The organism is Bartonella alsatica (assembly GCF_013388295.1).
GTDB lineage: Bacteria > Pseudomonadota > Alphaproteobacteria > Rhizobiales > Rhizobiaceae > Bartonella > Bartonella alsatica.
Window position 1 is genome coordinate 1,352,058 of sequence record NZ_CP058235.1, and the last position, 57,671, is coordinate 1,409,728.

Sequence of the window (57,671 nt, forward strand, 5' to 3'; positions counted from 1 at the left end):
TTTTGCATGAAAAGTTACGTTTAAATGATCCAACCTTGCCATTCTTTGATCAAGAGGTTTATTTAAATCAAGATCAAATTTTTGAATAGAGGGTTTTAAATTTTTGATATCGGGCAAATCATGCTGGTCTGTTTGCCAAAAATAGAGTGCATCGGAAAGACGAGCACACACAACTTTACTATTTCCCTTAGAAATTGTTTTACCTTCATCACTTGCACAAATATTAGAAACAAGAATAAAATGATGAGAAAGTTTTATTTTTTCACCTTGTTTGCGAGTTACAAAACATTTTTGATGGGTACGAATGGTTAAGCGAATAATTTCTGGGGGAATATCAAGAAAAGATTTATCAAAATCACCGATAAGAACAACAGGCCACTCAACAAGTCCTGCAACTTCTTCTAAGAGGGCACTATCTTGCACCAGTTCTAAGCCGTTTGCAAAGCAGAGATTTTGAGCATCAGCCCAAATAATGTTCTTTCGTCTTTCCGCATCTAGAATAACTTTATGGTCTTCAAGTTGAGTGATATAGTCGTCAAAGCGGCGAACTTGGAATGGTTTTCCGTTACTTAAAAAGCGATGACCGTAGGTTAGATTATTGCTTTTGAGCGAACCAATTGTAAACGGAATAACATGCGTTTCACCAATTTCTGGTCCAAAAACGCAAAGAATGTTTTGTAAAGGTCGAATCCACTTCAGTGCTCCATTTTCTGCTGAATCTTTGCCCCAACGCATAGATTTAGGCCATGGAAAATTACGAATAATATCTGGTAAAATATCGGCAATAATTTCTTCTGCATTTCGGCCTTTTTTTATGATTTTAGCGATATAAAAATCACCCTTTTTACGATCATGTGCAATGTCTGCTTCAGAAATATCACTCAGATTTGTTGCGCGTAGAAAGCCATCAATTACGTGCTGAGGTGAGTTTATACTAGGTCCTTTGCGTTCTTCATGGATGTCTTTTGAGCGTATAGAAAGACCACGGATATCTAATGTTAGTCGACGGGGTGTCGAATATTCACGAGCAGCTTTATAGGTCAAGCCTGCATTTACAAGTTGATCTGTCACACATTTTTTGAGGTTGGCAGCAGCTTTTCGTTGCATACGAGCAGGGATTTCTTCGCTGAAGAGTTCAAGAAGAAGATCAGACATTAAGCTTCTCCATTAGTGTGTATTTGTCCAGCTTCAGTGAGTAAAAAGGCTTCTCCACAGCGGCGTGCAAGATCACGAACGCGAAGAATATAACTTTGTCGTTCAGTCACAGAAATAACGCCACGTGCCTGCAAGAGATTAAAAATATGGCTGGCTTTAATACATTGATCATAGGCTGGGAAAACACACAGATGTAAACCATTTTCTTTATTTGGTTTTCCAGTTTCAAGGAGAGCAATACATTCATGCTCTGCATCAATAAAATGCCGGAGCAGCATTTTGGTATCAGAAAATTCGAAATTATAGTATGAATATTCCTGTTCTGCTTGTAAAAAAATATCTCCATAGCTTATTTGATTTTCTCCATCTAAACCATTAAAGTTAAGATCATAGACGTTATCAACACCTTGAATATACATTGCCAAACGCTCAAGCCCATAAGTGAGTTCTCCTGAGACTGGAGCGCATTCAATGCCACAAACCTGTTGAAAATAAGTAAATTGGGAAATTTCCATTCCATCACACCAGCATTCCCATCCAAGACCCCAAGCACCAAGAGTTGGACTTTCCCAATCATCTTCAACAAAACGAATATCGTGAAGTTTCATATCAAGACCGATAGCTTGTAGCGACTTAATGTAAAGCTCTTGTAAATTGGGGGGAGAAGGTTTGAGAAGCACTTGGAATTGATAATAGTGCTGTAAACGGTTCGGATTTTTACCATATCGGCCATCTGTTGGGCGTCGAGAAGGTTGGACGTAGGCTACTTTCCAAGGACGTGGACCCAGTGAGCGCAATGTTGTTGCTGGATGAAAAGTTCCAGCTCCGACTTCCATATCATAAGGTTGTAAAATTGCGCATCCATAGTGCGCCCAATAATTTTGCAAAGTTAAAATAAGTCCCTGAAAAGAACATGTAGGATTAAGATATTCAGGTAGTTTCACACTTATACTCTTTAATGTTCGATCAATAAATAACGACCAAAAGAATTTCAGCCTTCATGACTGTCTATTGTTTCATATGATTATGGTCAAGCATCATTGTTTATTGCAAGCCAAATTTCAGTTTTTCTCGGATTCTCTTGAAATTTTTCGCTTCTCCATCAATTGCATGATTCCACTGAAATATGGCTTCACGTTTACGTCCGATTTGCCAATAAGCATCACCTAAATGATCATTCAATGTTGGATCTTCAGGTTGTAACTTGACAGCAGTTTCCAATATTTGAACAGCTTTGTTGTATTGTTTAAGCTTGTAATAAGCCCACCCCAGAGAATCTAGGATATGACTATTTTGTGATTGTAGTGCAGAAGCTTTTTGCAGCATGTGAAGCGATTCTTCAAGTTTTTGATCACGATCAACTAATGAATAGCCTAAATAATTAAGGACTTGCGGTTGATTGGGGAAAAATTCAAGCGCTTTTCGCAGATCTGTTTCGGCTTTTGCCCATTGATCTAGACGTTCGAAAGCAATACCACGCTGATAAAAAAGTTTCCAATCATCTCGTTGAAAATTTTTTATCTGTGCAATAGCACGATCCAGAGTTTGGATAGCTTCTACAAATTTATTATCTTGCATATAAAAAGCAGCTAACGTTACCAAAATGGGACGATCATTGGGGAATTTCTTTCTTAACGTGTTGAGTAATTTGATAGCTTCATTGTAGTTATTATTATTTGCAAGAAGAAATGCGAGCTGAAACTGTCCATCTCTATAATAAGGGGACCCAGGTGGTAAAGCGTGGTAAAGTTTAATTGCTTGATAAGGATTATTTAATTTGGCAGAAATATGTGCGAGTTGAAATAGCATTGCGTCATTTTGAGGGTATAGGGCGAAAGATAACTGTTCCAAAATACGTGCGATACGTCCTGAGTTTTTGTGGTTAAGGGCTGTTCCAAAGTTGTACAATACTTCACCTGCCCCTTGTTGAGGTGTTCTAACCAATCTTTCTAAGGAAGCACCTTTTTCAATTTTTATTCGGATATTTTTAAGAACTTCACGGCCTGCTAACATTTGTTCACCATGCTTAATAGTTTGAAGAGCTTGATTACGCATGTTATGGCGCAATTGGAATGAAGCGTAGGCGATAATAATACGTTCATAGGTATTAGGGGCTATAAGATTTCCTTGTTTATTATTGAGTGCTTGCATAAAATATTTTTTTGCATCTTGTGGACGTTCTGCAAGATCGCTCATAAGTGCGAGATGGTAATGTATAAAAAGGTTATACCATATAGGCCCTTTAATCTTTTCAAGATTAGTTATTGCTTGAGATTTTTGTCCAGAACCAAATGTGATCCATGCACCGATAAGTTCAGGTATTGGATTATTGAGTGCAGGAGGTTCTTTTAATTGCAAAAGAAGTTGAGCATTTTTGTAGTCTTTTTTGATGAGACTTTCTACTGACAACGTCAATGAAACAAAGGGAGTTATCACATCTTTTTCTTTGAGTTTTCTAGCTTGCTGGACAGCTTCTTTGAAGATTCCTAAAGAAAGCATAGCTTCAAGGAGCTCTTTTTGTGTTTCAATGTTATCAGGTTTATAAACGAGTGCTTGTTTAAAATAATTGATGGCAAGATCTATTTTATTTTCGCGATTTGCAACTCTTCCAGCTAAATAGGCACCTGTAAATGAGGTTGTATTTATAGTGGCGTTTATTTTGCTGTAGGTGGTTGAAGGCATCAGTATGATACACGTGGTAAAGAGCGCCCAAAAGCGGGATACTGTTGCACTACACATAAAGCTAATCCTTTTCAAGATAATCAATCGGTTGTATGGTTTATAAATCATATACGATTACTTTGTTGAACAATATAGGGATTCTTGCAAATAATCAGTTTACGCGCGCAATACAAAAATCAACAGTCTCAACGAGAGCATTGTGAGCAGGGCTTTTGTTTATGTGAGCAAGAGCGTCGATTGCACGCGTTCCATAAAGACGTGCTTGTTCTATTGTATCTGTGAGGCTATCATATTTTTCTATTAAATATTGCGCGTGTGCAAAGGCTTCGTTGTTATTATTGCCGTTTTCAAGCGCTTGTTTCCAGAATGCTTTTTCTACTGTATTACTACGTGCATATGCGAGGATAACAGGCATTGTGATTTTTCCTTCTCTAAAATCATCTCCTATATTTTTTCCAAAATGTTTAGCCGAACCACCGTAGTCAAGTGCGTCATCAATCAATTGGAAGGCTACCCCTAATAATGTCCCATATTCACGCAAAGCAGAACGCTCTTTATCTCCATAACCAGCAATAACTGGTCCAACTTCAGCGGCAGCTGAAAAAAGTGCAGCTGTTTTTGCATTGATGATTTTGAGATAGTCTGAAGTACTAGTTTCAGTATTTTTTGCAGCAGAAAGTTGCATAACTTCTCCTTCAGCGATAATTGCTGCAGCTTTTGCTAGGATGGAGAGCGCTTCTATAGAACCAACGTCAACCATAATTTTAAAAGCTTGTCCCAGCAAGAAATCACCAACAAGTACACTTGCTTGATTTCCCCAAATCATTCGTGCAGTGGATTTTCCACGCCGTAAATTACTTTCATCAATCACGTCATCGTGTAACAAGGTTGCCGTATGCATAAATTCAACCGCTGTTGCAAGTTTTATATGCCCATCACTTTGATAATCAAACATATGAGCAGAAGCCAATGTGATCATTGGGCGTAATCGCTTTCCGCCTGATGAAATAAGATAGTTCAAAATTTCAGGAATCATTTCAACTTCTGATTTTGCCATAGAGAGGATTAATTGATTTACTCGCTTCATATCATGTTGAGTAAGATTGATAAGGGATTGCAGAGACATTTGATTATTTATTGTCTGGTTTGGTTTTGAGGCGACACGCAATATGTTTACTCCTAGAGTATTGCAATAGGTATATATGAATTCTATTTTTTCATTACCATAAAAGGGGTTTTGTTTTGACTCAAGCTTTTGATGCTGCTTTGAAGTACAGGTTTTGAATTAATATGTGCAAGAAATATTTTTTAAGCTTGTGTAATATTGTTTATGAGATTGTGGGAAAAATTTGAAACGGCTTTGTTTAAGCAGCAATTGATAAGAATAAAGTGCAGTTTATAAAGATAAACATTAGGCTTTCAAATGGATAAAACAACGAATCAGAATGATGACACAATTGACAGTTTTCATCGCGGGAAGTTTTACTTGGTCCAACCACGTAAATATGGCCATCGTTCTGGGATGGATGCTATGTTATTAGCCAGTTTAGTTCCCAATAATTTAAAGGGCAAGGTTGTTGATTTAGGGGCAGGTGCCGGTGCAGCAGGGTTGGCGGTTGCTTCGCGTTGTCTGAAAGTTCATGTTACATTAGTTGAACGGTCAGCTTTTATGGCATCTTATGCAGAAAAAACACTTATGCTAAAACAAAATGAAAAATTTGCTGAGCGAATTTGTTTGATAGAAGCAGATGTTACTTTGAAAGGCAGGAATCGCTTAAAAGCAGGATTGGCCGACAATTCTTTTGATTTTGCCATCATGAATCCACCTTTTAATAATTCTGCAGATTGCAAAACCCCTTATAAACAAAAATCTGAGGCACATGTTATGCCTGAAGCGATGTTTGAGCATTGGTTGCGGAGTGCTGCGGCAATTGTTAAGCCAGGCGGATACTTGGGGTTAATTGCACGTCCACAATCGCTGAATGATATTTTGCACGCTTTAAAAGGACGCTTTGGTGGTATTTGTATAATTCCTGTTCATGCACGTACAACAACGGCAGCAATTCGTATTTTATTTTATGCAAAACGAGGAAGTAGAGCAGCTCTCTCCGTATTACCGGCGTTGATTATGCATGAAGATGATGGTTATACTTTTTCACCAGGGGTTAATGCAATCAATAATGGATGTATAAGTTTGTGGGAACTTTTAAAATGATATCTTGTGTTTTCCAGTTTATTGCTTAAATTTAAAAAACTCTGCTTTTTAATGGAGAATCTAAATTTTGTGTAAAGTTTTATTTCTGGTTTTACATGTGCGGGTTGAATAGCGCTTTTGGATGTTATTGTGTTTTTCCTTTCTATTGTCTTTGCCTATTTGATTTGTTTTAATTCATAAGGAGATTTTGTTTTGATGGACGTTATCAAAAATCTTATTCCACGTCGTTTTTGTTCTAGTAAACTTGAAATTCCTGTGGTGCGCCTTCATGGAGCTATTATGGATTCAACTACATTGATGACACGGACGCTTTCATTAGGTAGATGTGCGAATCTTCTAGACAAGGCTTTTGCGTACAAAAAAGCTCCGGCTGTTGCACTTATTATTAATTCTCCTGGTGGCTCACCTGTGCAATCACGTTTTATTTTCAAGCGTATTCGTGATTTGGCAGAGGAAAAAAAGAAACAGGTTCTTGTATTTGTAGAGGATATAGCCGCGTCGGGAGGCTATATGATTGCTTGTGCGGGGGATGAGATTTTTGCTGATCCTTCTTCGATTATTGGTTCCATCGGGGTTGTTTCTACCTCCTTTGGTTTTCCTGAACTTTTGAAGAAAATTGGTGTTGAGCGGCGTGTTTACACAGCAGGAAAGAACAAGGTTACATTAGATCCATTTCAGCCTGAAAAGAAGGCAGATATTGAACATTTAAAATCTCTACAACTCGAAGTTCACCAAACTTTTATTGATTTAGTTAAAGAGCGACGTGCAGCCAAGTTATCAAATGATCCGGATATTTTTACAGGAATGTTTTGGAGTGGAAAGAAAGGTGTTGAGCTTGGCCTTGTGGATGGGTTGAATGATGTGCGCTCTGTTATTAAGGAGCGGTTCGGGGATGATACAAAGCTTCGATTAATTACACCTCCAAAAAGCCTTTTAGGACCTAAAGTTCCTTCAGGAGTTACTGCCCATACGGTTTATACAGCAGTTGACAGTGCATTGATGGCAGTACAAGAGCGTACACTTTGGCAACGTTATGGTTTGTGATTGGGATGGTGCAATTCGATAGATACTCAATAGAGTTAGTAATTTCAGCTAAAACAGTTGTTAGAAGGAAAACGCTTGAAATGATACGAGTAATTGTATTCAATTTATTGTCTGTGATAACTCCTCATGTTTATTGTTTGTGTAGGAAACGATTACAGAAGATATTCCAGGGAGGAGGAGGAGCTGAAAAGTCTAAGCGAAGCATTAAAAAAAAGAGCACATTGTTAAAGGATTTCTGGAGAGGTGAATGTTACGTTAAATGATATTGGGTGTACGAACTTCATTTAAGGGTCATGCTTATATATTTACACCCATTAAACTGAATTTAGCTTTACATGTTGTTGGGCAGCGGGCTGATGGTTATCATTTAATAGAAAGTTTGGTTTATTTTAGTCTCAGCGGTGATTGTCTAGGTTATGCGTCTTGTGAAAGTGATCGCTTTGTTTTAACAGGTCCATTTGCAAAAGGGCTTGTTTCTGATTCAAATAATTTGGTTAATCGTGCACGTGATTTGATGCGCAACACATTTCCTGGAAATGCTAAACCGGCTTTTTTTAAACTTGTTAAAACATTACCTGTTGCTTCAGGTATTGGTGGTGGTTCAGGTAATGCTGCCGGTGTTATAAACATATTACGTCAACAGTGGAGTCTTAATTGTTCTTGTGAAAAATTAGCAGAAATGAGCTTAGTTCTTGGTGCTGATGTGCCAATGTGTCTTTTTGCATTGGAATATCAGCAACCGCTTTTTGTAAAAGGAATTGGCCAAGATATTACACGCATAAGGGATGCTTGTTCTATTGCAATGGTGTTAGTGAATCATGGCCAACAGATTACAACGAAAGCTGTTTTTAAGGTTTTGGAAAAACACAATAATTCTCCTCTGAATATTGATTCAGAAGCTTTGAAGACAATTGATTCATTGGTTGAAGCTTTACAAGAAACGCGTAATGATCTTTTTACTTCTGCATTAAAAATTGCACCTCAATTGACAGAAGTATTGTCTACATTAGATGAGTGTGGCTCTCTTTTTTCACGTATGTCTGGCACGGGAGCAACTTGTTTTGGGATTTTTAAAGATCAGAAAGCAGCCCAAAAGGCAGCTCTTTTTATCAAATCGATGCATCCAAGTTGGTTTGTGAGACCTATCATAACTTTAGGAAGGATTTGACAAGTTAAGTGTAAAGAAAGATTTTATTTTATAACGATTCTATCCTATGCGATGGGGAAATTAAGCAATGGTCAGTATTTTTTATTTTCTAGATCAGATTTGCACATGCTAGGATAATATTTCAGCAGAGGAATCAGGTGGCAGTGTATAAAGACTCCATAATTGCGTTCTTTTATTTTTCTGCTTGGGCAAGAGTTTACTAGGATGTTTGGGAAACTATTTTTATTGTATGGTTTGTAGAAAAGAGGCAGGCTGTAAAAATAGGATGTAAGTTTCTTTATATTTGTGATTTATAAAAGAATGTTTAATTTACCACTTCAGCCAAATTTTTCGTGTGAATTAGATTTGCAGAAACAGGGTTTTGTTCATATAGCGGGCGTTGATGAAGTTGGGCGTGGTCCTCTCGCTGGTCCTGTAGTAACTGCAGCAGTGATTTTAGATAAAAATCGTATTCCAGATGGGTTAAATGATTCAAAAAAACTTTCTGTCAAACGACGCAATAGTCTTTATTATGAAATTTTGAAAAATGCATTAGCGGTTTCGATTGCTAGTCTTTGTGCCCGTACGATTGATCAGTCTGATATTAGAAAAGCAACTTTAGAGGCAATGTATCGTTGTATTACAGGACTAGCAGTTTCAGCACACTATGCACTGATTGATGGCCGCGACATTCCTTTCCAGTTGCCGTGTCCAGCAACTGCTTTGATTAAAGGTGATCAACGTTCGGTTTCAATAGCAGCAGCATCTGTTATTGCTAAAGTTACAAGGGACCGGATGATGGAGTGTGTGGGGCACGTTTATAAAGGTTATGATTTAGAGAAGCATGTAGGTTATGCAACGTTAGCACATCGTGCCGCTCTTGATAAATATGGGCCAATCGTGGGATTACATCGTTATAGTTTTGCACCACTAAAAGAGCACTATCAGGATGATATATGATGACAATTCTATCTCTCAATAGTGCATCAATAAAGGAGGCAGTTGCACTTCTTAAACAGGGAGGATTAGTAGCTTTACCAACAGAAACTGTCTACGGGTTAGCAGGGGATGCAACCAATGGAAAGGCTGTATCTTCTATTTTTTCTACAAAGAAGCGCCCGCAATTTAATCCTCTTATTGCTCATGTAAGCAGCATCAAGATGGCGGAACGCTACGTTGAAATTGATTTTCTTTCGCGTCGATTAATGGAGATATTTTGGCCAGGACCCTTGACATTAGTCCTACCTTTAAGGGCGCAACATAATATCCATCCTTTAACTACCTGTGGTTTGGATACATTGGCTGTCCGTTTTCCAAATAGCTGTTTTGCAGAAATTATACAATGTTTTGGTCGACCTCTTGCTGCTCCTAGTGCTAATCAATCCGGACGTCTTAGTCCTACTTCGGCTGAAGCTGTTTTGGCATCGCTAGGAGAAACTGTTCCTTTGATACTTGACGGAGGATTTTGTAAAATAGGGATTGAATCAACAATTATTAAAGTTTGTGATGAAAGTATTTATCTGTTGCGTCCCGGGGGACTGGCGGCTGAAGAGATTGAAGAGGTTGTCGGGAAATCGCTGAAAAGGATAGATCAGCAGGCTGTGATTGAAGCACCAGGTATGTTAAAATCACATTATGCGCCAAATACCATGATTCGTTTGAATGCACAAAGGGTCGAAAGTGATGAAGCACTTTTAGCGTTTGGTCGAAAACGCATTATGGGAGTTGAAAATGCTGTTGCTGTTTTAAATCTTAGTGAGGGTGGACAATTGGAAGAGGCTGCCTCCCATTTATTTCAATACATGAGGGAATTGGATTCATTCAAGGTGAAATCTATTGCAGTAGAGCCTATTCCATCATATGGGCTAGGTGAGGCTATTAATGATCGTCTTATACGTGCTGCAGCTCCAAAGGAGAAATGAAGATAGAGCAGGAGTTAATTAAGAAATTTACAAAAATTGTTGGTATTGAGCACGCTATCACAGATCAGGCTTTGATTACGCCCTATTTGCTTGAAGAACGCAAACTTTTTCATGGAAAAACACCATTACTGTTACGCCCATCTTCTACTACAGAGGTATCATCAATTATGCGGTTAGCTAGCCAAACCCGTACACCAATTGTACCTCAAGGAGGAAATACAGGTCTCGTAGGTGGTCAACAACCAGATGAGAGAGGGAACAGCGTTCTTTTATCTATGGAACGATTGAATAAGGTGAGATGTATAAATCTTGAGGATAATTTTGCTGTGGTAGAAGCTGGTGTTATTTTACAAGACTTACAGAAAAAAGCAGATGAATCAGATCGTCTTTTCCCTCTTTCTTTGGCTTCAGAAGGTTCCTGTCAGATAGGAGGAAATCTTTCATCTAATGCTGGAGGGACAGCTGTTTTAGCTTATGGCAATATGCGTGAGCTTTGTCTTGGTTTGGAAGTCGTTTTGCCTGATGGTCGTATTTTAGAGGATTTGCGTTTTGTAAAAAAAGACAATAGTGGTTATGATTTGAAAAACCTTTTTATTGGTGCCGAAGGCACTCTAGGAGTTATAACAGCAGCAGTTTTAAAGCTTTTTCCAAAACCAAGAGGGAAAGCAGTTTCTTTGGTTGGTTTATGTAACCCAACTAGAGCTCTTGAGTTTTTATCTCTTGCTCAATGTTATGGAGGGGGAATGTTGACAGGTTTTGAGCTCATGGGAAAACTCAGCTTTAAGATGGCTTTAGACTATAAGATGTGCGAGAGGTCTCCTCTTGAACATGAGCATGAATGGTATGTGTTGGTTAATATTTCATCATTACAGGGGAATGATGAGGCATTGTCGGTGCTTAGTATTATTTTGGAAGAGTCTTTAAAGAATGGTGTGATAGAAGACGCAGTTATTGCACAATCTTTAAAACAGCAAGATTTTTTTTGGCAATTGCGTGAAAGTATATCATCTGCGCAGAAATTAGAAGGAGAGTCTATTAAGCACGATATTGCAGTGCCTATTATGTCCATTCCTGATTTTATCTCTGAAGCAGCACGTATTGTTGAAGATATTGTTCCAGGTGCGCGGGTGGTTTGTTTTGGCCACATGGGTGATGGAAATTTGCACTATAATATTACACAGCCCATTGGAACTGATCCTACAGTGTTTTTGCAATTATGGTCACAAATAAATCATAGCATTCATGGTTTAGCAATGCACTATCAAGGTGCGTTTTCTGCTGAGCATGGAATTGGTCAACTTAAGCGTAAAGAACTGCGCATTTTCAAATCACCTGTTGCCTTGGATATTATGCAAGGGATTAAGAAAGTACTCGATCCTTTAGGAATTATGAATCCTGGGAAAATATTATAATTCAAGAGAAATGAAGTTTTTCATGTATTTTTGTTTAGATTTCAATAATCCCAAAAAAAACCAGTTGTTTTTTATTAAATCTTTTAATAATCCAATAGGAGAAAAGCTGTTAAAGGGTGTATATTATTAAGATAAATTGGGACACTGTATATGGCTAATCAATGCTTTAATCAGGCAAAAGCGGTGCTTGAATTTCGGTTAGATCCGTGCCATTTGCCACAGACAACGACATATTTTTCGTCAAAAACTGGTAATAAAATAATTTGTTCGTTAAGTGAACACGGTGTTTTTTTTAAAACAGACCCTCCCTCAAGCCTATCGCGTTTAATGCCATCTTATCATTTTAAAGGAATTGCGGCACGCACTATAAAAACCCATTCAGGAGAGAGAGCCGTTGCATTAGAACTGTTTCACGCAGATGAGGAAGCTTGTATTCGGCTTTTAGTTTCTAGAGATTTGAATAATGTTCTTCTTGATTGGCGATTATGGGCAGATACTTATGATCTTCCTATGCTTATGATCAATGATGATAATCGTGTTATGGTTGTAAAAGATCGTTCTAATTTACGCCAATTTTTTTGTACAACATTGCATTCTAAGCAAAAGCGTTTTTCACTTCGTTATAGCAATCCGTTGGGTTTGCGTTTGGTGATCGCGAATCGGATTGCATTATGATAATATTAATGTACATTCATTTTTTGCTATTGTTTTGCCCATGTGCATTTATTTTTCTAACGTTTTATTGATTATAAATGAAAGCTTTACTTTTTCTACGTAAGGCAATGGTAGTAAATAGTACTTTTTTCAACCTTTGGTAGACCAAAAATTAGTTTATAAAAATGGTGAGAAAATGAATTTTAAATAAGCACAAACGATAAGCTAATACACAGTTGTAATCACAATTCTATAATCAGATTCCCATTTTATCTATTTTAGAATGGATTATAAGTCACTTGTTTACATTTATAATATTTCATTTTTCAAAAGAAAATTCGATATTTTCTTCAAAATTATGAGAAATATGAAACGCTCAGTAGATTCATGCTTCATGATCCACATAGAATTATTAAGTCGTAAAAGGAATATTCAAAGGATTAACTTTTTTGTGCAATAGCACGCCATCCAATATCACGGCGAACAAAGCCTTCAGGCCAATCAATACAATCGACAGCTTCATAGGCGCGTTTTTGCGCATGCATAACGGTTTCGCCTATTGCTGTTATATTTAAAACGCGTCCTCCATTCGCAATGAGTTCTCCATTACATAATGCTGTGCCAGCTTGAAAAACTTTTACATCAGGGAAAACATTTACCTTATCAAGATTGCGGATAACAGTACCTTTTTGGGGAGAGTCTGGGTAACCTTTGGCAGCCATAACGACAGTCAAAGCAGTTTTTTCAGACCATTGAAGATTTTGTTGTTGGAGATTTCCTTGAGCTGTGGCAAAGAGAATCGGAAGGATATCATCTTTAAGACGCATCATTAAAACCTGGCATTCAGGGTCGCCGAATCGTACATTAAATTCAATTAATTTAGGTCCTTTGTGTGTTATCATCAATCCAACGAAGAGAACACCTTTAAATGGAGCTCCCATTGTATTCATGCTACGTAGAGCGGGTTCAACAATCTCTTTGAGGGTACGATTAATCATTTCTTTAGTCATGATGGGAGCTGGGGAATAAGCGCCCATGCCACCAGTATTTGCTCCAGTATCACCATCTCCCACACGTTTATGATCTTGTGCAGATCCAAAGGGAAGAACAATTTTACCATCACAAAGACAAAAGAAGCTTGCTTCTTCACCTTCAAGAAAAGATTCTACAACAATTTTTTTTTCTGCATCACCAAAGGTACCTTTGAAGCAGGCATCAACTGCGTTAAACGCTTCTTCTATAGTTGTTGCAATAACAACACCTTTACCAGCAGCTAAGCCATCGGTTTTAATGACAATGGGAACGCCTTGTTGCCGAATGTAGGCTTTGGCTTGTACAGAGTCATGAAAGCATTGATAGGGCGCTGTAGGAATGTTATTTTTACGGCACAGATTCTTTGTAAAAGCTTTTGAACTTTCTAGCTGAGCAGCTTTTTGAGTAGGTCCAAATACACAGATATTAGCGTTATGAAGAGAGTCTGTTATACCAGCAACAAGTGGTGCTTCTGGTCCAACGACCACAAGATCAATAGAATGCGTTTTACAAAAGTCAATGACGAGAGAATGGTCATCAATGTTTAAATCGATATTTTTACCAAGTTCCATTGTTGCAGGATTTCCAGGAGCACAATATAATTTTGTTAATAGTGGTGATGCTGCTATTTTCCATGCTAAAGCGTGTTCTCGTCCGCCTGAGCCGATAAGAAGGATGTTCATTGTTTGCTCCTATCATAGAAGATAATTAAATGAATTTTCTTGTCATAAGAGTGAAATGCCTCTATCGCAAGAATAAAGGTGAAATTATTTGATGAAAAAAAGTAAAAATATTGCACATATTCAATCTTGCGAAAGCCAGGGACGAGTGATGGATGCATCTTCTAAACAATGGGTGTATTATTTTCTGCCTCCTTCTTTGTGGTTTTATGCTCAATTGGCACGTTGGGACCGGCCTATCGGGTGGCAATTGTTGATGTGGCCTTGTTTTTGGTCAACAACAATGGCTTTTCTCTCTTATGAAATGCACAAATTACCTCTTTTATCAATGTTACTTCATTGGTGTTGGTATCTCTTTCTTTTCTTTTTAGGTTCTATAGCGATGCGAGGAGCAGGGTGTACTTGGAACGATCTTGTGGATCATAAAATTGATTCTCAGGTAGAGAGAACACGATCTCGTCCATTGCCTACAGGCCATGTGAGTCGGTTTCAGGCAAAGGTTTTTATATTGGTGCAATGTTTAGTTGGATTAGGCATCTTATCGCAGTTTAATAGATACAGTTTTTTTCTAGGTGTCTCGTCATTGGTAGCAGTTGCATTTTATCCTTTTATGAAACGCATAACATATTGGCCGCAATTTTTTTTAGGTATTGCATTTAATTGGGGGGCATTAATGGGGTGGGCTGTTGTGTGTGGTAGTTTGAGTTGGTCACCGATTTTACTTTATATGGGATCGATTTTATGGACTATAGGGTATGACACAATTTATGCACATCAAGATAAAGAGGATGATGCGACGGTTGGTGTACGCTCTACTGCACTTCTTTTTGGCAAAGGTACCAAGCGTGCTTTGGTATTTTTGTATAGTGGTTTTGTGGTGTTCAGCAGCATAGCATTTTATTTAGCAAAAGTCCCTTTCATTAGCTTTTTAGGGATTTTGGTGGCGAGTATTCATATGTTTATTCAAATTAAAGTCATTGATATAAATGACAGTTCACAATGTTTAAAACTTTTCAAATCGAATTCGTTTATTGGTTTTGTGGTGTTTGCTGGCTTAGTATGTGGAGCTATATGGATCATATTTCACCCTACAGTTTAACAAAGATAAGTTAAAAATAAAATTTGTATTACGTAATGCTGAATGGACATGTGTTGTTTGATATTGAAAGTGAAGGAAATGAAAATCTAAGGATGTTTTCATTGATTTTAAAATTCTTGTTCTTTGCAGTTCTCATAGTCTATCTGCATTTTGTAGTTAAGCTTTGTTATTTCAGTTTTAGAATTTTTTCTATGTAAAATTGTAATTGTGTTGAGTTTTACCTTTTTCTAGAATAGACTAACCACAGGTTTGGTAAGGATATCCGAATCAATCATTTTTACTTTAATGTAAATTGTACATTTCCAATGTATGTCATTAGGATTGAAATGTACAAGGTCATTTTGTTTTTTTATGCTCTATTAAATGTTGCTGATTACTTCACTAACAGTCAACTGAATTTAGCTCTTTGTTTTGATTAAGTCGTTAAAATATAATCTTTTTTAAAATCTTCCATAGAAGCTGCGATTCTCTAATTTAAATTCAAATCAATGATATAATCTTTAATTTTGCAAAATGTTATTTCATTATTATGAGGACAAAATTCTCATAATGATCAAAGTTTGGAGATTAGGGATAAAGTTTTTGTTTTTGCCAATTATTATAATCAACCGAATCGCGTGTAAAGAGCAAGCGGTTATGTAAACGAAACGGACGATCACACCAGAATTCAATAGAAAGGGGTTTAACACGAAATCCAGACCAATAAGGTGGACGTGGGATATGTCCAAGTGCATAACGTGTTGTATATTGGGCAATTGCTTTTTCGAGGACAAAACGGTTTTCTAGTGGTCGAGATTGTTTGGACGCCCATGCACCAATTTGGCTACCTCGTGGCCGCGATTGAAAATACGTATCTGCTTCTTGGGCACTGACTTTTTCAACAATTCCCCGAATTCTGACTTGACGGCAAAGCGATTTCCAATGAAAACCTAAGGATGCTTTCATTGATTTTAAAATTTCTTGTCCTTTTTGGCTTTCATAATTTGTGTAGAAGACAAAACCTTGAGAGCTGTAATCTTTGAGAAGAACCATACGAACATTAGGCAATCCCGTTTCATCAACTGTTGCTAATGCCATAGCATTAGGATCATTTATTTCGCTTACTGTTGCTTCTTCAAGCCATTTTGCAAAAAGTGCAAAAGGTTTTTGCATTTGCGTAAAATCATCGTCTATTTGTGTTTTATTGCTCATAGGGTTTCCATATGTCAGTGAGTATGAGTGAAAAGCTCTTTAGTTTCCTTTGCCATTAAGCAATAAAGGGTTGTTTTTTATTTCAAAAAGCCAATGTCAACACCTATACTCTTATATAATATTTAAATCATTGTTGTTTTTAGCATAGAATACAATGAGTTTTTTTAAATAAAATATCTATTTTATCTAGTATTTTAGTTTCTTTATAGACATATAAAGAAAGGACGGACTATTCTTAAAAAATAGACTGATGAAATTATGAGGGATATTGAACAACATATCAGTTGATATTTTGAAAACAAAAAGATTGAAAAGAGGACAATATGCGTGATCCCTACACGATTCTGGGTGTGGCACGTACCGCAAAACCGCAAGAGATTAAATCGGCATTTAGAAAATTAGCAAAGAAGTATCACCCAGATCATAATATGGATGATGTAAAAGCTAAAGAGAAGTTTTCTGAAATTAATCAAGCTTATGAAATTATAGGTGATAAAGACAAAAAAGCTCAATTTGACAGAGGTGAAATTGATATGGAAGGAAAACCGCTTTATCAAGCTTATGGTAGTGGTGAAAATTTTAGCAATAGCCATAATCCTTTTTCAGGAGGGGCGAAAAGTTTTGATTTTGGTTCTAGCGGTAGTGCAAGTTTTGATACGAGTGATATTTTTCGCGATTTGTTTGGCAGAAGAGGAAGCTTTTCAAATTCTGCACAATATAATCATCCTCAACAAGGAGCTAATGTTCGTGCCAATCTTTCCATCACATTGGAGCAGATGGTTGGAGCAGAAAAGGTGGAGGCTGTTTTCCCTAATGGAAAAAAATTAAAAATTAAGCTTCCATCTTATATTGAAGACGGCCAAACTATTCGTTTAAAAGGTCAGGGAGAAGAGATGCCTTTTGGTGGGCCAGCAGGAGATGCGTTGGTAACCATACAGATTCAAAAACATCCTCGTTTACGGATGGAAGGAAGAGCACTCCATCTTGATTTACCTGTTTCCCTTAAACACGCTGTTCTGGGAGCAAAAGAGGAAATTGAGACTTTGGAAGGGCGCGTGGTTTTAACTATTCCTGCTTGGTCAAGTTCTGATCGTGTTTTACGATTGAAAGGAAAAGGGTTGCGTTTAAAAAACGGTACAAGAGACGACCTTTATGTACATGTTCGTATCATGTTGCCGGAAGGGGGAGATGCTGCGTTAGAACAGTTCTTACAAATGCAAAAAGATTAATTTGTGAATTATGTTAAAGCGTAGTTTTTGTCTGATCTTAAACCAATTACTTGAAGAAAAAGTTGACCTATGCCATAGGCAGATAAATAATATTGATTTTAAGTAACAATAGGACAGTGCTGATGGCTAAGAGTAATGGTTTATTGTACGGCAAGCGTGGTTTAATTTTGGGATTAGCCAATAATCGCTCTATCGCTTGGGGGATAGCAAAAGCAGCTAGTATGGCTGGAGCAGACCTTGCTTTTACTTATCAGGGGGAGGCGATAAAAAAGCGGGTTGAACCTTTGGCTGAGGAAGTAAAAGGATTCGTTTGCGGTCATTGTGATGTCTCGGATAGCGCATCTATTGATGCGATTTTTGAAGCTATAGAGAAAAAATGGGGAAAAATTGATTTTTTAGTTCATGCTATTGGTTTTTCTGACAAGGATGAATTAAGCGGTCGTTATATTGATATTAGTGAATCGAACTTTATGATGACCATGAATATTTCTGTTTATTCCTTAACGGCTCTGGCAAAACGAGCAGAAAAATTGATGACTGATGGTGGTTCAATTTTAACATTGAGCTATTATGGTGCAGAAAAGGTTGTTCCTAATTATAATGTGATGGGTGTTGCAAAAGCAGCTCTTGAAGCGAGTGTGAAATATCTCGCAGTAGACTTAGGTCCTCAACGTATTCGTGTTAATGCTATATCTGCTGGGCCAATCAAAACGTTAGCAGCTTCTGGTATTGGTGATTTCCGTTATATTTTAAGGTGGAATGAATATAATGCTCCTCTACGTCGTACGGTGTCAATCGAAGAAGTGGGTGATTCTGCTCTTTACTTTCTTTCAGATTTGTCTCGTTCTGTTACGGGTGAAGTACATCATGTGGATTCAGGTTATAACATCATAGGTATGAAAGCTGTTGATGCACCAGACATTTCTGTCGTTAAAGAATAAAAGTTTGGTTTGCAAGGTTTTATTTGACAGTGGTGATGTGACCAAATTTAAGACGGCCGACGGTATTTTGAAATAGAGGCTGTTCGTGTACAACTCAACATATGTTGTAATTGCGTATGTTTGCCGGAGAAACGGATCATTTTTTATGTCGCATAATACATTTGGTCATTTGTTTCGTGTAACAACATGGGGTGAAAGTCATGGAGCTGCTCTTGGGTGTGTCATTGATGGTTGTCCTCCAGGGATTATTTTTACTCTTTCAGAAATTCAATTTTATCTTGATAAACGTAGACCGGGACAATCTCAATATACAACGCAGCGTAGAGAGTTAGATCAAGTAGAAATACTTTCAGGGATTATAGTTCAGGACGATGGGACTACATTGGTGACAACGGGTACGCCAATTTCTCTGTTGATTCAGAATACGGATCAACGTTCTAAGGATTATGGCTCAATTTCTCATCAATATCGTCCTGGTCATGCAGATTATACTTATGATGTTAAATATGGGATCCGTGATTTTCGTGGGGGTGGGCGTGCTTCAGCACGTGAGACGGCTGCTCGTGTTGCTGCGGGAGCTATTGCTCGTAAAATTGTTCCTGATTTGCTTGTGCGGGGAGCTGTGATAGCAATTGGTCCTCACACTATTAATCGCAATCGTTGGAATTGGGCAGAGATTAATAACAATCCTTTTTTTACGCCTGATGCAGAGATGGTACAAGTTTTTAGTGATTATATCGATAAAGTTCGTAAAGATGGTTCATCTGTTGGTGCTGTTGTTGAGATTGTTGCAGAAAATGTTCCGGCAGGTTTGGGTGCACCTATTTATGCAAAACTTGATCAAGACATTGCATCATTACTCATGTCGATTAATGCAGTGAAGGGTGTCGAAATAGGTGATGGTTTTGCAGCGGCTCACTTGAGGGGAGAAGAAAATGCAGATGAAATGCGGATGGGAAGTGATGGAAAACCACTCTTTCTGTCCAATCACGCGGGCGGAGTTTTAGGTGGAATATCAAGTGGGCAACCAATCATTGCACGTTTTGCTGTGAAGCCTACTTCATCAATTTTAATGTCTCGTCGTTCAATAGATATTGATGGTAATGATGTAAACGTTGTAACGAAGGGACGTCATGATCCCTGTGTTGGGATTCGCGCTGTTCCTATTGGTGAAGCGATGGTTGCTTGTGCTATTGCTGATCATTATCTAAGGCATCGCGGTCAGGTTGGGTGATTCGAAAGGTGAATAATGGCGTATGATGAAAAAAAAATTGTTTCTGCACTTCGAGCTTTTGAACGCGGTGAAATTGTTGTGGTTACCGATGATAACGACCGTGAAAATGAAGGTGATTTAACTATTGCTGCAGCTCATTGTACAGAAGAAAAGATGGCATTTATCATTCGTCATACAACAGGTATTGTTTGTGCTCCTATGCCAAAAGAAGAAGCGCAACGGTTTAATCTTGTTCCTATGGTATCAGATAATAACTCTGTGCATCGTACCCAATTTACTGTTACTGTTGATTTTAAACATGGCATAACAACGGGAATTTCAGCCTATGACCGAACTTTAGCAGTGCGTAATCTTGCTAATTCCAATGCTGGTCCGAATGATTTTGTACGTCCCGGTCATATTTTTCCTTTGATTGCGCATGAGGGAGGGGTCTTTATGCGTTCAGGTCATACGGAGGCAGCTGTTGATTTATGTAAATTAACTGGTTTGCCGCCAGTTGGTGTTATTGGTGAGCTGGTCAATGATGATGGGAGTATTAAACACGGAGATGAAATTACAAAGTTTGCACAAGATAATCGATTGCATATAATAACGGTTGCAGATTTGATTGCTTATCGGCAACGTAAGGAAATATTGATCAAGCATGTTGGAGAAATGCATATTCAAACATCAATAGGATCGGCCATTGTTCAAAGTTATCAACTTCCTTGGGAAACCATTCAACATGTTGCAATCATTTTTGGTGATATCTGTAATGGTAAAAATATTCCTATATATTTGCATCGTGAAAACATTTTGAACGATATTTTTGGTCAATCAGATATTACAACTATCATACAGCGTATGATGGAAAAAGAAAAACGTGGTGTTTTTGTTTATTTGCGTAAAGGATCTGTTGGTGTACTATCATCTGTTGGTATGCAGGGGATGGGGAGAGAAAATTCAGAAAACCATATGCAGGCAATTGAACGCGAAGAAGAATGGCACCAAATTGGTTTAGGGTCACAGATTTTGAGACATTTAGGAATTAGCTCTGTTATTATTTATGCTCCTAAAGAGTATCATTATAAAGATTTAGAAAGTTTTGGAATTCGTATATCCAGAACAGATATTTTGTGAGGATTACATGAAACAAGAAATAGAAAAGGGAGATATTACAGCATTAAGTTTTGAAGAAGCGCTTAAGCAACTTGAAGTGATTGTTGAAAATTTAGAACGTGGGGATATTCCTTTAGAACAGTCAATTGATATTTATGAGCGTGGTGAATCTCTTAAAAAATATTGTGAGAAGCTTTTGAAAGCGGCTGAAGCTAAAGTTGAGAAAATTCAGCTTTCAGAGGGAGGTTCTCCAGAAAGTGTAAAGCCGCTTGATTCTGAATAATATTGAGTAATTTAGAATATTTATTGCAGAGCAGGAGATGCTAGTAATTTAGTTTAAGGGAATGCGTTTTATCGGTTTTTTTAATGAAATAAATAAGTAAATGGGAAAAACTATACATCGCACCAATAGAAGACGTTTTCCAGTAAAAATATATAAAGCTGTAAACGGAAGAAGGGAGGAAGTATATTCTTACCATTTCGTTCTCCTGATGAGATAATATTTAAGGAGTTTTTTTTGTCTCAGGTGTTGACGCCATTACTTGATCGTATTTTTTTACCACATGATTTGCGGGCATTGCCTGAATCTGATTTGGTAAGGTTAGCTGCTGAGTTGCGAACAGAAACAATTGATGCAGTTTCCGTAACAGGTGGTCATCTTGGTGCTGGGCTTGGTGTTGTTGAGCTCACTGTTGCGTTGCATTATGTTTTTAATACACCTGAGGATAGGATTATTTGGGATGTTGGTCACCAAGCTTACCCACATAAAATTTTAACGGGGCGTAGAGATCAAATACGCACATTGCGTCAAGAAGGCGGTTTATCAGGTTTTACGAAGCGTTCAGAAAGTGTGTATGATCCATTTGGTGCGGGTCATTCTTCTACTTCTATTTCAGCTGGTCTTGGCATGGCAGTGGCAAGTGCTTTGAAACAGGAGGAAAGGCGGAACATCATTGCTGTAATTGGTGATGGTGCTATGTCTGCTGGTATGGCTTATGAAGCGATGAATAATGCTGGTGCTTTAGATGCACGTTTGATTATTGTTCTTAATGATAACGATATGTCTATTGCCCCACCTACAGGTGCTATGAGTGCACATCTTGCACGATTGGTTTCTCGACCCGCTTACCGTAGTTTGCGCGAAAGGGTAAAGGTACTAAGCAAAAAATTGCCCAAGTTTTTTTTAGAGAAAGCACGTCGTTCAGAGGAATTTGCACGTGGTCTTTTGGTTGGAGGAACCTTGTTTGAAGAGCTTGGTTTTTACTATGTTGGACCCATAGATGGCCATAACTTAAGACATTTATTGCCTGTTTTAAAAAATGTTCGTGAATATCCAAGTGGCCCCGTTTTGGTACATGTAGTTACACATAAGGGCAAGGGATATGCACCTGCGGAAGCATCCTCTGATAAATATCATGGTGTTAATCGTTTTGATATTATAACAGGTCAACAGGTTAAAGCGCCAAGCAATGCTCTTCCCTACACTAAGGTATTTTCTAAGGCTTTAATAGAAGAAGCTGTGCATGATGATAAGATTGTCAGTATAACGGCCGCAATGCCTACAGGGACAGGCCTTGATGCTTTCGCTGAAAAATTTCCTGAAAGAATGTTTGATGTTGGTATAGCGGAGCAACATGCAGTAACTTTTGCTGCTGGCATTGCTTGTGAAGGATATAAGCCTTTTGTTGCAATTTATTCTACTTTTTTACAGCGCGCTTATGATCAGATTATTCATGATGTATCGATTCAGAGATTACCTGTGCGTTTTGCGATTGATCGAGCAGGCTTTGTAGGTGCAGATGGTGCGACGCATGCTGGCAGTTTTGATATTGTTTTTTTGTCTACTCTTCCTGAATTTGTTGTTATGGCACCTTCTGATGAAGTCGAACTGATGCATATGGTACGTACTGCTGCAGCTTATGATCAGGGACCGGTTTCTTTTCGTTATCCGCGTGGTGAAGGTGTTGGCATGGATTTACCGCAGCGTGGTGAGTTATTAGAGATTGGAAAAGGACGTATTTTGCGTGAGGGAAACAGAATCGCTTTGGTTTGTTTTGGAACGCGGATGTCAGAAGTGTTGGTGGCGGCTGATGCATTGGGAGCAGAAGGATTGTCTACGACGGTTGTAGATGCACGGTTTGCGAAGCCTTTGGATAAGGATTTGATGCGTCGTTTAGCACGTGAGCATGAAGTATTAATAACAATTGAAGAAGGCGCAATAGGCGGATTTGGTGCGCACTTATTACAATTTTTAGCACAAGAAGGGCTTTTAGAACATGGTTTGAAAGTTCGCACATTAAAATTTCCTGATGAATATTTAAATCATGGTCTACCAGAGAAAGTTCTTTCACGTATAGGGCTTGATGCTGTTGGCATTGTCAATACGGTTTTTACTGCTTTAGGACGCAAGATTAGAACAGTACAGAAAATTCGAGTATGAGATGGCCATAAAAAAAAGGCTTGATGTTCTTTTAGTTGAGAAAAACTTTTTTACAACTCGCTCACGAGCACGTGATGCTATTATGCGTCAAACCATTAAAGTTAATGGCAAAATAATTTTAAAGGCTGGACAAATCATTTTTGATGATGCAGAAATTGTAGTTTGTGATCCAGCACAGAATTATGTTTCACGTGCAGCGTTAAAATTGATCAGTGCACTTGATGCATTTCCGATTGTAACGAATAAAGTGACTGCTATTGATATCGGTGCATCGACAGGTGGTTTTACACAAGTTCTCTTAGAACGTGGTGTGGCTCATGTTATTGCTGTTGATGTTGGTCATAATCAATTGGATGCGCGTTTATCTGACAACAGTGCGATAACCTTATTAGAAGGCTTAAATGTTAGAGATTTAAAACAGGAACATTTAGGCGGGCGGAAAATTGACCTTATTGTCTTAGATGTCAGCTTTATTTCTCTTAAACTTGCATTACCTCCTATTTTGTCTTTAGCTAAAAAGGGAGCACAGGCCGTTTTATTGATAAAACCTCAATTTGAGGTTGGCCGTCAACAACTTGGTAAGGGGGGGATAATAAAAGATCCAGCAATAGCTAAAGAAACTGCTGAACGACTTTTTTATTGGCTGAACACGCAAAAAGGATGGAGTGCAAAAGGTTTGCTTCCCTCACCTATTGCAGGTGGTGATGGTAATTTGGAATATTTGTTATTCGGAGAAAAGCAAGAGTGAATGATAACGTCATAATCGACCATATTGGAGCAAATGGTCATGGTGTCATCAAAACATTGCATGGCTTGGTTTATGTTCCTTTTACTTTACCAGGAGAATGTGCCGAAATCGCCGTTCATAGAAAATACGCTACACTCGTAGCATTAAAGAAAAAATCCCCAGAACGCATTCAGCCTCTTTGCCAGCATTTTGGAGAATGTGGCGGATGTACACTTCAGCATTGGCGTGCCGATGCTTATCGCGTGTGGAAGAGACAACTGGTTGTTGATGCGCTGAAAGAATGTGGTCTTGATGTTGTTGTTTCGCCTTTAATCAGGTGTAAACCCTATAGCCGTCGACGAATTACTCTAACAGCATCTATAACACCACAAGGCTATAGAATAGGTTTTAATCGTCATCTTTCTCATGAAATTGTAGCTCTTGAGGAATGTCCAGTGAGCTGTCCAGAAATTATATCTAAATTAGATGATATTAGGAAATTGTGCGCTTTTCTGAGCAATTATGCCAAACGATTTCACATTACGATAACATACGTTGCAAATGGTTTAGATGTCGCTGTAAGCGGTTGTATTATACGCCATGAGCCTATTCGTCAGAAAATAGTTCATATGGCGCTTGCATGTGGAATTACACGTTTATCTGTTGAAGGTGAAGTTTTGGTTGAACGAGAAAAGCCATTGATTTACTTCGGGGATGTTTGTGTTGAATTTCCCACTGGAGGTTTTCTCCAAGCAACTTTTGAAGCAGAAAATATCATGGGCAAAATTATTTTGACTCATTTAAGAAAAGCAAAGAATGCTCTTGATTTGTTTTCAGGAATAGGAACATTTACCTTACGTATGGCTAAAAAGATGAATGTTCATGCGGTAGAGAATGATGGTGCGGCGTTAGCGAATTTAGATTTAGCAGCACGTTTTGCGACTGGTTTAAAAACAGTAACTTGTGAAAAACGGGATCTTTTCCGTCGTCCACTTTCTGTGAAGGAACTTGAGTGTTTTGAATGTGTTGTTTTTGATCCGCCACGTGCTGGTGCCGAAGAACAAGTACGTGAATTGGCTAAGACAACAATACCCCGTATAGTTTCAATTTCATGTAATCCTATTACATTTGCTCGTGATTTATCTCTACTTGTTGCAGGTGGCTATACAGTAGAACAAATCATACCGATTGATCAGTTTTTATGGTCACCACATGTTGAAATTATCGCATTTTTAAGTAAGCGCAAAGCAAAAGCGAGCTGGAAACTCTAGCCGAAATTGAAAATTTTTCAAATTCCGTTGAGAATTTTTTAGTTAAATTAAATTGGTATATTTCACGAAAGTGCTGTTCCACCAATTGTCATATTATTAATTCGCAAATGAGGTTGTCCGACGCCAACAGGAACATTTTGTCCGGCTTTTCCACACATACCGACACCATTATCAAGTTTGCTATCATTACCAATCATTGTGATACGTTTCATAGCATCTGGCCCGTTTCCAATAAGAGTTGCCCCTTTGATTGGTGTTATAATTTTGCCATTTTCTACTCGATAGGCTTCAGTACATTCAAAAACAAATTTCCCAGAAGTAATATCAACTTGTCCTCCACCAAATGAAACAGCATAGATACCATTTTTTAGTGAAAAGAGAATTTCTTCAGGCGTTTTATCTCCTCCTAGCATTATCGTATTTGTCATCCTTGGCATTGGTACATGTGCATAGGATTCACGGCGTCCATTTCCAGTTGGATTAACACCCATAAGCCGAGCATTGAGTCTATCTTGCATAAAGCCAACGAGTTTGCCATCTTCAATAAGAATATTATACCCTGAAGGGGTTCCTTCATCATCAACAGTGAGTGAACCACGGCACTGAGGAATTGTACCATCATCAACAATTGTAACACCTTTTGCGGCAACTTGTTGACCAAAAAGTTCAGAAAACACAGAGGTTTTTTTACGATTAAAGTCTCCTTCCAGACCATGGCCTACAGCTTCATGAAGCATAACACCAGGCCATCCATTAGCTAAGACCACATCAAATGTTCCTGCAGGTGCTGCTTCTGCCTCTAAGTTTATGAGAGCCATACGCAAAGCTTCATCAGCAGCTTTTTTCCAATTTTCTTCACTGATGAATTGGCTAAATGCTTGTCGTCCACCACATCCGTAGAAGCCATTTTCACGCCGATTACCTTCAGCAGCAACCACAGATATAGAAAGTCGTACAAGAGGACGTATATCACGAACCAGATATCCGTCTGCCCGTAAAATTTCAACATGCTGTAGTGAACCAGAGAGAGAAACAGTAACTTGATGCAATTTATCATTTTTTGCCCGTAAATAGGCATCAATTTTTTGCAAGAGTGCACTTTTTTCTTCAAATGACGGGTCATCAAGAGGGTTATGTGGTTGATAAAGCCTTTTGTTTGTTTTTTGAGGTGCTGCGCTATAAGGCCCTGAATGATTATTATATATAACGGTTTTCGCTGCTTCACTAGCGCGTTTGAGCGCTGCAGCCGATAATTCACTAGAATGCGCATATCCAGTAGCTTCACCAGAAACAACGCGTAGACCAAATCCCATATTTTGATGAAATGAACCATTTTTAAGTTGTCCATTATCAAATAAAAGGGCTTCACTTTCTGTATATTCGAGGTAAAGTTCACCATCATCAGCATTGCGAAGAGATTCTTGTACAAGTGATTGCACTTTAGAAGAAGAAATATCGAAATAGTCAATTAGAGATTTCATAGTGGCTATCCTATTTTATTATGTTTGCAAGATTTCTACTTGTTTTGTGCGAAAAGCTAACAAACGAACTCTGAGATGCTTTGATTGGTGAAGGCATAATCATATTATGTTGGTAAAGTTGCATAGGCATCACTAAGTCCCTGGAGATCAATAAGGCCTCCAATTCCTTGCTCGGGAGTTGTGAAGATGAAATAGGTTGCTCTTTTACCTTTTAAAAACAGTTGTAGTATATCTTCTTTAAGAAGAGCTTCAGCAACACAATTATCACCAAGACAGCGACGATATTCCATTTTTCCCATATCTTTATCATCAATTTTTAGTCCAACACCAAAACGTAATTCAACACGAATCGGAACGAAAACGCGCATCAAAGCCCCTTGATTTTTAGGGAGTTTATAAAACGTAACACGAAAGGTAATGTCATGGCGATTTTGTGTGTGTATGTTTTGTACAACTTCACATTGTATATTAGGCGTACCTGGTGGTAAAGAACAGACTTTTGTCCATGCTCCATAGGTTTGTGGGGCAGGGACATTTTGTGTATTAAACGTTTGTGCATTCGCGTAGTTGATAGAAATATTATAAAGTGTGTAAATAATAACACCAGAAAAAAAAGTTTTTTTTAGCAATTTATAAAGTATCACAGAAAGCCCTAATCCAATTACTGCTACACTATTATGCATAGAGTTACATAAAAAATAAATTTTCGAACTGAATATAACACAAAACTAGTATCTACCAAAACATATTAGTCTATATACACGAAAGAAAAGAAAGATTAAAAAAAACAGTAGCTTGTAAAAGAAAAATCTTTTAACATTGTTTTATAATGTTTGCGGGAACAGGTTTTATTTTTATGATACATTTTTAAATGGATGTAAGAAAAAATGTATTTTTATTGCAAATGCTTCTATCTGTTTCTAATAAATATGTATAAAAGAGATATCCTATATAAAAGTACTCATATTATTTAGCTATTCGTATATGCTAGACAATATTTGTTTGTTTGTGTGTGACAGAGATGGAAGAGGTCTTTAAAAAGAATGTCTGTTTCAGAAGAATTACCAACTGACAATGGTAAATTGCTCTCACCAAAATCGAGTATTTATGATTATATTACGTTATTGAAACCACGGGTTATGTCACTTGTTGTGTTTACAGCTCTAGTTGGATTGCTCGTATCACCTGTCTCTATAAATCCGTTTTATGGTTTTTTGGCGATCTTGTGTATTGCTGGGGGCGGAGGGGGTGCGGGGGCACTTAATATGTGGTATGATGCTGACATTGATGCAGTGATGGAACGTACCAAAAAACGCCCCATTCCTAATGGTAAAATAAGTGCCAAGAAGGCGTTTCTTTTTGGTATAGTTCTTTCTACACTTTCGGTATTAATTATGGGGGGGAGCACTAATTGGTTTGCAGCACTTCTTCTTGCATTTACAATCTTCTTTTATATTGTTGTCTATACAATTTGGTTAAAGCGTATAACGCCCCAAAATATCGTTATTGGTGGTGCAGCTGGAGCTTTCCCACCTATGATTGGATGGGCTGCAGCAACGGGTACAGTGAATATTGAGAGCTTTTTATTATTTTTAATCATTTTTATGTGGACTCCACCACATTTTTGGTCTCTTTCCTTGTTTTCAGCTCTTGATTATGAAACAGCAGGTATTCCTATGATGCCTAATGTAAGAGGTGAGCGTTCAACAAAAGCACAGATTTTATTTTATACTATTCTTATGGCAATATGCGCTTCTGGACCTTTTATTACTGGTTTCGCAGGAGTTTCCTATGGTATTTTCTCGACAATTTTGAGTATTATCTTTATTTATTTTGCTTATCGTTTATGGAAATCCGATACGTATGACGCAACTATTTTGATGGCAAAAAAAACGTTTTTCTTTTCATTATTTTATTTAGCTACTATATTCGGAGTTCTTTTAATTGAATCTCTAGTTTGGAGTTTTGTAATTTCTTAAGTTTGATGCAGTCAGGTAGCAAAAATTAGTATTAATAAGATACAATAATAATTTAAGAAACGTTGGAATGCTGTTTCATATAGTTATATAGAAGGTAATGTCTCGGAATTTTTTGTCCTGCCTATCTACTGTATTGTCTACGTAATGTATAGCAATAGTATGTTAAGATATGTAATAAAAGCTATAGATATTAGGGATAATTTATGTCTGTACTTCCTCCTTTAACAATGCGTCTTTGTACTCCGCGTGGGTTTTGTGCAGGGGTTGATCGCGCTATTCAAATTGTCCTTCTTGCATTAAAAAAATATGGGGCTCCAATCTATGTTCGTCATGAGATTGTGCACAATCGTTATGTAGTTGAGGGATTGCAGCAGCGTGGGGCTGTTTTTGTTGAAGAACTAGATGAGATCCCAGAGGAAGGCCGTAGCCAACCTGTGGTGTTTTCTGCCCATGGGGTGCCAAAAACCGTACAAGAAGAGGCCCGTCAATATAATTTGTTTTATCTTGATGCCACATGTCCATTGGTTTCTAAGGTTCATAAACAGGCGATACGGCATCAGCGGCATGGCCGTCATGTTATATTGATTGGTCATTCTGGCCATCCTGAGGTGATAGGAACGATGGGACAACTTGAAAAAGGGGCTGTTACGTTAATTGAGACGGTAAAGGATGCTTTATGTTATCAACCAGATGATCCACAAAAATTGGGTTTTGTCACGCAAACAACACTTTCTGTTGAAGATACAGCGGAAATTCTTGACGTCTTGCAACGACGTTTTCCTATGTTGGAACCACCTGCTGCTGAATCAATTTGCTATGCTACCACGAATCGGCAAGAAGCTGTTAAAATGGCAGCATTAGGAAGTGATTTATTTTTAATTGTTGGTGCACCAAATTCTTCTAATTCACAGCGTTTAGTAGAGGTTGCTGAGAAATTTGGTGCGCGGCAGGCTCTTTTAGTGCAAAGTGTTAACGAAATTAATTTTGATCATCTTGGATCTCTTTCCGTCGTAAGTCTTTCAGCAGGAGCTTCTGCTCCTGAAATTATTGTTGATGAAATTATTTCAGCTTTTTGTAAGCGTTATGTCGTTAAAATAGAATTAACTGGAACTGCAGTAGAAACGGAAACATTTTTAGTTAATCGCGAATTGCGTGATGTCATTTTAATCCCTCAAGATATGGCTTTTGTTAATGGTCGAGCTGAAACGCTAAAAAACGAAAAACAAGATATATAAATGTCTACAACGAAAGCAGACTAATGGCGGTTTATACAAATATTCATCCAAATGATTTGAAAATATTTTTGACATGTTATTCAATAGGTTCACTTCTATCCTATCAAGGTATAACGGAGGGTACCGAAAATTCTAATTTTATACTATATACAACAAAAGGAAGATTTATTTTGACGCTTTATGAGAAGCGTGTTTTAAGAGACGATTTGCCTTTTTTTTGTAGCCTTATGCAACATCTAGGGCAGCGTGGAATTCTTTGTCCTCAACCAGTAATTCAAAATGATGGAACGATGATCGGTGAATTAGCAGGGCGTCCTGCTGCTATTATTACTTTTCTTGAAGGGAAGTTGGTCCATCATCCTCATGTATATCATTGCTGTGAAGTGGGTAATAGTTTAGCACAACTGCATTTAGCAGGACAGGACTTTTCGCTTCGTCGTAGGAATACTCTTTCTCTCGTAGATTGGAAACCGTTGTGGGAACACTGCCAAATGAGAAAAAATCCATTGTTGGAAGAATTTGGGCCAAAAATTGATACGGAATTGACTTTTTTAGAAGAAAATTGGCCATCTAATTTGCCAACAGGCATTATTCATGCTGATTTATTTAATGATAATGTATTTTTTTTAAACCATCGTCTTTCTGGTATTATAGATTTCTATTTTGCTTGTAATGATTTTTATGCTTATGATTTAGCTATCTGCTTGAATGCATGGTGTTTTGAAAATCATTATTCCTATAATTTGAGCAAAGCACGTGGGCTATTAGAAAGTTATCAAAAAATAAGGCCTTTGATGTCTTTAGAAGTGGACGCAATTATTTTGTTGACACGTGGAGCAGCTTTGCGTTTTTTACTCACACGCCTTTATGATTGGTTTAATATACCGCCCGGTAGTTTTGTAGTTAAGAAAGATCCGTGGGAATATTGGCACAAGCTTTGTTTTTTCAGTAATGTAGGTTCACTGAGTGAATTAGGTTTTTGAATTTTATGTTAAATCAACAGAAAAACGTAGAAATTTATACAGATGGTGCTTGCTCAGGTAATCCTGGAGTAGGAGGCTGGGGAGCAATTTTACGCTGGAATGATCATGAACGGGAGCTTTATGGTGGAGAAGTGCAAACAACCAACAATCAAATGGAACTGATGGCAGCGATTTGTGCATTGAAAGCACTTAAAGAATCTTGTTATGTTGATCTTTATACGGACTCAGTTTATGTGCGCAACGGTATATCTGTATGGCTTGAAGGATGGAAGAAGAATAATTGGCGTACTGTATCAAAAAAAACTGTTAAAAATAGAGAGTTATGGCAAGTGCTTGAGGATGTTTGTTCTCGTCATACTGTCAGGTGGCACTGGGTAAAAGGCCATGCTGGCCATCCAGATAATGAACGTGCAGACGCGCTTGCACGTAAAGCAATTACCGAATATCGAGAAAATGGATACTTTTTGGCATAATCATTATCTAGGAAAGCTTTCTCTTTTATCACGGAATAACAGTAGGATTTGATTGCGTCTGGAGTGTAAATGTTCCACTTAAGGCACGATCTTTAAAGGAAATTGTATAAAAAATTTTTTGGTTTGTTTCCTCTGGTATGAAATAGATGGGGGCGCTAAAAAGTGTATACTCACCGTTATCACTTATTTTTTTTGCTGGTCCAATTTGCATTTCTCCTCCATCTAAAAAGAGAGAGGTCGGTATAATTTTATTGTTATTTTGTATTTTGATGAAGAGGGTATTTTTATCTTTTTCAGTGCTTATTTTGAATGTATGATCGGTTGTGCGGGGTAAAGCATTTTGAGCCTTCTTTAGCAATGATGAAGGGAGGCGTTTGTTCTTTTGAATGGTTGAAGAAAAATTGAAGTTAACAGTAAATGGAAGACAAATTTTATTACATAATCCAAGAGTTAAAGAACCAGTTAAATTGCTGTTAGCATCGGAGATGGTAAAAGGCAATAAAACTTTATTTTTATAACCTATTGACCAGTCATTTTCTGTTTCATAAAGTTGTGGTGTAGGATAAAATATTTCATAAGAAACTTTTTGCTTGAAATTAAAAAATGGTGCCATACCTGAATTGCCTGGATTACGCCAGTAGGTTTTCCATCCAGGTTTAAGCATAACTTCAATAATACCGTTTCTGATTCCAGAAAAGGATGGGTGGGTGATAGCTAATCTAATGCGGCCACCATCTGATTCATACCAGGGTGTTGCAAAAAGATATGATTTTTGTTCTGTTTGAGCGCTTACAGAGAAGTTAAGTAATCCTAAAACTGCGAATATTAATTTTATAGTAATTAAAAGCTTTTTATGAAAGAAAATTGAAATACTTTGTAAATTTATAAATATTTGAATTTTTTTCATTGGAGCTTTATTTTCTTGTTGTATGAATTGAATTGAGTTTTAACATGTAAATTATGGAGAGTAACAGATTGATGAAGCAGTGTAATGGCTTTTTAGGTGGACAGTTGCTTATAGCAATGCCTGGAATGAATGACAAACGCTTTATTCGTTCTGTTATTTATGTTTGTGCACATTCTGATGCTGGTGCTATGGGGATTATTCTTAATCAATTACACCATATTGATTTTCCTGAGCTTTTGCTACATCTTGGGGTAATAGACAGTGCTCAAAAAAAGCATCTTTCTGAACCGATAAAAAATTTTCCCGTACGCTATGGTGGCCCTGTTGATCCTTCCCGTGGTTTTGTGCTTCATTCGGATGATTATACTTGTGAAGAAACTGTTCTTGTTGCAGATAAGATATGCTTTACTGCGACTATTGATATATTAAAAGCGATCAGTTGCGAAAAAGGCCCTCAACATGCGTTAGTAGCATTAGGTTATGCTGGTTGGAAAGCGGGACAGCTTGAAGCAGAAATTTCTAGAAATGGTTGGTTAATCAGCTCTACATCGCCTAATTTTCTTTTTGAAAACAATTTAAATTGCAAGTATAATGAAAGTTTGATTCGCATGGGAATTAATCCGACTTGTCTTGTTTCTGAAATGGGTCATGCGTAGAGGGTTTTACTATTTCACGAGTTTTGTATTAAACTGTATCCTACTCATCTATGTTTTGATTTTATAAGAGAAATGATTTTGAATGAGAGTAATTAATTCTTCGATAGCAATAGGCTTAGTGACAAGTGTGCTTTGAACATATTTACAGCCTTCTTGGCGTAGGAAGATCGCTTCTTTTTCATTTTCAACACCTTCTGCGATGATTTGCAAGTTAAGATCAGTTGCTATATTAATAATGGATTTGAGAACAAGTTTTTTCTTAGGTGAATCGATAGAGATAAGTGAACGGTCCAATTTAACCATATCAAATGGATAACGGACGAGATAGGCAAGTGATGAATAACCTGTTCCAAAATTATCCAATGCGAGATTCATTCCTAGAGCTTTAATTTGTTCAAGAAAGTGCGCCGATTGTTCAGGATTTTTTCTTAAGACAAACTCAGATATTTCTATCATCAAGCCTCCTTTATTGAGTGGGTGACGGAGCAAAGCGGAGCGCAATTGACTTATAAAGCGAGGATGAACCATTTCCGTGCTTGGTAAATTGATTGAAATAAAAAAAGATTGTTGAAAGAATTTGTCTTGTATATTTGTAAGATCAATAACAGCATTATCGATAATAAATTGTGCCAAATCCATAACGATTTGTTCGTTTTCTACGATCTTGATAAAATCAGAGACATTTAAATTTCCATAATTTGGAGAATGCCATTCTACAATTGTTTCAAAACCAATAATGAGTCCATCAGATAAATTGAGAATAGGATGATAGAGGATTTTTATTTCATTACGTTTTATAGCATGATGAATATCTTGCACCATGGCGTTATGTTCGAGGCCTAACGTGCGAAAATTAGGACGAAAAGGTTCAATATGGTTACCCCCCATTTGTTTTGCACGGATCATCGCTAATTCACTATCATTTAAGATATCTTTGGCAGTCGATCTACTTTCATTCCACGTGACCAGTCCAATGGATGTTGAAAGCGTTATTTTTTTTTCTGTAAGTGAAATGGGGGCTGAGATTGTTTTATGTAGATGATCTGCAAATGCTGCAATTTTTTGTGGTTCGGTTTCGCTGAGTAAAATGATTGCAAAACGATCTGCGGAAAGACGTGACAAAGTATCTTGAAAGTTAATAAGACGACTCAAACGGCGCGCTATAATGAGCAGTACAGTATCACCGACAGCTATTCCTAATTTGCGATTAATTTGACGGAAATTGTCAAAGTCAATCATAAAGACGGTTGGTCTAATTTTGATATTTGCTTTAGCTAAAGAGGTATAGTTTTGTAGCCTGTCGAAAAAAATTTGTTGGTTAGGCAGTCCCGTTAAGCTGTCGTAAATTGCATCATGCAATAAGCGTTCTTCGGCTTTTTTATGGTTAGTAATATTGACAATGGTCCCAATGACACGCGTAATTTTTCCATCTTTTTGCATAGCTGGACGTGCACGGAGAGAAAACCAATGATAATAGCCACCACCGAAAGAAAGTCGAAAAATTTGATCAATGCGTCCCTTTTTATTTTTAAGAATAATATCTAATATAGCCTGAAAACGCTCACGGTCATCATGGTGTAAAGCTGAAATCCAGTTGCGCATAGTTCCATTAAGTTTGTGGGTGCCAGAACCAAAGAGGGTTGCCATGTCTGGGTGAACAATAATACGATCACGTTCAACATTCCAATCCCAGATAATATTTCCAGCTCCTTTTGCCGCCAACACTTGTTGTTCGAGGTCCGAAAATATTCCTTCATGGAAAGCATCATTGGAAAAAGTTTGTTGCATGACAGTAAAGCTAATGAGAAGAACAATGAGTACTAATCCCCCTGCTAAAGCCGGTTGTATAATATCATTATCTAAATGACCCGCTATGCAAGCATAAGCTCCAAAGCACCAAAAACTAATAAGCAACCATGTTGGAATAAGCATGATTGCACGGTCATAGTTTCTGATCGAAAAATAGCTAATTAAAAGTACACCAATTGCAGCGGTGAGTCCAAATGACAAACGAGCAATTCCAGCTGCTCTGGTTGGATCATAAATAGCAAATGCTCCCAAACCACAAAGAGCTATAGTCCACGCAATTGCACCATAACTGAAATGATAGTGCCAGCGATTAAGACATAGATAAGTGAAGAGAAAAATGAAAAGTGTAGCAGCCAGACCTACTTCTGTTCCAGCACGCCAAATCGGTTGCGTTGTAAATGTAACTGCAAAAAATTTATTTAGAAAGTTGAAGTCGATGCCAATATAAAAAAGAACCGCCCAAGCAATAGCAGCTGTTGCAGGAAAGAGACCTGTTCCACGAACAACGAAGAGTACAGTTAATAAGAGTGCTAAAAGACCTGATATACCAAGAAGAATACCATGATAAAGCGTATAAGAATTGATTGCATCCTTATAGGCTTCAGGTTGCCATAAATAGATTTGCGGTAAATTTGCAGAGTTAAGCTCGGCAACAAATGTAACGACGGTCCCAGGGTTTAGTGTAATTCGAAAAATATCTGAGTTTGTACTAGCTTGACGATCAAGAGAAAAACCTTCGCTTGGAGTGATGGATTGAATCCGCGGTGATCCAAGGTCAGGCCACAGAAAGCCTGAATGAGCCATACGATAATGGGGAGCAACGATAAGCCGGTCAATTTGTTCATCTGTTGGATTTGCAAGAGAAAATACTGCCCAGTTACCAGAAAAATTTTCACTTTTTGCCTGAACCTCAATGCGCCATACAATTCCATCTGGTCCTGGTGCTGTACTTGTTTGAAAGATAGAGCTATTTGTATGGTGTATTTCGATTGCTTTTGAGAGGTCAAGAGCAGCATCTTGAGAAGAAATTTTAACTGGCTCAATTGCCAGTGCTGATGTAAAGTGTACAAAAGAGCTGATTATTACAAAAAAAATGATATCAATTATTTTACGCAAACTCTTCACAATGTTTTACTCTCAATATTTTAGGATATTTAATTTAAATTTAGATTCTCGAGAAAATATGTTTACCTTTTACAATTTATTTCACATAAAGCAGCTGTCATTTTCTTTTGAAAAATCACAAAATTTTACATGAAGATAGATCAGATATCTGTTTACCTCAGTAGGGTTTAAAATTATGGAACTTTATTTTTAGAGAGAAAAATTAAACCATTAGTTTTCAGATTTCACGTATACCTTCATTTATCAAACTCTTTATCACATGGAGCGTAAATTGGGTAGTTTTGTACACCTCTTTGATGAATATTCCCCAAACTTATTCAGTAAAAGGGATTTTTGTAATGACTTTTATAATAAAACATATGCATGTTATTATTATCCATTGTTTTTAAAAGCACTTTTAGATATCTCAAATATCTCCTAAAGCGTTTAGAAAAACTGTATTAAATTTTACTTTATATTGTATGAAAGAGTTGATGTTAAATCATCAAAATTCATGAGAGGGCCAACAGGACCGACAGCTGCTAATGTCGGTATAGAGTTGATGAAAAGACGATTAGCAAGATCAGTTAATCTTTGGGTGGTAATAAGCTCTAAGCGTTCAATTGTTTCAGATATTGGAATTGGTCGACCATAAAGAAGTATTTGGCGGGCAATAAGTTGCGCCTGACTAGACGGACTTTCTCGTGATATTGTGAGGTTAGCACGATATTGTGCTTGTGCTCGTTGAAGTTCAGTAGCATGAATATTTTTGCTTACCTTAGAGAGTTCATCAAGAATCACGGGAAGCAACTCCTTTAGTCTCTCTTGTCCTGTAGCGGCGTGAATGCCAAAAAGCCCAGTATCTGAAAAGCCCCAATGAAAAGCATAAATAGAATAACATAATCCACGTTTTTCTCTTACTTCTTGGAAAAGACGTGATGACATGCCTCCACCAAGAATAATTGAAAGAATTTGGGCAGCATAAAAGTCACGTGCATGATAAGCGCGTCCCTCAAAACCAAGAACAATTTGTGTGTCCATTAAATCACGATATTCACGAAAATCACCACCGACATAATTCGCGAGGTTGGTAAGAGGAGCTATTGAGTGGGAACGAAAAGTGCTAAAACGGCTTTCAACTTCTTGCAGGAAATTTTCATGTTCTACAGCTCCTGCTGCAACTACGATCATACGGTCTGCACTATATTGTTTATTCATGAAATTATGGAGATCAGCAGATGTAAAAGATTGGATTGTTTTGGGTGTGCCTAAAATAGAGCGACCAAGGGGCTGATGACGAAAGGCTGTCTCAGTAAAGTGATCAAAAACAATATCATCAGGAATATCACGAGCGGCACCAATTTCCTGAAAAATGACTTGTTTTTCTCGTTCTAATTCATCTTCATCAAATTTTGAAAACATCAAAATATCGGCTAGAATATCAATAACAAGCGGGATATCATTTTTGAGCACACGCGCAAAATAGGCAGTTGTTTCAGTACTGGTGGTTGCATTGATTTCACCGCCAACATCTTCAATATCAGTTGCTATCTGACGAGCTGTGCGGTTTTCAGTTCCTTTGAAAGCCATATGTTCGAGGAGATGAGCGATACCATGTTGTGTCAAAGTTTCATTGCGTGAGCCTACTTTAACCCATATTCCAAGCGCTACACTATCAATTTGTTGCATTGTATATGTGGCGATAGTCAAACCGTTACTTAGGCGACTGATATCTACACCCATGTGTTTACGACTCCGTTAAACAAGCCAAATACCTTTTTGTAAAGGCATTGGAATATTTATGATTTAAATCAATGCATCTAAACTTAATAAGATGCATGTGATTTTGAAGAAATATAATTTTTTACTATTTTTTCATCATTAGCAAGAGTTGTAAAGCACTCTTCATGTTCCATCAATCCATCCAAGCAAGAAGTCCATGGTGGATCAATACCACAGGCATTTTGGATTGCATCAGGAAATTTAGCGGGATGAGCAGTGGCAAGAATAATCATTGGAATATGCGGTTTTTTATATTCACGAGCTACTTTAAGTGCAACAGCTGTATGTGGATCAGCGAGATAGCCACTTTCTTTATAAACGTTTTCAATTGTTTGTGCTGTTTCAGCTATATTACTTTTTCCAGCGCAAAACAGAGAACGAATATTTTTGAGTTGTTTTTCATCAAGATTAAAACATCCTGTTTGTTTCAAGTTTTCCATCGCATTACGAATCCATACTGGATCACGATTACTACTTTCAAACAATAAGCGTTCAAAATTAGAAGAGATTTGAATATCCATAGAAGGTGATGTTGTATAGGTTATAGGTCGTGTTTTGTAAATACCACTGTTTAATGTACGTACGAGGATATCATTATCATTTGTTGCAATAACCAATTGTGCAATGGGTAATCCCATCCGGGCAGCGACATAGCCCGCAAAAATATCACCGAAATTTCCAGTAGGAACAGTAAATGAGACAGATCGATCAGGAGCGCCTAGGGAAAGAGCAGATGAAAAATAATAAACAATTTGCGTCATAATACGCGCCCAGTTTATAGAGTTAATTCCTGAAAGTACTCTTTTTTGACGAAAATTATAGTCATTAAATATTGCTTTAACGAGCGCTTGGCAATCATCAAAATTTCCTTCAATAGCTATAGCATGAACATTATCATTTTGATTGGTGGTCATTTGTCGTTGCTGAATAGGTGACACGCGTTCTTTAGGAAACAAAATAAAAACATCTGAATTTTTCCTTCCAGCAAAGGCTTGTATCGCAGCACCACCTGTATCACCTGAAGTAGCACCAATAATTGTTGCCCGTTTATTTTGTTTAATTAAAATATAATCTATCAACCTAGAAAGAAACTGCATTGCAATATCTTTAAATGCCAAGGTAGGACCATGAAAAAGTTCAAGGATAAACTCATCTGGACCAATTTGTAGTAACGGGCAGATTGCTGGATGACGAAAGGTAGCGTAAGATTCTGCAATCATCTTCTCAAAGGATAGGTATTCGATTTCATTGTTCACAAAGGGCCAAAGAATGGTTTTAGCAATTGTCTCGTAAGATTGTCCACGGAGAGTTCGTAATGTATCAGGTGATAATTGAGGAAATTTTTCTGGAATGTAAAGACCGCCATCACTGGCAAGACCAGTCATAACCGTTTCTATAAAACCTAGAATAGGGGCCTTACCTCTTGTGCTGATATATTTCATAGATCTTTTCTTTCATTTATTTTCGGTAAACTGATGAAGTGTTATGTTTAATGTTTTTAATAATATTAAATTATTAAGTGAATGGAAGTTTATTTGCTTGTGCTTATAGATAATCAAAAAACGATGGAATGAGGCTTATCATGTGCGGTAATATAACACATTAAATATTCAAAAAAAGTTTTGTTTATGGATAATGACTTAACTTTATTATTTATCAGCTTATTTTATAATTTTGTTACTTTATTCACTTGTTTATATATTTTGATCGATATGCAGGATGTTGTTTCTCAAAAAGATCTTTTTGTAAGAAACTCAATTACTGGTACCTGTTTTTTGCTATTATATGATCAAATACTAATATTACAATTAGTCGTTTCAGAATAGATTCTATGCTTCATATTAGAGGATTTATCAGATAGTTTTATGATATTGTGTGCGCCCACCATCGTGCATTTGAACTGATCAATTTTCATGTAAATAATAATTGTATTTATGCTAAGCACTATCACTGATAATAAGTAAAGAAATCCATGGATAAAATAAAAAACAGCTTACCAAATTACTTAAGGTAAGCTGCAAGTTTAAAAAATAAATTTCTAACAAAAGAAAAAATAATCAAATAGCGAGATTTTTTAGTTTTCACCTATTAACCATCCAAGTATTCGAGTGAAGAGACCCATAATAGTTCCAGTCAAGAAACCAAAACCTAAAGCTCCTACAGTATTAAAAAGACCGAGTGTTAATGTGATTGGTTCAAACACTTTTACAACTTTTCCATTTTCTACTAGACAATTAGAACTTGGAACATAAAAAGCAGCTATACTGATCTCTTTCTTCCTGTCTGTTTCCATTAAGGAAACAGACATATTTTCTCGCTGAGGAACATTTTTCAAATAATTTGCATTAACATTTACACTTTGCGATAGAAAAAAAACACTCGCTATAAAAATATTAAATACATAATTTTTAAATACTTTTATCATAATTTTACCTCAAATATTTTCTACTTGCACATAAACCGCAGATGGTTGCCTTATTGTGCGTTTTTATAAATAATTATTTCAAACGCATAATAAGGCGATCTTAAAATGTTATGGTAGCCAGATTGTAGTTATACCTTCTGAATCAACCGTTTTGGATTTAGCCGCTGTCATTATATCTTGTATGATATCTTTTATGGGTCCTATCATAAGGCCTATGAGACTTAATACGTATCCGGCATAGAATAACCCTACTCCTATCGTCTCAACTAAAACTACCTTTTCAATTTTTCCTTCAATAGGATTCTTGCTTGTGGTTCCATAACTTATAGCAGGAACAGAGAGAGCGGTTATCTTAGTTGCTGTAGGTGACGTATTCTTCATTTTTTCCATTACGGAGACAGAAATGTTATCTTTTTGAGTACTGTTCCTCAACTGATTTGCATTAACATTCACTACTTGTGAAAGAGAAAAAGTAACAACTATAAAAATATTAAATACATAATTTTTAAATATTTTTATCATAATTTTACCTCATTTATTTTTTATTATCCAAAATGAATAATTAGATGCAGAATCTAGTAAACGTAAGATACGTAAGTGTTCAGAGTCCGCGTTGTCGTTATTTGAAAGTCTACTATCTATTTTGGTTAAGAATAAAGAACATAAAGTATAATTATCATAGTATTATTGGAAGGCTTCTACTATGGTTTTTATTATCCATCCTAAAAACATGCCCACCACACTTGTCCCATAACCAGCCAATATTCCAGCACCAAACGTTCCTAATGTGATAGGTTCAAGCAGTACATTTTCAATTTTTGCCTCAGAGGTAGTATTATTGTTTGCTTGATAAGTTAAGTTTGGAAGAGAGATAGCAGTCATGTTTGTTGCTTTTTCTCTTGTATGTTCCGTTACGGATATAGAAATACTATCTTTTTGCGTACTGTTCCTCAACTGATTTGCATTAACATTCACCACTTGTGAAAGAGAAAAAGTAACAACTATAAAAATATTAAATACATAATTTTTAAATACTTTTGCCATAATTTTACCTCATTTATTTTCTACATACCCTTAAGGGCGGTAAGCTAATTAACTTTGTTAATTACCTAAAGATGAAGAGCTGATTAATTACTGGTTTGATACATGAAGAATAATAATATAACACTACGTTTTAAGCATTATTGTTATATCCTTTATCCATCCTATTACAGAGCTTATAAAGCTTATTACGTATCCGGTAATCAACAGCCCCGTTCCTATCGTAACAAGTTCAACTACTTTTTCAATTTTTCCTTCAAAGAAAGTTCCGTGTGTCGTTCCATAGTTTACAGTTGGAATAGAGAAAGCGGTTGTCATAACTACTTTAGGCGCCATGTTTTCTGCTTTTTCCATTACGTAATCAACAACTTCCTCTTTTTGAGGAATGTTTCTCAAGTAATGTGCGTTAACATTAGCAATTTGAGAAAGAAAAAAAGCAACGACTATAAAAATATTGGTTACATTAAATACTTTTGCCATAATTCCACCTCATTTATTTTCTACCTTACTAGCATTAGAGATAGATGCATCTGAAGATGCATGATGATGTCCTAAATAAATACAAATCGTATCTATAAATTTCGCCACCTCTAGCAGTATAATCCATTATAAATTTATAGTCAACAAGAAAATGTGAACACTATGTATTTTATTGGATATAGATAAAAAGATTATAAATTTTATCTTATCTTATATAAAGTATGTTGGAAAATTTACTAAAGATGTAATATATATAAAATTATAATTTACCAAAAAGTGGTAGTTAGATAAGTTTATCATAAAGAAGAAAGCTATTAAAGTTATTCTTCAAGTCTGCATTAAAAATATTTTTTCATGTAGAGAATTACATAATAAGTCGTATGAGTAGTCTTTATTATTGTATAAGGATAGTATCATACAATGAGTAAATCTTAATTATTAGCTATAAATGAGATTTCTTAAACTGTATTAAAAAATATTTGTAGTTAGATTGATAGTTCTCTGTTTATTATCCAATGTGTAGTAAGAAAGAGGTATAAAAACTGTGAAGTCTTGATTAGCAAATAATTTTTTTAATAAATGTTAGAATTAACGGTAGAAATTTTATTCATAATAACAGTTGTTACAGATTTTATACTCAAAGACCATATTTAGAGCTTATCCGATTGGTGTGTTTGCCCATACTATTATTATTGAAAGAAAGAGTATGCTTCATTCTCAATTATATCAATTTTGTGTTTTGTTATGGTTACGAAGCAAAAGTATAGTTTTTTCATAAAAATAATATAGAATCTAAATTGGGTAGAGAAAAGATTGATAAATTATGACAATGATACACGCGAGTTATTTATCATCCTTAGCCAATGCAGTTGTGTTATAGCATTTATAGATTTGCCTTAGTCGAAGTGAAAGCATATTGATAGAAACAGATTGAGAGAGTTTATTAGCTGAAATGTGTTCAAGAGATCTTTTATGATAAATCTTGCCATGTTGCCATTGCTTCTAAGACTTTACTCAAGTGAGCATGTTTGGCGATAACTGTTTCAGCACCGGCTTCTGCAAGTGCATTAGAATGGCCAAAGTAACTGTGTGATCCTCCAGTAAAGCCAATGACGCGCATGCCTGCTGCTGTTGCAGCATGTACACCATGAAGTGAATCTTCTATAACAATAGTGTTTGACGGTTTTGCATGTAATTGTTGGGCGGCAAAAAGAAAAACATCAGGGGCTGGTTTAGTTTTTTTCGTTCCAACTTCAGGGGCAGAAAATATTTTATCTTTATCATCAAAAAGATCATAAAGATCAACAGTAATGAGCATTTCTTTTATATCCACGCTCTTTGCATTTGAGCAAATACAGTACGGATAACGAGTTTGAATAATTTCTAATATTTCTCTTATACCATCAATAGCACGTAACTCAGTTTTTATCTGTGCTCGAAAAAGATTTGACATTTGATCTATAAGATAAGCGGAAATTGGTTTTTCTGTTTCTTGTTCAACTTGTTGAAGAATATCTCGAAAGATAAGCCCTGCATAACGCTTACTCAATTCTCCAGGTGATATTTCATATCCTGTTTGTTTAAGTAATTGAGATCCAATTTTTGCTGCGAGATATTCAGAATCTACTAAAACTCCATCACAATCAAAAATAATGAGATCTATTTGAGGCATGAGATATTCCTTTACATGTGATTTATAGCTTGAGAACTTTTATAAAAATGCCATTGAGAGAATTTTATTTCATAAAAATATGCTCTGAAAGTGATTCTTATTCATTGGACAAAATAAAAGATATGGGAACAGTACGTTGAAGGAAAGAGAAATAGGAATTTTTTGATATGAAATTTCTTTAATTTTTTGAAAGAGTAAAAATGAGTATCAATTTTGCAGGAATTTAACGATACGTTTACTCTATTTTGTAAATATGAATTAGTAATGCGGGCCTATAAATTATTTTGGTTGATTATAGGGTAAATTCAGTTCATTTCGTTGGGTTTTTCATGACAGTTATTCAGCTTCAAAAAGATTTTGTTCGTACTCTCTCACAGACGCTATGGCGCAATAAAATTTTCAAGGGAGATTGTATTACAGTACTGGAAAAACTTCCAAAACATTCAGTTGATATGATTTTTGCCGATCCTCCTTATAATTTGCAATTGGATGGTGCTTTATATCGTCCAGATTACTCACTTGTTGATGCAGTCGATGATGCATGGGATCAGTTTGAAAGCTTTGCTGCTTATGATGCTTTTACGCGTGCATGGTTGCTTGCGTGTCGCCGCGTGTTAAAACCTAATGGGACGATCTGGGTTATAGGATCTTACCATAATATTTTTCGAGTTGGTACAGCATTACAAGATTTAGGTTTTTGGATGCTTAATGATATCATTTGGCGCAAAAATAATCCCATGCCTAATTTTCGGGGGCGTCGCTTTCAAAATGCTCATGAGACGCTTATTTGGGCTGTTCGAGATCAAAAGGATAAAAAGTACACATTTAATTATGATGCTTTAAAAGCTGCGAATGAAGATCTACAAATGCGTTCAGATTGGCTTTTTCCTCTTTGCACTGGAGCTGAACGTCTAAAAGATGGGGCAGGGCGTAAATTACATCCAACACAAAAACCACAAGCATTATTAGCCCGTATTATTATGGCTTCTAGTAAGCCTGGTGATATTATTCTTGACCCATTTTTTGGTTCGGGAACAACAGGCGCTGTGGCTAAATTTTTGGGGCGTGATTTTGTGGGTATTGAACGAGAACAAGATTACATTGATGCGGCATGTGAGAGGATTGCTGCGGTTAAACCTTTAGACAAACCAGAATTGGCAATTTTAGATAGAAAAAAAGCAGAACCGCGTGTAGCATTTAACAGTTTACTTGAAGCAGGTTTACTTTATCCTGGAGAAGTTCTTTATGATCGCAAGAAGCAATTATCTGCTATAGTAAGGGCTGATGGTACGATCATGCATGGTGGAGAAGCTGGTTCTATTCATGCAATGGGGCGAAAGGCTCAGGATTCACAAAGCTGTAATGGTTGGACATTTTGGTATTATGAAGAAAACGGACGATTGAAGTCTATAAATAATTTAAGAATGATAATACGTTCACAGATGTTAAAAACAGGTGTTCTATAAAGTACCAAACGGGCAGCATTATTATATTTACCAGTTCTTAATGTTATTTTTTTGTATTAAGACAATTTATAAAAAAGCGTATTTACTTCTTTTGCAAACATTTTTTATGCATACATCAATTGTCCTTATAATGTAGCAAGTGAATCTTTTTCTGATTCATCATAAAGAGGGTATGAAATGAGAATGGAACTAAAAAATTCATTTTTTTGAGTTATGAGAATTATTTTAATCTAAAGGAATCTGGAATCGCTAAAGCAATGGCTTTTTTCATGACTGTAGGAAGTGCTTCTTCGGCAAGATGCTGGATGTCGCACCACCAGCCATTTTCACGATTCATTTCGTGAATGCTATTGGTATAATAAACGTTGAGTTTTAGAGAAAAGTGGGTAAAAACATGTGTAATTTGTCCTTTAAATTGCCAGTTGGCGGTGCAGGGGGCATTTTGAAGTCCATTTTCGTTGTTTATTCCGATATTGTTAGGAATTTGGGTCATTCCACCTAGGAGTTTTTGGCCCTGTCGTTTTTCCAGATATATTTGATTATTTTCATTAAGTACAACAAAAGCAGCACCAGTTTTTGAAGGGCGTTCTTTTTTAGGCGCTTTAACTGGAAAAGACTCTGTTCTTTGCATCTTTGCTGCTTTGCACAAACTTTGAAGAGGGCAGAGGTAACAAGATGGTTTACGTGGTGTACAAATGGTTGCTCCTAGATCCATCATTGCTTGAGCAAAGTCGCCAGGGCGATTTAAAGAGATAATTTCTCGTGTTTTTTCTTTGATTTCAGCTTTTGCTTTTGGCAATACTGATGCGATAGCGAATAAGCGGGTTACCACGCGTTCGACATTACCATCAATAACTGCTACAGGGTGGTTAAAAGCAATTGCGGCAATGGCTGCTGCAGTATAGTCTCCAATACCAGATAAGGTACTCAATTCTTTTACAGATTGTGGAAATTTTCCTCCGTAGTTCTCAACAAGCTGTCTAGCACAATTTTTAAGATTACGTGCGCGTGAATAATAGCCTAGTCCAGCCCATGCTTTCATGATATCATCTTGTGAGGCTTTTGCTAAAGCAGCGAGGTCAGGCCACAGTTTCACAAATTTTTGAAAATAAGGTTTCACGGTTTCGACAGTTGTTTGTTGAAGCATGATTTCAGAAAGCCAAACTCGGTAAGGGTCAGGGTGAATGCCTTGTGCTTGTTTTTTAGGGGTAATGCGCCATGGTAAATCCCGGTGCTGTTGATCGTACCAAGAGAGAAGTTGCAAAGAAATTTCATGCATAATTATTTTCAACCATAGGGAGATATAAAATGCAAAAGAAAAAAGCATTTGTTTTATAACTCATGGTTTATTTTATCTTTTTAATTTATAGAGATTTAGGTTAAGCGTGAATATGATTTTGTTGATATTTGATAAGGTATTTGGGAGAAGAATAGTTTTTGGATTGAGAGAAATTGTTATAATTTAGTACATGGCTGAATATGATTTAGAAAAATGAGCAAACAATTTAAAAAACGTTATTTTTACTCTCTTTCTGAGATGGTCTCCAAAATGCTCGATCCAGTTTTACGTAAACGGACAGGACTGAATGTAGCACTTCTAGAACATTGGCCGCAGATTGCAGGTTATGATATTAGTGAACATACAATACCACTTAAAATTATTTGGAAACGTCGTGCGTTTCAAGATGAAGTTTTCCAACCTGCAACACTTGTTGTGGCATGTGAAGGGGCTGCTGCTTTAAAATTGATACATGAAACAGATGAATTACTCCACAGAGTTAATGTTTTTTTTGGGTATGTTGCTGTTGATCGTATTAAAATTGAGCAAAGACGTGTATCTGTTTTGACAAATCATTTGCCGATGAAGCCAGACCTGAGTGAAAAAGATAAAAAACATGTAGAGAAAATGCTGGAGGAAGTTGAAAATGAAAATTTACGCCAATCACTTTATGAACTTGGTTGTTGCATTTTTGCAGAAAAAAATAATAGATAAAGCAAGATATTTTATATATTTCTCTTTGGTATGTAGGAATTTTTAGATTCTTAATTAGTTTAATAACAATAGAAAAGTATTATTTATGCTAACGTGTCGTTCTTTTTTGTCTTTCGGGGTAATTTTTTTCTTAGTGGCAACTGTACAGATCAGTGCAACTGTCGTTATTGCTAGTGGCACTAAACCAGTTTCAACTGTTGATATGGCTAAAGTTCTTCAATTGACAAAAGTGAAGGATCGGTTTGAGGGTGAAGCGAATGCGCCAGTAACAATTGTTGAATACGCTTCGTTAACATGTATTCATTGTGCGTATTTTTATAATGATATACTTCCTCAAATTCGTAAAAAATATATCAAAACAGGCAAAGTAAAACTTATCTTCCGAGATTTTGCTTTTGATCCTCGGGCAACAGCAGGTTTTATGTTGGCACGATGTGCACCAGAAGATCGTTATTTTCCTTTGATAGAAGTCTTATTTCAAAAACAGCAGGAGTGGGTCTGGGGACAGGATGCTCTGACACCATTGAAGAAACTTGGCTTAATGGCAGGTTTTACGGAAGAAAGTTTTAACGCTTGTCTGAAAAACCAGTCTATTTTAGATGAAGTGAATGCATCTTTTGAGCGTGGAAAAGAGCTTGGTGTGACAGCAACACCAACCTTTTTTATTAATGGTAATAAGTATGAAGGTGTAATGTCTGTAGAATCCTTTTTTTCGGTGATTGATGATTTTCTTAAAAACTAAATTTTCTCTTCAGAAAAGTAGATATTGATTATTGTGGTGTTATCCTCCTTTTCAAGGAGAATAGATTTTGCTCATTTATGAAGCAAGATTTTCTTTAGTTTAGCCAATTTTCAATTGAAATATTGCTTTTGTTGATTAGCCTGGATCAAATAATATTTTGATAACGATATTAGGAGGACTGATACGATGACAAAATGGGTTTACAGTTTTGGTGATAGCAATGCAGAAGGAAGTGCGAACGAACGCAATCTTCTTGGTGGCAAAGGAGCTAATTTGGCAGAAATGAGTAGTCTTGGTTTGCCTGTACCTCCCGGATTTACTCTTACGACAGAAGTTTGTAATTTTTATTACGCGCATGACAAGTCATATCCAGAAGATCTACAAGAAGCTGTTAAACAAGCACTTCAACACATTGGCGAACAAACAGGACGTGAATTTGGTAACGAAAAAAGGCCGCTTTTACTCTCTGTTCGCTCGGGAGCACGGACTTCTATGCCAGGGATGATGGATACAGTACTTAATCTTGGTATGAATGATAAAACTGTAGAAGCGATTGCTTTACAAGCCAATAATGAACGCTTTGCTTATGACAGTTATCGACGTTTTATCCAAATGTATTCTCATGTTGTTTTAGGACTGGATCATTCGCATTTTGAAGAGATACTTGATGAGGCGAAAGTGCGCAATGGTTATGATATTGATACAGAAATGACAGCAGCGGATTGGAAAGATATCGTTATTTCTTATAAAGAATATGTTGAAGAAAAGCTGAAGAAGCCTTTTCCACAAGATCCTGAACAGCAGCTATGGGGTGCAATTGGGGCAGTTTTTTCAAGTTGGATGACAGCACGGGCAATCACATATCGTCGTTTACATAATATTCCTGAAAGTTGGGGAACAGCAGTTAATGTGCAAGCTATGGTTTTTGGCAATATGGGTGAAGATTCAGCAACGGGTGTTGCTTTCACACGTAATCCATCGACAGGGAAAAAAGAACTTTATGGTGAATTTTTAGTGAATGCGCAAGGTGAAGATGTTGTGGCGGGTATTCGGACTCCCCAAAATATCACAGAAAATGCGCGTATTGTTGCCGGTTCAAATAAGCCCTCTTTGGAAAGGATTATGCCAGAGGCTTTTTTAAAACTGTGTCAGATCGCACAGAAGCTTGAGCAGCATTATCAGGATATGCAAGATCTCGAATTTACAATTGAAAAAGGTAAATTATGGATGTTGCAGACTCGTTCAGGAAAACGAACGGCTCGTGCAGCTTTAAAGATGGCGATTGAAATGGTTGAGGAGGGGTTGATAAGTCGTGAAGAGGCGGTGATGCGCATTGATGCAAAATCACTTGACCAACTTTTACATCCGACACTTGATCCTAAAGCAGAACGTTTTGTTGTCGCACGTGGTTTACCTGCTTCTCCAGGAGCGGCAACGGGTGAAATTGTTTTTACTTCGGAAGAAGCAGAAACTGCTTCCGCAGAAGGTCGTAAAGTTATTTTAGTACGCATAGAAACAAGTCCAGAAGATATCCATGGGATGCACGCTGCAGAAGGAATTTTAACAACGCGCGGTGGTATGACAAGTCATGCTGCTGTTGTCGCGCGTGGTATGGGAAAACCCTGTATTTCTGGTGCTGGCAGTATACGGATTGATTATAATACAAATACAATGTTTGCTTCAGGGCAAAACTTTAAAAAGGGTGATGTCATTACGATTGATGGTGGAAGCGGAGAAATTTTTAAAGGAGAGGTTGCAATGTTGCAACCTGAGCTTTGTGGAGATTTTGCAAAGTTGATGGAATGGGCTGATGGAATGCGGCGTATAAAAGTTCGTGCTAATGCTGAAACACCATCTGATGCACGTATGGGACGTTCCTTTGGAGCTGAAGGTATTGGACTTTGCCGTACAGAGCATATGTTTTTTTCTGGTGAACGTATTATTGCTATGCGTGAAATGATTTTAAGTAATGATGAAAACGGGCGTCGTAAAGCATTGGATAAACTTTTGCCAATGCAGCGCTCAGATTTTAGTGAATTGTTTGAAATTATGTGTGGTTTGCCTGTTACTATTCGCTTGCTAGATCCACCGTTACATGAGTTTTTGCCAAAAACAAATACAGAAATTCTTGAAGTTGCAACAGCTATGGGAGTTTCTGCTGAAATGCTTGCTGAGCGTGCGCAGCAGTTACACGAATTTAACCCTATGCTTGGGTTACGAGGATGTCGTTTGGCTATCACTTATCCAGAAATTGTAGAAATGCAAGCGAGGGCCATTTTTGAAGCAGCAGCAGAAGCTGCCAAAAAATCTGGATCTTCTGTTATGCTTGAAATTATGGTTCCGCTGGTTGCGTTAAAATCTGAACTTGATTTTGTAAAAGCTCGTATTGACCAGGTGGCTGATGAAGTAATGAAGGAAAAGGGAAGCAAGATTCAATACATGGTTGGAACGATGATTGAACTTCCAAGGGCAGCTCTTCGAGCAAATGAAATTGCTGAAACTGCAGAGTTTTTTTCATTTGGAACAAACGATTTGACACAAACAACTTTTGGAATTTCACGTGATGATTCTGCTCCTTTTTTGGCAACATATGTTCAAAAAGGACTTTTAGAACAAGATCCTTTCATATCCATTGACCGTGATGGAGTTGGAGAACTTATTTCTATTGCTGTGCAGCGTGGGCGTTCACAGCGTGCAAAAATAAAATTGGGAATTTGTGGTGAACATGGAGGCGATCCTGCTTCTATTGCTTTATGCGAAGAAAATGGTCTAGATTATATTTCCTGTTCTCCTTTTCGGGTGCCAATTGCGCGTTTAGCAGCAGCACAGTCAGCTATTGCAAAAAAGATATAAAGTTTTGAGGTATTTTCATTCCGTGGCAGCTATTCTTATATTTAAATGATTCATAAGAAGTACATGTACTTCTTTTTAAAATATTTTTATCCACGCACTAATCTTTTTAATGACGTTCAAGCGAAAACTCTTTTCGGTTCATGTTAAAAAGAGTATGGCAAGAAAGTGTAATTATATTCGATGTTTTATTCCAAGTTTAAAACGAAGAGTTATCTTTGTAAGTCAATATATTAACTTTGGTACACAAAATAAGTCGTACGTACTCTTCATTTTCTTTTCTAAAAGGAAAAAATTCCGGGATGCATTATTGAGCTGTATGAGGAGAAAAAAGAAAAGCGTATCTTTGATATATTTGTGCAAAAAATATAAAATAGAATAGCATGTTATCATTACGTTTTCAGTTTTTACTTTACAACTAGATGTTCGCCTTCAATCCAACAAACCAATTTCACGCATTTTTATCAAAACTATATGATCAACCTTGCCTGTTATAGGAAGATCAAACATTTTTTGAAATTGCTTTAAGGCTTCTATTGTCTTTTGGTCTTCTATACCTGTGACAATAACTTCCTGATTACCAAAAATACGTAAAGCCTTTTGCACTTGTATAATATCTGTTACAAGAGGCTCAAAAACAGTTTTTTTTAAACGCGGCATACCTCTTGTCTTTATTTTCTCATTTATCATTTCCATTTCGCTCTGTTGAATTAATACCGCAATCTCATCTGTTTTAGTGTTGGATAAAATATTATTTTGCGTCTCCTGAGTGACTTGTTGTTTCCATAGCGCTATAGCACGACGCGTTTTAGGGCCTTCAATCCCATCTAAAGGACCATCATAAAGTCCTAGTTTTGCCAACTTCTTTTGTATTCTCAATAAACTTTCTGACAGAGAATGCGAAGATGAATTTTTGCGTAGTTGACTTGAAAAAGGTATGGAAGTAACACGAGAATCTGCATGAAGTTTTGCTTCTTTTTCGGATAAAGTAAAGTTTCCCCCTATCTCTGAATCAAATGTGGACTGTATTTTAGTAACGAAATTCTGGTGCATTACCATTTGCAAAAATAAAGCGTTAAATGAAACAAATCCAAAACTAATGATAAAAAGAAAAGCTCCAACGAAAAAAAAAGTATTTTTGCGTGTGTAAAAATATAATTTTTTTGCTATCCAAAAAAGAAAATGACCGCTCATAAGAAAAAACGTTATGATAATACTACTATAATATTTACGTTTTTTTACATTTTTTATTCTGCGTATCTTTCGTTTTTTTGTCATTATTTTTATTTTTATTCCAATTGCGATTGTTTCTCACACAGAAACGAATATGAATTATTCTTACTACCAGCCAGAGGGAGTTGTATCTCTATCGTTGTCTTCTCTTTACAAATTGTATAAATAAGGTTGTCATATAAATGTATAAACTGATAACTTAACAATAGCCCTCATTTAATTTTCTTAGTTTTATATTTTATAGCATTTTTATGTACATATAAAAAGAACTTCCAACTAAACTGTACTATTTTTACGTTTTTAAATCACATCGCCATATATCATCATCAAACTGAAAGGTGCTTCGTCATTTTCTCATTTTTCTTGCCTAATATATTTGATAGTGTTTGAAATTAAGTTAAAAACACATTTGCTTATTACGCTGTAGAGCTGATAGTAGTGTTATATTCTTTTTAAATATTTCACATGTACAGAGAGAGTTATATTTTAATATGAATCTACTCTTAATGTTCAATAAATTTCATAAGTGTTAACAAAAGTGATTTTGAAAATATCTGCGAGAGAATAGGCTAACTGCTTAATTCTTAATAATTTTTTATAAAATAGAAAATTACAACGTTTATTATGCAGTATCGTAATCCTTATGCATTGTTATGATTACTAGGGATATTTTTATCACAGTATATTTGCCTTCATTATATATCGTAATTGAGTGTAAGCTTGCATATTTTCAATGTTTTTTTGGCTATGCAATTTTAATGTTAATTTTTAAATGAAAGTATCAATACTTCTTCTTTGGACAGTTTTATCATGAATAATGTAAATTTGCTAAATAAATGCCTAATTTTATAAGATATTATTTTATAAATTTTTTATAAAGAAGAAGAGTATAGATTACTGTTTTTGTTTCATTTACAACTGTGGTACATTGATTGCTTATGATACGTTTTTTAATCAAATTATTATTTTTTTTGTTTTTTGTTTTTGTCATCATTTCATTTTTTATAGCAAAGCCGAGCAGTAATCATTCCTCTACCCAAAGAAATAGTGAGACAAAAACCAGTGATGTGATTATTGCTTTTAAGGATGCTTTAAATGATTTAGGTAAGTTCTGTGACCGTAATATAAAAGCCTGTGAAGTTGGAAAGTCCTTTTTAAGTTCACTTAGTGAACGTGCATGGTATGGTGCAAGAGCAGCTTACGAATATTGGGGACGTATATTGGATAACAAGAATATGGTAGCTTCCCCAGATGTTATTCCTAAGTAAGATAGGGACGCAAAAGTTTACACAAAAACAAAAAGCATTATCTTGAAATAAAAATTTTAATGCTCATCATTGGATTATGCTAAGAAGAATAAGCACTTATCTGTCAAAAATTGCATTCAATATGATCATTAAAACAGAACAGGATTGAAATTATGACAGAAACGATCGATGATATTATAGAAAACTTTTCTTTTTTGGATAATTGGGAAGATCGTTATCGTTATGTGATTGAACTTGGCCAAGGATTGCCGCCTTTTCCTGAAAGTGCTCGAAACGATACTCACAAAGTACCTGGCTGTGTTAGTCAAGTATGGCTTTTATCTTCACGTTCTGATTCAGAAAATCCAATAATAACTTTTCAAGGTGATTCTGATGCTCATATTGTGCGTGGGCTTATTTACATTCTTCTTGCCTTCTATTCAGGCAAAAAAGCCTCTGAAATTCGCAACGCTGATGCTGAAGGACTCTTTAAAAAACTTGGTTTAAACGAAAACCTTACACCACAACGATCCAATGGTCTTAAATCAATGATTGAACGGATCCGTAACGAGGGTTATGTATAAATAAACATCTCGTAGCAAAAACTATATAAATTCTTCACAGAAAACGCACCCCCTATAAAAAGCACTTTTATACACCATAGGTACCTACTTCTTTGAAGAATACAATTATTTGTTTTTTTTCCGTTTGCTTTTACGCCCAAGCCCCATTTCTTTTGCTAAAGCTGATCGCGCTTTTGCGTAATTAGGAGCCACCATAGGATAAGAACTATCCAACTGCCACTTTTCACGATATTCTTCTGGCAACATGCCATAATGCGTCATGAGATGACGCTTTAAAGATTTAAACTTTTTCCCATCCTCAAGGCAAATAAGATAATCCGGAAAGATCGAGCGTTTTGGGTTAACAGCAGGCCTTTGCTTTTCAACTTCGACTTCTGTTAATTCTGCATTCCCTGCTTTACGAAAAGCAGCATGGACATCAGCAATCAAACTTGGCACTTCAGTCGGTCGGATAGAATTATTACTTACGTAGGCAGCAACAATATTAGCAACCAATGTAATAACTATATTGCTTTCAGTCTCTAAGACTGGACGATGTTCCATTCTTGTTTCCTTTAATTAACGAGTAATTTAAAATCGAAATACAGCACGCATACTCATGATACAGAGATCTCACGCGCATGGATTTCATATTGTACAAAAATCTTTTTTGTCAATTCAATTATTCTATAAAATTGCCAAAACACAAAAAAATCAAATAAATACCTCTTTTTCGTCATAATATATAATAAGAAGAACCGACTTCTTACCTATTAGAATATAGTTTTTTCTATAAAATTTCACGTATAGAATAAAGTATATCATAACTGTAAAAATAATATAGTACCAATTTATGTATTTTGTAGCAAACAAAGAAATAACTCTATTAAATATAAAAATATAAATTTAAAAATTAAATTATATTTTTAAATTTATAATTTTTTTCTAGATTATAAATTTATCTATTAAGAGTGATTTATTGAAAACAAAAAGTAAATCAAAAGATTTTTAAAACTGAAAAATACGGTGAATAAAGTAAAAAATAACAATATATGAAAATATAACAGAATAATATAAACTCACATATCAGCATGGCACAGAAAACGCTTTTCGTTTTCAGATTATAATACTAATATTTTTTATATATTCCTAAAATAAATTTTGATTATTATGTCCAAAAGTCAATTCCACTATTTGAAGAAAATTTTAATTCTGCTATCAAATAGCCTCATTTTCTTTAGCTTGTCATTTCTATAAAAGTGAGTTTATCTTCATAGAAGGCAATACTCGTAGTATATGATAATGGTAATATATAATGCAAGGGTGGAAATTATTGCAGCTATATTTTACACACAAGTGGAACTTACGAAAATATGCTCTTGCATAAATGATATGATTCTAACATATAAGCGAAATCCTCAATACTTTTAACATAGGATCGTGTATGACCGGCTCTTTTGTACTTCCTCCCAAAGCTTCCAAAATTGTTTATCAAAAAATGTATCACGGTATTTGTCGTGATGATCCCTATCATTGGTTACGTGCATCTAATTGGCAAGATGTTTTTAAAAATCCTAGCTGTCTTGATGAAAAGATTAGGAATCATCTTGAAAAAGAAAATGCTTATCAAACTGCTCAAATGGCTGACACAAAGTCATTACAAGATTTGCTTTTTGCTGAAATGAAAAGCCGCCTCCTAGAGGAGGACAGTTCAGTTCCTGTAAAGCGTGGTCCTTTTGCTTATGGATTTTCTTATGTTACCGGAGGACAGCAACCACATTATTTTCGGACCCCAAGGAATGGAGGAGAAAAAAACGTGTACCTGAATGGTGATGCTTTAGCTGAAGGTAAGGAATATTTCAATTTTGGTTCAGTTCAAGAATCTCCTGATCACACACATGTTGTATGGACCTATGATGACAAAGGATCAGAGTTTTACAAAGCTAAAATTCGCAATTTAGAAACATTGTTTGATTATACGGATACAATTACTGATACATCTGGACAGATTGTGTGGGATGCTAAATCTGAAGGTTTTTTCTATACTAAGATGGATGCAAACCACCGTCCTTCAGAGCTTTATTATCACCGATTAAACACTGAACAATCACAAGATAAGCTCATTTTTCGTGAGAATAATCCAGGATTTTTCTTACATATAAGTGGTTCTAAGCTTAATGATATTATTTATATTAACATTCATGATCATGAAACGTCAGAAATTTGGTTGATCTCTGCTGAAGCACCATTTACAGCTCCTCAATGTGTACGCAAGCGACAAAAAGGTATTGAATACTCACTTACAGAAGGTGGTGATGTTTTTTACATTCTTACTAATTTAGATAATGCAAAAGACTTCAAAATTATGGTAGCGCCATACACATCTCCACAGTCAGAAAATTGGTCTGAGTTTGTACCACACCAGCTTGGATGCTTAATACTATCTCATGATGCTTATCAAGATTTTCTTATCTGGCTTGAACGTTTTGAAGGGCTTCCTCGTATAAAAATAATGGAGCGTACTACTCAAGAAATTCATTCCATTTCTTTTACAGAAGAAGCCTATTCCTTAGGACTACAAGGTGCGGCAGAATATGATAGCAAAACTATTCGCTTTTCCTATTCATCTATGACAACACCTGATCAAGTTTTTGATTATGAGATAAAAAGTCGCAAACGAATTCTCTTAAAAACGCAAATAATTCCTTCGGGACATAATAAAGACGACTATATAACACGGCGTATTATGGCAACAGCAGAAGATGGTGAGAAAATCCCTATCTCACTTTTTTATCATAAAACTACGACTCTCAATGGCGATGCGCCTTGTCTCCTCTATGGTTATGGTGCCTATGGCATCTCTATACCTGCCAGTTTTAATAGTAATGTACTTTCTTTAGTTAATAGAGGTTTTATTTATGCTATTGCCCATATTCGTGGAGGAAAAGAAAAAGGAGTCTCGTGGTATGAAAAAGGAAAACATCTCTTTAAATATAACACCTTTACAGATTTTATTGCTTGTGGACGCTATCTTGTAAACAATAAATTCACTGCTCATGACAGGCTTATAGCCCACGGCGGTTCGGCAGGAGGAATGTTGATGGGTGTTATCGCAAATATAGCTCCACAGGATTTTGCTGGGATTGTAGCGAATGTGCCTTTTGTTGATGTCTTAACAACCATGTTAGATGATTCTCTTCCATTAACTCCTCCAGAATGGCCTGAATGGGGAAATCCACTTGAATCACAAGAAGATTATAATCTTATAGCCTCTTATTCACCCTACGATAATGTCAAAGCGCAAAAATATCCTTCTATCCTTGCGATTGCAGGATTAACTGATCCTCGTGTAACTTATTGGGAGTCTGCAAAATGGGTGGCAAAATTGCGCGATTTAAAAACAGACAATAATACTATTTTATTACGTATTAATATGGATTCAGGTCATGCAGGGGCCGCTGGGCGTTTTTCAAAGTTGGAAGAAATCGCGTATATTTACGCATATATCTTAAAAATAGCGGGAAAAAATTTCTGTTAACTTGAATCTATACTCTATCATGGGCTCCATAGCTCGATGAATTATGGAGCCACTGATACAATATCAAAATTACGCAAACAGTTTAAAGTTTACAATTTTCATAAAGTTTTAAAACGTAGTCCCAATTAATTAAATTATCTACAAAAGCTTCAAGATATTTGGGGCGTGCATTGCGATAGTCAATGTAATAGGAATGTTCCCACACATCAACACCCAGAATAGGTTGAGCGTCATAGATTAAAGGATTTTCACCATTAGAAGTTTTCATAATTTCAAGTTTGCCATCTTTAACAGCAATCCATGCCCATCCAGAACCAAATTGAGCACCGGCAGTAGCAATAAAATCTGCTCGGAACTTATCGTATCCACCTAGATCAGATTCAATAGCCTTTGCTAATTTTTCAGGCAGTTTTTGACCACCACCACCTTTTTTCATCCAATGCCAAAAATGGTTATGATTGTAGTATTGTGCTGCATTATTGAACAAACTAATATTTTGTTTAAAGCTATTTTTAACAATATTTTCAAGGCTTTCATTTTCTAAGCCTAAATCTTTCACAAAATTGTTGGTATTGGTAAGATAAGCAAGATGATGCTTATCGTGGTGATATTCAAGCGTTTCACGTGACATATAAGGTGAAAGGGCATCATAGTCATAAGGCAACTCGGCCAATTCAAAAGCCATCTAAAAATCTCCTCGATTCTAATTGTTAAGCTCACTCCGCGAATCTAATTTGCCATTTACAGCATTTAAAAGCAAACATTGAATATTGTGTGTATCAATTTAACTTTAATGATCATCTCTTCATAAAGTTGCTTTTTCTGGTTATACTTTCTTA

General features: G+C 36.4%; 49 protein-coding genes (1 of these 49 only partly in view). 28 read left to right on the forward strand and 21 right to left on the reverse strand.

The genetic code is table 11. The features are described 5' to 3' along the window. From glyS to HWV54_RS05550, 4 genes are all read right to left on the reverse strand, one after another. On the reverse strand, positions 1 to 1,155 hold the 5' portion of the coding sequence (gene glyS, locus HWV54_RS05535; RefSeq protein ID WP_005865898.1) for a glycine--tRNA ligase subunit beta. Its footprint begins 1,068 nt before the window's first position; the window shows 1,155 of its 2,223 coding nt (coding positions 1–1,155); it begins with the start codon at positions 1,153 to 1,155; the stop codon falls past the left edge of the window. After that, on the reverse strand, positions 1,155 to 2,099 hold the full coding sequence (locus HWV54_RS05540) for a glycine--tRNA ligase subunit alpha (RefSeq protein ID WP_005865896.1): 945 nt from the start codon (positions 2,097 to 2,099) through the stop codon (positions 1,155 to 1,157). The genes glyS and HWV54_RS05540 overlap by 1 nt, the downstream gene beginning before the upstream one ends. A gap of 100 nt (positions 2,100 to 2,199) precedes the next feature. Continuing rightward, a complete protein-coding gene (locus tag HWV54_RS05545) occupies positions 2,200 to 3,894 on the reverse strand; it encodes a tetratricopeptide repeat protein (RefSeq protein ID WP_005865894.1) in 1,695 nt (564 codons plus the stop codon). Positions 3,895 to 3,988: 94 nt separating this feature from the next. Further along, a complete protein-coding gene (locus tag HWV54_RS05550; protein ID WP_005865892.1) occupies positions 3,989 to 5,005 on the reverse strand; it encodes a polyprenyl synthetase family protein in 1,017 nt (338 codons plus the stop codon). A 255-nt stretch (positions 5,006 to 5,260) separates the two neighbouring features. On the opposite strand from HWV54_RS05550, the gene HWV54_RS05555 reads away from it, so the two are divergent. The 7 genes from HWV54_RS05555 (at position 5,261) to HWV54_RS05585 (ending at position 12,252) form a co-directional block, all read left to right on the forward strand. Beyond that, positions 5,261 to 6,052, forward strand: a complete 792-nt coding sequence (locus HWV54_RS05555; protein WP_005865890.1) for a tRNA1(Val) (adenine(37)-N6)-methyltransferase — start codon at positions 5,261 to 5,263, stop codon at positions 6,050 to 6,052. A gap of 195 nt (positions 6,053 to 6,247) precedes the next feature. Then, a complete protein-coding gene (locus HWV54_RS05560) occupies positions 6,248 to 7,096 on the forward strand; it encodes a S49 family peptidase (protein ID WP_005865887.1) in 849 nt (282 codons plus the stop codon). Positions 7,097 to 7,355: 259 nt separating this feature from the next. Further along, positions 7,356 to 8,264, forward strand: a complete 909-nt coding sequence (locus HWV54_RS05565) for a 4-(cytidine 5'-diphospho)-2-C-methyl-D-erythritol kinase (protein WP_005865886.1) — start codon at positions 7,356 to 7,358, stop codon at positions 8,262 to 8,264. Positions 8,265 to 8,564: 300 nt separating this feature from the next. After that, positions 8,565 to 9,203 (forward strand): ribonuclease HII, encoded by a 639-nt coding sequence (locus HWV54_RS05570; RefSeq protein ID WP_005865884.1) that lies wholly within the window; start codon positions 8,565 to 8,567, stop codon positions 9,201 to 9,203. Further along, complete coding sequence (locus tag HWV54_RS05575; protein ID WP_040296456.1) at positions 9,203 to 10,165, forward strand: L-threonylcarbamoyladenylate synthase; 963 nt, start codon at positions 9,203 to 9,205, stop codon at positions 10,163 to 10,165. Before HWV54_RS05570 ends, HWV54_RS05575 begins: the two co-directional genes overlap by 1 nt. Before the next feature lie 2 nt (positions 10,166 to 10,167). Further along, a complete protein-coding gene (locus HWV54_RS05580) occupies positions 10,168 to 11,577 on the forward strand; it encodes an FAD-binding oxidoreductase (protein ID WP_040296455.1) in 1,410 nt (469 codons plus the stop codon). Between the two features lie 150 nt (positions 11,578 to 11,727). Next, entirely contained in the window at positions 11,728 to 12,252 is a 525-nt protein-coding gene (locus tag HWV54_RS05585; protein WP_005865878.1) for a DUF6101 family protein, read from the forward strand. Positions 12,253 to 12,671: 419 nt separating this feature from the next. Here HWV54_RS05585 and purD read toward each other — a convergent pair whose 3' ends face one another. Next, positions 12,672 to 13,946: a phosphoribosylamine--glycine ligase gene (gene purD, locus HWV54_RS05590; protein ID WP_005865876.1), complete on the reverse strand. Its 1,275-nt coding sequence runs from the start codon at positions 13,944 to 13,946 to the stop codon at positions 12,672 to 12,674. Positions 13,947 to 14,037: 91 nt separating this feature from the next. Here purD and ubiA point away from each other — a divergent pair, with 91 nt between their 5' ends. Next, positions 14,038 to 15,042 carry a 4-hydroxybenzoate octaprenyltransferase gene (gene ubiA, locus HWV54_RS05595; protein ID WP_005865875.1) on the forward strand — a complete coding sequence of 335 codons (1,005 nt, stop codon included), beginning with the start codon at positions 14,038 to 14,040 and terminating at the stop codon, positions 15,040 to 15,042. Positions 15,043 to 15,609: 567 nt separating this feature from the next. Here the strand turns inward: ubiA and pdxH are convergent. Further along, entirely contained in the window at positions 15,610 to 16,233 is a 624-nt protein-coding gene (gene pdxH / locus HWV54_RS05600; protein WP_005865873.1) for a pyridoxamine 5'-phosphate oxidase, read from the reverse strand. Between the two features lie 323 nt (positions 16,234 to 16,556). Here pdxH and HWV54_RS05605 point away from each other — a divergent pair, with 323 nt between their 5' ends. From HWV54_RS05605 to HWV54_RS05640, 8 genes are all read left to right on the forward strand, one after another. Next, positions 16,557 to 17,462, forward strand: a complete 906-nt coding sequence (locus tag HWV54_RS05605; protein ID WP_005865871.1) for a DnaJ C-terminal domain-containing protein — start codon at positions 16,557 to 16,559, stop codon at positions 17,460 to 17,462. A gap of 122 nt (positions 17,463 to 17,584) precedes the next feature. Continuing rightward, positions 17,585 to 18,403 (forward strand): enoyl-ACP reductase FabI, encoded by an 819-nt coding sequence (gene fabI / locus HWV54_RS05610; RefSeq protein ID WP_005865869.1) that lies wholly within the window; start codon positions 17,585 to 17,587, stop codon positions 18,401 to 18,403. 145 nt (positions 18,404 to 18,548) lie between these two features. Then, positions 18,549 to 19,637: a chorismate synthase gene (gene aroC / locus HWV54_RS05615; protein ID WP_005865867.1), complete on the forward strand. Its 1,089-nt coding sequence runs from the start codon at positions 18,549 to 18,551 to the stop codon at positions 19,635 to 19,637. 15 nt (positions 19,638 to 19,652) lie between these two features. After that, entirely contained in the window at positions 19,653 to 20,756 is a 1,104-nt protein-coding gene (ribB, locus tag HWV54_RS05620) for a 3,4-dihydroxy-2-butanone-4-phosphate synthase (protein ID WP_005865865.1), read from the forward strand. A gap of 7 nt (positions 20,757 to 20,763) precedes the next feature. Then, entirely contained in the window at positions 20,764 to 21,018 is a 255-nt protein-coding gene (locus tag HWV54_RS05625; protein WP_005865863.1) for an exodeoxyribonuclease VII small subunit, read from the forward strand. Between the two features lie 234 nt (positions 21,019 to 21,252). Then, entirely contained in the window at positions 21,253 to 23,175 is a 1,923-nt protein-coding gene (dxs, locus tag HWV54_RS05630; RefSeq protein ID WP_005865861.1) for a 1-deoxy-D-xylulose-5-phosphate synthase, read from the forward strand. Between the two features lies 1 nt (position 23,176). Further along, positions 23,177 to 23,923: a TlyA family RNA methyltransferase gene (locus HWV54_RS05635; protein WP_005865859.1), complete on the forward strand. Its 747-nt coding sequence runs from the start codon at positions 23,177 to 23,179 to the stop codon at positions 23,921 to 23,923. Then, a complete protein-coding gene (locus HWV54_RS05640) occupies positions 23,920 to 25,173 on the forward strand; it encodes a class I SAM-dependent RNA methyltransferase (RefSeq protein ID WP_005865858.1) in 1,254 nt (417 codons plus the stop codon). Before HWV54_RS05635 ends, HWV54_RS05640 begins: the two co-directional genes overlap by 4 nt. 62 nt (positions 25,174 to 25,235) lie before the next feature. On the opposite strand, the gene tldD is transcribed toward HWV54_RS05640, so the two are convergent. Together tldD and HWV54_RS05650 are read right to left on the reverse strand one after the other, a co-directional pair. Beyond that, positions 25,236 to 26,654 carry a metalloprotease TldD gene (tldD, locus tag HWV54_RS05645; RefSeq protein WP_005865856.1) on the reverse strand — a complete coding sequence of 473 codons (1,419 nt, stop codon included), beginning with the start codon at positions 26,652 to 26,654 and terminating at the stop codon, positions 25,236 to 25,238. 104 nt (positions 26,655 to 26,758) lie between these two features. Continuing rightward, complete coding sequence (locus tag HWV54_RS05650) at positions 26,759 to 27,337, reverse strand: invasion associated locus B family protein (RefSeq protein ID WP_005865854.1); 579 nt, start codon at positions 27,335 to 27,337, stop codon at positions 26,759 to 26,761. Positions 27,338 to 27,697: 360 nt separating this feature from the next. Between HWV54_RS05650 and cyoE the strand changes: the two genes are divergently transcribed. The 4 genes from cyoE to rnhA all read left to right on the forward strand — a co-directional run bounded on the left by cyoE (position 27,698) and on the right by rnhA (position 31,324). Next, positions 27,698 to 28,633, forward strand: a complete 936-nt coding sequence (gene cyoE, locus HWV54_RS05655) for a heme o synthase (RefSeq protein WP_005865852.1) — start codon at positions 27,698 to 27,700, stop codon at positions 28,631 to 28,633. A 203-nt stretch (positions 28,634 to 28,836) separates the two neighbouring features. Continuing rightward, a complete protein-coding gene (gene ispH / locus HWV54_RS05660) occupies positions 28,837 to 29,868 on the forward strand; it encodes a 4-hydroxy-3-methylbut-2-enyl diphosphate reductase (RefSeq protein WP_005865851.1) in 1,032 nt (343 codons plus the stop codon). A 23-nt stretch (positions 29,869 to 29,891) separates the two neighbouring features. After that, positions 29,892 to 30,851, forward strand: coding sequence for a homoserine kinase (locus HWV54_RS05665; RefSeq protein WP_005865849.1), 960 nt, complete (start codon positions 29,892 to 29,894; stop codon positions 30,849 to 30,851). Between the two features lie 5 nt (positions 30,852 to 30,856). Further along, entirely contained in the window at positions 30,857 to 31,324 is a 468-nt protein-coding gene (gene rnhA, locus HWV54_RS05670; protein WP_005865847.1) for a ribonuclease HI, read from the forward strand. A gap of 28 nt (positions 31,325 to 31,352) precedes the next feature. On the opposite strand, the gene HWV54_RS05675 is transcribed toward rnhA, so the two are convergent. Further along, positions 31,353 to 32,231 carry a protein-disulfide reductase DsbD domain-containing protein gene (locus tag HWV54_RS05675; protein WP_005865845.1) on the reverse strand — a complete coding sequence of 293 codons (879 nt, stop codon included), beginning with the start codon at positions 32,229 to 32,231 and terminating at the stop codon, positions 31,353 to 31,355. Positions 32,232 to 32,302: 71 nt separating this feature from the next. Here HWV54_RS05675 and HWV54_RS05680 point away from each other — a divergent pair, with 71 nt between their 5' ends. Beyond that, positions 32,303 to 32,887 (forward strand): YqgE/AlgH family protein, encoded by a 585-nt coding sequence (locus HWV54_RS05680; RefSeq protein WP_005865843.1) that lies wholly within the window; start codon positions 32,303 to 32,305, stop codon positions 32,885 to 32,887. 48 nt (positions 32,888 to 32,935) lie between these two features. Here HWV54_RS05680 and HWV54_RS05685 read toward each other — a convergent pair whose 3' ends face one another. From HWV54_RS05685 to HWV54_RS05720, 8 genes are all read right to left on the reverse strand, one after another. Beyond that, a complete protein-coding gene (locus HWV54_RS05685; RefSeq protein ID WP_005865841.1) occupies positions 32,936 to 35,821 on the reverse strand; it encodes an EAL domain-containing protein in 2,886 nt (961 codons plus the stop codon). A 447-nt stretch (positions 35,822 to 36,268) separates the two neighbouring features. Continuing rightward, positions 36,269 to 37,543: a M16 family metallopeptidase gene (locus HWV54_RS05690; RefSeq protein ID WP_005865839.1), complete on the reverse strand. Its 1,275-nt coding sequence runs from the start codon at positions 37,541 to 37,543 to the stop codon at positions 36,269 to 36,271. Positions 37,544 to 37,626: 83 nt separating this feature from the next. After that, the gene (thrC, locus tag HWV54_RS05695) at positions 37,627 to 39,024 is read right to left on the reverse strand and encodes a threonine synthase (RefSeq protein ID WP_005865838.1); all 1,398 of its coding nucleotides are present in this window, start codon (positions 39,022 to 39,024) and stop codon (positions 37,627 to 37,629) included. Positions 39,025 to 39,656: 632 nt separating this feature from the next. Beyond that, on the reverse strand, positions 39,657 to 40,007 hold the full coding sequence (locus HWV54_RS05700; RefSeq protein WP_005865836.1) for a hypothetical protein: 351 nt from the start codon (positions 40,005 to 40,007) through the stop codon (positions 39,657 to 39,659). Between the two features lie 108 nt (positions 40,008 to 40,115). Continuing rightward, positions 40,116 to 40,388 carry a hypothetical protein gene (locus HWV54_RS07090; protein WP_245256316.1) on the reverse strand — a complete coding sequence of 91 codons (273 nt, stop codon included), beginning with the start codon at positions 40,386 to 40,388 and terminating at the stop codon, positions 40,116 to 40,118. Positions 40,389 to 40,691: 303 nt separating this feature from the next. Next, positions 40,692 to 41,051: a hypothetical protein gene (locus tag HWV54_RS05710; RefSeq protein ID WP_005865832.1), complete on the reverse strand. Its 360-nt coding sequence runs from the start codon at positions 41,049 to 41,051 to the stop codon at positions 40,692 to 40,694. A 123-nt stretch (positions 41,052 to 41,174) separates the two neighbouring features. Next, positions 41,175 to 41,528, reverse strand: coding sequence for a hypothetical protein (locus HWV54_RS05715; protein ID WP_005865830.1), 354 nt, complete (start codon positions 41,526 to 41,528; stop codon positions 41,175 to 41,177). Between the two features lie 970 nt (positions 41,529 to 42,498). Continuing rightward, the gene (locus tag HWV54_RS05720; RefSeq protein WP_005865828.1) at positions 42,499 to 43,200 is read right to left on the reverse strand and encodes an HAD family hydrolase; all 702 of its coding nucleotides are present in this window, start codon (positions 43,198 to 43,200) and stop codon (positions 42,499 to 42,501) included. Positions 43,201 to 43,529: 329 nt separating this feature from the next. Here HWV54_RS05720 and HWV54_RS05725 point away from each other — a divergent pair, with 329 nt between their 5' ends. After that, positions 43,530 to 44,666 carry a site-specific DNA-methyltransferase gene (locus HWV54_RS05725; RefSeq protein ID WP_005865826.1) on the forward strand — a complete coding sequence of 379 codons (1,137 nt, stop codon included), beginning with the start codon at positions 43,530 to 43,532 and terminating at the stop codon, positions 44,664 to 44,666. Between the two features lie 220 nt (positions 44,667 to 44,886). On the opposite strand, the gene mutY is transcribed toward HWV54_RS05725, so the two are convergent. Continuing rightward, positions 44,887 to 45,993, reverse strand: a complete 1,107-nt coding sequence (mutY, locus tag HWV54_RS05730) for an A/G-specific adenine glycosylase (RefSeq protein ID WP_005865824.1) — start codon at positions 45,991 to 45,993, stop codon at positions 44,887 to 44,889. A gap of 165 nt (positions 45,994 to 46,158) precedes the next feature. Between mutY and HWV54_RS05735 the strand changes: the two genes are divergently transcribed. The 3 genes from HWV54_RS05735 to ppdK all read left to right on the forward strand — a co-directional run bounded on the left by HWV54_RS05735 (position 46,159) and on the right by ppdK (position 50,254). Further along, entirely contained in the window at positions 46,159 to 46,659 is a 501-nt protein-coding gene (locus HWV54_RS05735) for a DUF721 domain-containing protein (protein WP_040296394.1), read from the forward strand. Between the two features lie 85 nt (positions 46,660 to 46,744). Then, positions 46,745 to 47,401: a DsbA family protein gene (locus tag HWV54_RS05740; RefSeq protein WP_005865820.1), complete on the forward strand. Its 657-nt coding sequence runs from the start codon at positions 46,745 to 46,747 to the stop codon at positions 47,399 to 47,401. A gap of 186 nt (positions 47,402 to 47,587) precedes the next feature. Then, complete coding sequence (gene ppdK / locus HWV54_RS05745) at positions 47,588 to 50,254, forward strand: pyruvate, phosphate dikinase (protein WP_005865818.1); 2,667 nt, start codon at positions 47,588 to 47,590, stop codon at positions 50,252 to 50,254. A 429-nt stretch (positions 50,255 to 50,683) separates the two neighbouring features. Here ppdK and HWV54_RS05750 read toward each other — a convergent pair whose 3' ends face one another. Continuing rightward, positions 50,684 to 51,529, reverse strand: coding sequence for a peptidoglycan-binding domain-containing protein (locus HWV54_RS05750; protein WP_005865817.1), 846 nt, complete (start codon positions 51,527 to 51,529; stop codon positions 50,684 to 50,686). An 893-nt stretch (positions 51,530 to 52,422) separates the two neighbouring features. Here HWV54_RS05750 and HWV54_RS05755 point away from each other — a divergent pair. Together HWV54_RS05755 and HWV54_RS05760 are read left to right on the forward strand one after the other, a co-directional pair. Continuing rightward, entirely contained in the window at positions 52,423 to 52,752 is a 330-nt protein-coding gene (locus HWV54_RS05755) for a DUF5330 domain-containing protein (protein ID WP_005865815.1), read from the forward strand. Positions 52,753 to 52,904: 152 nt separating this feature from the next. Continuing rightward, entirely contained in the window at positions 52,905 to 53,315 is a 411-nt protein-coding gene (locus tag HWV54_RS05760; protein ID WP_005865813.1) for a SufE family protein, read from the forward strand. A gap of 105 nt (positions 53,316 to 53,420) precedes the next feature. On the opposite strand, the gene HWV54_RS05765 is transcribed toward HWV54_RS05760, so the two are convergent. Further along, positions 53,421 to 53,858 (reverse strand): Ros/MucR family transcriptional regulator, encoded by a 438-nt coding sequence (locus tag HWV54_RS05765; RefSeq protein WP_005865811.1) that lies wholly within the window; start codon positions 53,856 to 53,858, stop codon positions 53,421 to 53,423. 880 nt (positions 53,859 to 54,738) lie between these two features. Between HWV54_RS05765 and HWV54_RS05770 the strand changes: the two genes are divergently transcribed. Beyond that, positions 54,739 to 56,832: a S9 family peptidase gene (locus HWV54_RS05770; protein ID WP_005865809.1), complete on the forward strand. Its 2,094-nt coding sequence runs from the start codon at positions 54,739 to 54,741 to the stop codon at positions 56,830 to 56,832. Between the two features lie 82 nt (positions 56,833 to 56,914). On the opposite strand, the gene HWV54_RS05775 is transcribed toward HWV54_RS05770, so the two are convergent. Beyond that, on the reverse strand, positions 56,915 to 57,517 hold the full coding sequence (locus HWV54_RS05775) for a superoxide dismutase (protein WP_005865807.1): 603 nt from the start codon (positions 57,515 to 57,517) through the stop codon (positions 56,915 to 56,917). Positions 57,518 to 57,671: the final 154 nt, after the last annotated feature.

Coding starts and splice junctions, on each gene's coding strand:
- HWV54_RS05545 (WP_005865894.1), bottom strand. CDS start 3,894: ATGTGTAGTGCAACAGTATCCCGCTTTTGGGCGCTCTTTACCACGTGT.
- HWV54_RS05555 (WP_005865890.1), top strand. CDS start 5,261: ATGGATAAAACAACGAATCAGAATGATGACACAATTGACAGTTTTCAT.
- HWV54_RS05560 (WP_005865887.1), top strand. CDS start 6,248: ATGGACGTTATCAAAAATCTTATTCCACGTCGTTTTTGTTCTAGTAAA.
- HWV54_RS05565 (WP_005865886.1), top strand. CDS start 7,356: ATGATATTGGGTGTACGAACTTCATTTAAGGGTCATGCTTATATATTT.
- HWV54_RS05570 (WP_005865884.1), top strand. CDS start 8,565: ATGTTTAATTTACCACTTCAGCCAAATTTTTCGTGTGAATTAGATTTG.
- HWV54_RS05575 (WP_040296456.1), top strand. CDS start 9,203: ATGACAATTCTATCTCTCAATAGTGCATCAATAAAGGAGGCAGTTGCA.
- HWV54_RS05585 (WP_005865878.1), top strand. CDS start 11,728: ATGGCTAATCAATGCTTTAATCAGGCAAAAGCGGTGCTTGAATTTCGG.
- purD (WP_005865876.1), bottom strand. CDS start 13,946: ATGAACATCCTTCTTATCGGCTCAGGCGGACGAGAACACGCTTTAGCA.
- ubiA (WP_005865875.1), top strand. CDS start 14,038: ATGAAAAAAAGTAAAAATATTGCACATATTCAATCTTGCGAAAGCCAG.
- pdxH (WP_005865873.1), bottom strand. CDS start 16,233: ATGAGCAATAAAACACAAATAGACGATGATTTTACGCAAATGCAAAAA.
- HWV54_RS05605 (WP_005865871.1), top strand. CDS start 16,557: ATGCGTGATCCCTACACGATTCTGGGTGTGGCACGTACCGCAAAACCG.
- fabI (WP_005865869.1), top strand. CDS start 17,585: ATGGCTAAGAGTAATGGTTTATTGTACGGCAAGCGTGGTTTAATTTTG.
- aroC (WP_005865867.1), top strand. CDS start 18,549: ATGTCGCATAATACATTTGGTCATTTGTTTCGTGTAACAACATGGGGT.
- ribB (WP_005865865.1), top strand. CDS start 19,653: ATGGCGTATGATGAAAAAAAAATTGTTTCTGCACTTCGAGCTTTTGAA.
- HWV54_RS05625 (WP_005865863.1), top strand. CDS start 20,764: ATGAAACAAGAAATAGAAAAGGGAGATATTACAGCATTAAGTTTTGAA.
- HWV54_RS05635 (WP_005865859.1), top strand. CDS start 23,177: ATGGCCATAAAAAAAAGGCTTGATGTTCTTTTAGTTGAGAAAAACTTT.
- tldD (WP_005865856.1), bottom strand. CDS start 26,654: ATGAAATCTCTAATTGACTATTTCGATATTTCTTCTTCTAAAGTGCAA.
- HWV54_RS05650 (WP_005865854.1), bottom strand. CDS start 27,337: ATGCATAATAGTGTAGCAGTAATTGGATTAGGGCTTTCTGTGATACTT.
- cyoE (WP_005865852.1), top strand. CDS start 27,698: ATGTCTGTTTCAGAAGAATTACCAACTGACAATGGTAAATTGCTCTCA.
- ispH (WP_005865851.1), top strand. CDS start 28,837: ATGTCTGTACTTCCTCCTTTAACAATGCGTCTTTGTACTCCGCGTGGG.
- HWV54_RS05665 (WP_005865849.1), top strand. CDS start 29,892: ATGGCGGTTTATACAAATATTCATCCAAATGATTTGAAAATATTTTTG.
- rnhA (WP_005865847.1), top strand. CDS start 30,857: ATGTTAAATCAACAGAAAAACGTAGAAATTTATACAGATGGTGCTTGC.
- HWV54_RS05675 (WP_005865845.1), bottom strand. CDS start 32,231: ATGAAAAAAATTCAAATATTTATAAATTTACAAAGTATTTCAATTTTC.
- HWV54_RS05680 (WP_005865843.1), top strand. CDS start 32,303: ATGAAGCAGTGTAATGGCTTTTTAGGTGGACAGTTGCTTATAGCAATG.
- HWV54_RS05690 (WP_005865839.1), bottom strand. CDS start 37,543: ATGGGTGTAGATATCAGTCGCCTAAGTAACGGTTTGACTATCGCCACA.
- thrC (WP_005865838.1), bottom strand. CDS start 39,024: ATGAAATATATCAGCACAAGAGGTAAGGCCCCTATTCTAGGTTTTATA.
- HWV54_RS05700 (WP_005865836.1), bottom strand. CDS start 40,007: ATGATAAAAGTATTTAAAAATTATGTATTTAATATTTTTATAGCGAGT.
- HWV54_RS07090 (WP_245256316.1), bottom strand. CDS start 40,388: ATGAAGAATACGTCACCTACAGCAACTAAGATAACCGCTCTCTCTGTT.
- HWV54_RS05710 (WP_005865832.1), bottom strand. CDS start 41,051: ATGGCAAAAGTATTTAAAAATTATGTATTTAATATTTTTATAGTTGTT.
- HWV54_RS05715 (WP_005865830.1), bottom strand. CDS start 41,528: ATGGCAAAAGTATTTAATGTAACCAATATTTTTATAGTCGTTGCTTTT.
- HWV54_RS05720 (WP_005865828.1), bottom strand. CDS start 43,200: ATGCCTCAAATAGATCTCATTATTTTTGATTGTGATGGAGTTTTAGTA.
- HWV54_RS05725 (WP_005865826.1), top strand. CDS start 43,530: ATGACAGTTATTCAGCTTCAAAAAGATTTTGTTCGTACTCTCTCACAG.
- mutY (WP_005865824.1), bottom strand. CDS start 45,993: ATGCTTTTTTCTTTTGCATTTTATATCTCCCTATGGTTGAAAATAATT.
- HWV54_RS05735 (WP_040296394.1), top strand. CDS start 46,159: ATGAGCAAACAATTTAAAAAACGTTATTTTTACTCTCTTTCTGAGATG.
- HWV54_RS05740 (WP_005865820.1), top strand. CDS start 46,745: ATGCTAACGTGTCGTTCTTTTTTGTCTTTCGGGGTAATTTTTTTCTTA.
- ppdK (WP_005865818.1), top strand. CDS start 47,588: ATGACAAAATGGGTTTACAGTTTTGGTGATAGCAATGCAGAAGGAAGT.
- HWV54_RS05750 (WP_005865817.1), bottom strand. CDS start 51,529: ATGACAAAAAAACGAAAGATACGCAGAATAAAAAATGTAAAAAAACGT.
- HWV54_RS05755 (WP_005865815.1), top strand. CDS start 52,423: ATGATACGTTTTTTAATCAAATTATTATTTTTTTTGTTTTTTGTTTTT.
- HWV54_RS05760 (WP_005865813.1), top strand. CDS start 52,905: ATGACAGAAACGATCGATGATATTATAGAAAACTTTTCTTTTTTGGAT.
- HWV54_RS05765 (WP_005865811.1), bottom strand. CDS start 53,858: ATGGAACATCGTCCAGTCTTAGAGACTGAAAGCAATATAGTTATTACA.
- HWV54_RS05770 (WP_005865809.1), top strand. CDS start 54,739: ATGACCGGCTCTTTTGTACTTCCTCCCAAAGCTTCCAAAATTGTTTAT.
- HWV54_RS05775 (WP_005865807.1), bottom strand. CDS start 57,517: ATGGCTTTTGAATTGGCCGAGTTGCCTTATGACTATGATGCCCTTTCA.